The following is a 57,671-nucleotide window of genomic DNA, read 5'->3' as shown; positions in this document are numbered from 1 at the left end:
TTTTGGCATTGTCATTTTGTTCTTTAGTTTCATCAGCCTACGCACAATATCCTGTCATCCCAAAACCGGTTCAGGAAAAAGCCGATGCCCTTTTAGCCGATGAAGAAAAAAGGCTTCATGAAATATGGGTCAGCAATGCGGCTATTATTCAGGAAGAAGCCAAACAAGGAAAACCATATTTACCTTGGGCTTCCTACCCTAAAGATTTTGTACAGGCAGCTATTCCCGCATTTCCGGGAGCAGAAGGCGGAGGAGCATTTACGCAGGGTGGCCGCGGAGGAAAGATTTTTGTAGTCACCAGTTTAGAAGACAGCGGAAAAGGAACCTTCAGGGAAGCCTGTGAAGCAGTGGGGTCAAGAACAATTGTGTTTAATGTTTCCGGAATTATCAGATTGCAGAAAAGAATCAGCATGCGTGCGCCTTACGTAACCATTGCAGGTCAGACTGCTCCGGGTGACGGAATTTGCATTGCAGGTGAAACATTGGAAATAGACACGCACGACGTAATCATCAGACACATGCGTTTCAGACGCGGTGCAACCGAAGTCACCCGAAGAGATGATGCGCTTGGCGGGAATCCGATTGGGAATATTATTGTCGATCATTGTTCTGTTAGCTGGGGATTAGACGAAAATATTTCCCTTTACAGACATCAGTTTCAGGCCAACGAAAAATCTAAATTAGAAAAATTACCGGCTTGCAATATTACCATCCAGAATACTATTTCATCAGAAGGCTTAGATACTTACAATCACGCTTTTGGAAGCACGATTGGTGGATTAAACAGTACCTTTATGAGGAATTTATGGGCCGATAATATTTCAAGAAACGCTTCTATCGGAATGTATGGTGATTTTAATTTTGTGAATAATGTGATTTTCAATTGGTGGAATCGTACTTTAGACGGTGGCGATTATCGTTCGATGCTGAACATCATCAACAATTATTTCAAACCCGGGCCTATTACGCCAACAGATCAGCCTATTGCGCACAGAATCGTAAAACCGGAATCAGGTTATATCGAACCGAAACAATACGGAAGGGCTTATGTAGCGGGCAATTATATGGCTGGTTCACCTGAAGTTACAGCGGATAACTGGAATGGAGGAGTGCAATTGGAAGATCTTTCTGCAGAACAGACTAAATCTTTTTTAGAAAGCATCCGACAGCCGAAACCATTTTCAATGCCGCACATTACGATCATGAAAGCAGAAGAAGCGTATGAATTTGTCCTGAATAATGTTGGGGCGACTTTACCAAAAAGAGATGCTGTAGACGAAAGAATAATTAAACAGGTGAGAACCGGAAAAATAGAATCGAAAGATGGCTTGGAGAATGCTATTGGAAAGGAATTCATTAAAAGAAGACTTCCTGCGGATTCTTATAAAAAAGGAATAATCACCAGTATCGAACAAGTAGGAGGTTATCCCGAGTACAAAGGAAAAGCCTATAAAGATTCTGATAATGACGGAATTCCCGACAACTGGGAGAAAAAATACGGACTGAATCCAAACGATGCCTCTGATGCAAACAAGGATTCAAACGGTGACGGATATACCAATATCGAGAAATATTTTAACGGAATTGATCCAAAAGAAAAAATCGACTGGACAAAAACTGAAAATAATACCGATACATTATCTAAATTGTCAAAAGGATTATTACAGTAAAGAAGTGAGTCGCGGTTTTCAGTCACAGTTTTAACCTGAAACTTGAAACTTGAAACCTGAAACTTGAAACCTGAAACAAAAAACACAGTTTTCATTCTAAAATTATAATAAAGTGAATTTTATCCAGCTAAAAAATATCATTTTTCTTCCAAAAGATAAAATCGGTTTGTTCCTTTTTGTATTGCTTTTTAGCAGTGCGATGGCTGGACAAAACACTTTTCCGGATATTGTCAAAACCAAAGAAGGGAAACTTTCTTTTACGGCAGATCAGTTAGGAAACCGGATTCCTGATTTTTCTTTTGCCGGATACCGTTCATCAGAAAAAGCAATTCCGAATCCTGAGAATAAAATTTTTGTCCCAAAACAAGAAGAAGATGCTACCCAAAAAATACAAACTGCGATCGATTATGTCAGTACTCTAAAGCCGGACCAAGCCGGTTTTCGCGGTGCGGTTCTTTTAGATAAAGGCACATTCAAAATCAAAGGAACCTTATACATCAGAAAATCCGGAGTAGTACTTCGTGGAAGCGGGAACACCGAAGAAGGAACGATTCTTTTAGGAACAGGCTTAGAAAGAGAAGCCTTAATCAGAATTCTGGGAACAGATGATCGAAAATACAAGGAGACTTTCGAATTGGCAAATGGCTTCTTTCCTTTAGGAACACAAAAAATTCAGCTTAAAAATGCGTCAAAATTAAAAGTTTCAGATGAAATTATCGTCAGTAATCCATTAACTGATAACTGGATCAGGGAACTAAAAATGCAGGATTTTGGCGGAGAAACTTCCTGGATCGGATGGAAAAAAGGAGATTGGGATATGAACTGGAACAGGGTTATCACCAATATCAAAGGGAATGAAATTACGCTTGATGCCCCGTTAACGATGGCTTTAAACGAATTATATGCTACGGCAAAAGTAATTTCCTATTCCTGGCCGGGAAGAACAGAGCAAAACGGAATCGAAAATATTTTAATAAAATCGACTTTTAATGCGTCAAACCCAAAAGACGAAGAGCACAGATGGCAGGCCATTAGTATTGAAAATGCCAGAAATGCCTGGGTAAGACAAGTTAATTTTAAGCATTTTGCAGGAGGAGCCGTTACCCTTTTAAAAACAACACAGCAAATCACAGTGGAGGATTGTATAGCAACAGAACCGGTTTCTGAAATTGCTTCTTTCAGGCGTTATACTTTTTACACAGAAGGGCAGCAGACCTTATTTCAACGCTGTTATTCCGAATACGGATATCATGATTTTGCAGTTGGAGGTTTTGGTACGGCAGGCCCGAATGTATTTGTACAATGTGAATCGCATTTGCCTTATGAAAATAGTGGCGCAATCGGAAGCTGGGCAACCGGAGTTTTATTCGATATCGTAAACATTGACGGAAAAGCATTAAGTTACAACAACAGGGAACAAGGCGGAAGAGGCGCAGGATGGACAGCGGCCAATTCTGTAATCTGGGAATCATCAGCGTCGAAAATAGAATGTTACAGTCCGCCGACAGCGCTTAACTGGGCATTTGGAGTCTGGGGACAATTTGCAGGAAACGGAATCTGGAAAGATGTAAACGGACATATTAGTCCAAGAAGTTTATTCTATACCAAATTAGAAAGCCGTCTCGGTACACTTCCCGTAAAACCTTTCATTTACGATCTGGGCTCAGAACCTTCATCAAGTCCAACGGTTGAGGTTGCCAAAGAATTGACTCAAAATTCAGTAAAAACAGCAATGAGTTTACCGGAATGGATTGCAGAAGCGTCGAAGTCAAATCCGATAAATACCGTCAATTCAAAACTTAAAAATGCAGATGATTTAAAAATTGCAGCAGCGAATAAAACAACAGATTCAGCTTCAAAAATAAAATCCGAAAACGGCCTGCTTACTTTTGAAGGAAAACTTATCGCCGGAAAACAAATGAATACGGCCTGGTGGAGAGGAAGTCTTTTAGATAATGATGTAACCAAATCACTGCCACACGTGACACGTTTTGTGCCGGGAAGAACCGGAACCGGACTTACAGACCAAATAGAGGAAGTAGTGGATTATCTGAAAACGAATCATACGATCGCGCTGGAACACAATTACGGCCTATGGTACGACAGAAGAATGGATGATCACGAACGTGTTCGCCGTATCGATGCCGATGCATGGCCTCCGTATTATGAGCAGCCCTTTGCCAGAAGCGGACAGGATTTAGCATGGGATCACCTGAGTAAATATGACCTGACCAAATTCAACGATTGGTACTGGAACCGTCTGGCGTCTTTCGCGAATCTCGCAGAAACAAACGGGCAGCTGCTAATCAACCAGCAATATTTTCAGCATAATATTTTAGAAGCCGGAGCCCATTGGGCAAGTTCACCCTGGCGTTCGGCAAACAATATCAACAGCACCGGTTTTCCGGAACCGCCGCCCTATGCAGGAGACAAAAGGATCTTTATGGCAGAGCAGTTTTATGATATTAATAATCCACAGCGAAGAAAATTACATCAGGGATTTATTCGTAAATCATTAGAGAATTTTCAGGATAACAGTAATGTCATTCAGTTGACAAGTGCCGAATATACGGGGCCGTTAGAATTTATGCAATTCTGGCTGGATCAAGTTCAGAAATGGAAAGATGAAACCGGTAAAAAAGGACTTATTGGTTTAAGTGCCACTAAAGACGTACAGGATGCTGTTTTAAAAGATGCCAAAAGAGTAAAAACAGTTGACGTAATCGATATCAGATATTGGTATTACAAAGAAGACGGCACAGCATATGCCCCGGAAGGCGGGGTGAATTTAGCACCCCGTCAGCATGCAAGAAAACTGAAAACAGGAAAAGAAACCGAAAATCAGGTGTATCGTGCCATTCGGGAATACCGTGATCCCTATCCTGAAAAAGTGATTTTGTATTCGACCGATGCATCTTCAAGATTTGGATGGGCTGTTTTAATGGCAGGAGCTTCATTGCCCAACATTCCAACAATTGAATTGCAGCAGTTTTATGCAGCACTTTCCGAAATGAAACCCGTGGAAGGAAATACTTTTTCAGATGCAGTTTGGACATTGGAAAACAAAGGGAAAAGTTATCTTTTTTATCTGAAAAACGATCAGGATGTGTCAGTTGACTTAGCAGGTTACAAAGGCACCTTTGAAGTATATGCCATTAACGCTTCGACAGGAGCTTTAACGAAAAAAGCAAACATCAGCGGAGGTAAAAAAATCGTAATTCCGAAAATTGAAATTAAAGAAAAAGTACTATTCATACTAAAAAGAAATTAGCCACAGATCGCACAGGCGAAACGGATTTAAGCTAACACCATTAAAACTAAAGCGTAAAAATTAAAACTAAATCTGCGAGAAATAAAAAAACAGCGAAAACCCGTGCAATCCGTTAAACCCGCGATCCACCATAAAACATAATTCAAAACAGCATAAAATGATCCATAAGCCAAAATATCACAGCGTATTTATTATAAGCCTCTTACTGATAGTAGCCTGTAACGGATATGCTCAGTCTGCCCGGAAATTACCAAAAATTAAAGTATCAGAAAATCATCATTATTTTGTCACCGAAGATCAAAAACCATTTTTCTGGCTTGGCGATACCGGTTGGCTGACTTTCGGGAAATTGGACAGGGAAGGCGTAACGAAATATTTTCAGGATCGAAAAGAAAAAGGGTTCAATGTGGTTCAGGTTATGGTTTTGCATTCGCTGAATGTAACAAACATTTATGGAGATAAAGCTTTGGTAAATGAAGATGTTTCGAAACCATTGACGACAGCAGGGAATAATTTTAGTAATCCACAGGAATATGATTATTGGGATCACGTAGATTATACGCTGGACGTTGCTCAGAAAAACGGAATTTATGTGGCTATGGTCCCGGTTTGGGGAACCAATGTTTCAAAAGGAAATAAAGTCAGCAAAGAACAGGCACAACAATATGCCCAATTTTTAGCAGACCGCTACAAAAACAGAACCAACATTATCTGGTTAAATGGCGGAGACACACACGGAAACGAATTCACAGACATCTGGAATACAATTGGAAGTACCCTGAAAACCAGTAATCCGGATCAGTTGGTGACGTTTCATCCTTTCGGCCGAACCGATTCTTCTGAAAACTATCACAACGAGAAATGGCTGGATTTTAATATGTTCCAGTCCGGTCACCGCAGGTACGATCAGGATACACTGGCAGGATCTTTTAAAGAAGACAACTATAAATTCGTTCAAAGAGACTACGAATTAAAACCAGCCAAACCCACACTGGACGGAGAACCCTCTTACGAAGGAATTCCGCATGGTCTGCACGATACCTTACAGCCAAAGTGGACCGCCAATGATGTAAGACGTTACGGCTATTGGTCCGTTTTTGCAGGAGCAGCAGGCTATACGTACGGGCATAATGCCGTCATGCAAATGTTCCGAAAAGGTGATAAACCTGCTTACGGAAACAAGGAAATATGGACATACGCGATCAACGCACCCGGAGCCGGACAAATGGTATTTCTTAAAAAACTAATGCTGGATTTTCCGTATTTAGAAAGAGTTCCGGACCAGACATTGATTGCAAACCAGGGCGAGAAATACGATTACCTGATTGCAACACGAGGAGAAAAATACGCCTTAATTTATACCTACAACGGTAGAAAAATTCTACTCAATATGGGGAAAATTGCCGGCAATAAAGTAACCGCAAGCTGGTACAATCCCAGAAACGGAAAAGAAACAAAAATCGGATCTGTTGAAAATAAAGGAGCAAAGGAGTTTCAGCCATCCGGAAATAAAGCAGATGGAAACGACTGGGTCTTGATTTTGAAGTCAAATAAGTAACGATTAACCCGATAGGTTTTTAAAACCTGTCGGGTTTAAACAGGATAGCAAAAAAATAAAAAATCCGCGCAATCTGCTCCATCTGCGTGAAACCAAAAAGCATAAAACCATGAAAAATATACTAATCATTCTTTGTTTTATAACTTTCAACGCAGCCTTTGCAAATGATGGCTGGCTGAATATCCTAAACGAAGGCGGCAACAACAAAGGAATAATTTGTACAGACGCCATTCAGAAAGCCATTGAAAAAGCTTCTCAAAAGGGAGGTGGAACCATTTTCTTTCCGGCAGGGGAATATTTAACAGGTGCTTTAAAATTAAAAAGCAACATCACCATTTATCTGGATTCGGGTGCGCTTTTGAAATTTTCCGATAATTTTGATGATTACCTGCCTTTTGTAGAAATGCGTTATGAAGGAATTGTGATGCAGAGTTTTTCGCCCTTATTTTATGCAAAAGATGCCGAAAATATTACCATAAAAGGAAGAGGGGTAATCGACGGACAGGGAAAAGCATGGTGGAATGAAGTCTATCGCATTGAAACCGCCAAAGAGCCTTTACCACTGACCAAATACCAAAAAATGTGGGAGGAACAAAATAAAGGATTATTTACAGAACCGTATTACAAAAGAACCATCGATAAAAAGTTTTTCAGGCCTTCTTTTTTCCAGACCTACAATTGTAAAAATATATTGGTAGAAGGTGTAACCTTTCAAAATTCACCTTTCTGGACGATAAACCCGGAGTTTTGCGATAATGTCACGATAACGGGAGTAACGATTTTCAATCCGCATTCGCCTAACACAGACGGAATCAATCCATCCTCGTGTAAAAATGTTCATATTTCAAATTGCCACATCAGCGTTGGAGATGACTGCATCACGATAAAATCAGGAAGAGACAGAGACGGCCGTAAATATGCAAGAGCTACAGAAAATGTGACCATCACCAACTGCACCATGTTAAGTGGTCACGGAGGTGTTGTGATTGGAAGCGAAATGTCCGGCGGAATTAAAAAAGTGACGATTTCTAATTGTGTTTTTGACGGGACAGACAGAGGAATCCGTATCAAATCGGCTCGGGGAAGAGGCGGGGTTGTTGAAGATATTCGAGTGGATAATATTGTCATGAAAAACATTAAGGAAGAAGCCATTGTACTGAGCCTTTTTTATGACAAAGACACCAAAGAAGAACCGGTAACCGAGAAAACGCCCATTTTCAGAAATATTCACATGAGTAATATCACAGGATCGAATGTAAACAAAGCAGCTTCTATTTTAGGAATCAAGGAAATGCCCATTCAAAACATTACATTTTCGAATATAAACATGGATGCCAAAGAAGGTTTTACGGTGAATACGGCAACAGAGGTAGAATTTCATGATGTAAAAATCAATGCTTCAGTGGGTTCTTCCTTCAAAATATCAGATTCAAAAAATCTCATTTTAGACAACACAGGTTCCTCAACACCGATAAAAGGAGTTCCGGTGATTAAACTGGATAATGTTTCCAATATGATGATCAATAACAATTTTCCTTTTACTGCAACAGATATTTTTATGGAAGCCGACGGAAAAGAAACAAAAGGAATTTACCTGAAAAACAATGTATTCAATAATGTAAATACCATTGTAAAAAAAGGCGCAGCCTTAGATAAAAAAGCAATTTCAGAACAGCCATGAAAAAAATAGTAACCCTGATATGCCTTGCCCTTATTGCCGTAAGCTATGCTCAGAAAAAGAAAGAAATATATCTTTTTACTTCTTTTAGGGAACCTGCTACAGAAGGATTGTACCTGGCCTACAGTGAAGACGGTTATACCTGGAAAGGACTGGAAGGATCCTTTCTGAAACCGGAAATCGGAGCCAGTAAAATCATGCGGGATCCGTCCATCGTAAAAGGTGCCGATAATACGTATCATTTAGTCTGGACCACAGACTGGAAAGGCGGAAATGGTTTCGGATATGCGAGTTCTAAAGATTTAATGCACTGGTCTCCACAAGAATATATTCCGGTAATGAAAAACGAACCGGAAGTGGTAAACGTCTGGGCACCGGAAATTTTTTACGATGACGTCAAAAAAGAATACATAATTATCTGGGCATCAACGATTCCGTTTCGATTTGAAAAAGGACAGGAAGAAGAGAAAAATAATCACCGGATGTATTATGTAACCACCAAAGATTTTAAAACGTTCTCCCCTGCCAAACTATATTACGAACCCGGCTTTAGTGTCATTGATTGTGTCATTGTCAAGAAAGGCAAAAAAGAGTATGTTTTGGTGCTGAAAGACAACACCAGACCCATGCGAAACATAAAAGTAGCGTTCGGAAAATCGGCTTTAGGACCATTCGGAAAAAGTTCTGAACCTTTTAGCGCTCATTTATCAGAAGGGCCGACGGTTGTAAAAGTGGATAACAAATGGCTGATCTATTACGACAATTACGGCGAGAAAAATTATAAAGCCTCAGCGACTTCAGATTTTGTTCATTTTGAAGATGTTTCTTCAAAAATAAGTCTTCCGGAAGGTCACAAACACGGAACAATAACCACAATTTCAGAAGACGTTTTAAAAGGTTTAATGGAGAGAAAATAGAAGTTTCAACGCAAACCTGACAGGTTTTTAAAACCTGTCAGGTTTAAAGAAAATATCAAAATGATTGCTTTCCAAAAAATAAAAACCAATCATTCGTGCCATAGGTTTCACAGATCAAATAAATAAAAAAAAATCTGCCAAATCTGCCAAATCAGCGGGAGAAAAAATTAGCTCGCAGATTGAGCAGATCATGCAGATAGGATGAAGATTTTATTCGTTAGAATTTTCAAAAAAAAGTAAAAAAGAATGATTGCTTTACAAAAAATAAAAATCGTTTCCTCACTAACTGTGCTGTTGACTTTCGGGTTAGTAAATTCTGCTATGGCCCAAAACGACACCGTGCGGTATGTTGGTAAAACACTTTCGAATATAGATTACCATCACGGGCAGTTAAGTCCGGCAGTTGGGGTTCACGCCACGCAGATTATGCGTGCCAGCCGTGAACATCCCGAAAAAGCAGATGGTTTTGGCTGGACCTATAATCACCAGCCCATGATGGCGTATTGGAACAACACCTTCTACCTGCATTATTTAAGCGATCCGACCGGAGAACATATTCCGCCAAGCCAGACCTTACTAATGACTTCGAAAGACGGTATAAGCTGGACAAAACCTCAGGTTATTTTCCCGATTTACCATATTCCTGACGGATGGAAAAAGGAAGGTGTTGAAGGCATTTCCAAAAACCTTGATGCCATTATGCACCAAAGAATGGGATTTTATACCTCAAAAGACAAACGCCTTTTTGCCTTAGCATATTACGGAATTGCAATGGATAAAAAAGACGATCCGAATGACGGAAAAGGGATTGGACGCGTGATTCGTGAAATTAAAAAAGACGGTAGTTTCGGAGAAATCTATTTCATCAGATACAATAAAAGCTGGGATAAATCAAAATCAGCCTTTCCGTTTTATACCAAAGCAAAAGACAAAGGATTCCTAAAAGCCTGCGAAGAAATTCTTTCGGAACCTTTGGTTTTACAGCAATGGGTAGAAGAAGCCGATCGTGACGATGAATTGATTCCGTTGCAAAAGCCATACAAAGCCTTTAGTTATTATCATTTGCCTAACGGAAATGTCGTGGGTTTATGGAAACACGCCCTGACCTCCATTAGTAAAAATGGTGGAAAAACCTGGGACTATATGCCTTTGCGTGCGCCTGGTTTTGTCAACAGCAATGCTAAAATCTGGGGACAAAAAACATCGGATAATAAATACGCAACAGTTTACAATCCATCCGAATACCGTTGGCCGCTTGCGATTTCTACCAGTGATGACGGCCTGAATTATAAGGATTTATTATTGGTTCACGGAGAGATCAGTCCGATGCGATATGGCGGAAACTATAAATCTGCCGGCCCGCAATATGTTCGTGGTATAACCGAAAAAGACGGTACACCACCCGACGGAAAAATTTGGGTAGGGTACAGCATGAATAAAGAAGACATCTGGGTGGCCTCGATTCCGGTTCCCGTAATTTCGACAGTGACCGAAAATGCAAATGACGTTTTTAATACTCTTCCCGACGGAGAAGAATTAAAAGTATGGAATACGTACGACCTTTCGTGGGCTTCCGCCAAAATCGAAAAGAAAACAGACGGAAAAAAATGGTTAACTTTAAGGGATCAGGATGCTTTTGATTATTCGCGTGCAGAACGTGTAATTCCGTTTGCAGAAAAAATGGAAGCCGTTTTTACCGTAATGCCGGAACAAAACAATCACGGTTTGCTGCAGGTTGAATTTCAAAATAAGCAGGGACTTCCGGCTATTCGATTGGTATTCGATTCCGATGGAGAACTGAAAGCGAAAAATGGTGCCCGTTTAGGTGGAATTACAAAATATGAAGCAGGAAAAGAATATACTATAACAGTTAAATTAGACGTCACTTCCCGTTCGTATACTGTAAAAGTAAATGACGGTAAAGAAAGTGCTAAAATATTCTATGCTCCGGTTGACGGCATTTCACGCATTATGTTCCGCACGGGCGAGCAGCGGTACACACCCAATGCTGATACTGAACCTGACACACCGGATTTTACCGATTTACCGGATACGGGTAAACTAATTCCGGAAGCAGTATTTAATATTAAATCATTGGTGACGAAAAAGTTAAACTAGATACGCAATCAAACCCGACAGGTTTTTAAAACTTTTTGGGTTTCTACGAACTAAAAATTATAACGTGAAGTTTTTTAAAAACATACTGGTAACAATCACCCTTTTAGTCACCCTCATTTCGAAGGGGCAAACTGCTGTTGTGCATTTAACCTGCGAAAAGGCTGAAAATCCATTGGCTGTAGTGCAGAACCAGCCACGATTAAGCTGGCAGTTAACTTCTGAAAAACGGAATGTCTCCCAAAATGCCTATCAGATTTTAGTAGCTTCCTCAGCGGAAAAACTTCAAAAAAATGAAGCTGATAGCTGGGACAGCGGTAAAGTGATTTCAAACAAAAATCTTCAAATTTCGTATAACGGACATCCATTAAAAACAGAAAATAAATATTTCTGGAAAGTCAGAATCTGGGATCAGGAGAACAAAGTTTCCAAATGGAGCAGAACAGCTTCGTTTAGAATAGCACCTTCCGCATCAGATCTAAATCCAATCTGGATTGGTGCCATTACAAAAGCCGACAGTCATTTGCCGGAAGGCAGAAATTACCATACGGCAACTTTCAAAAAAGAGCGAAAAGAAGCCATCATTAATGCTTCAGATTCTTTGTCGCGCAGAAGTATTATCCTTCGCAAACCTTTCGAACTAAAAAAAGAAATTAAAGAAGCCTTCGTTTATATTTCAGGTTTAGGACATTATGAACTAACCATTAACGGAAAAAAAATCAGTAACAGCGAATTCGCACCACTGTGGACAGATTACGATAAAACAGTCAATTACAATACGTATGAGTTGTCTGCCAATGAATTGCAAAACGGAGAGAATGTGATTGGCGTTCTGTTAGGAAACGGAATGTACAATATGGTTGCCGAAAGATACGCGAAGTTTTTTGTGAGTTTTGGGCCGCCGACTTTGTTTTTTAAGATGAAAGTGGTGTACAAAGACGGCTCGGAACAAATCATTAAATCAGACGAAAGCTGGAAATACAGCAAAAGCCCGATTACGTTCAACAGCATTTTCGGAGGCGAAGATTACAATGCCAATTTAGAGCAGGAAGGCTGGAACAAAAAAGGATTTAAAGACGCCCACTGGAAAAAAGTAGTCCTTCAGGAAGCACCAAAAGGAAATCTGAAAGCGCAGACTGCTCCGCCGGTTACGATTCAGAAAAAGTTTGATGTAAAAGAATTCAAACAGCCGAAAACAGATACTTATGTTTTTAACATGGGACAAAATCTTTCCGGTTTTCCAACCATTAAAGTCAAAGGAAAAAAAGGACAAACCGTTCGGATCTGGGTAGGGGAAGGATTAAATGATGAGGGAACTGTAGGTCAGGGCAGATCCGGGAAACCTTACTACTACGACTATACTTTAAAGGGGCAAGGTGTTGAAGAATGGCAGCCAAAATTCAGTTATTACGGATTTCAGTACATTCAGATAGAAAACATTAATTACAAGGAAACGAAAAACGAAAACTTCCCGACGGTTGTCTATTTAGAATCAAATTTCATTTATAATTCGGCTGGCGAAGCAGGAACTTTTGAGTCTTCCAATGAGATTTTCAACAAGACACACGAGCTCATCAATAATTCAATAAAAAGCAATTTTCAAAGTGTTTTCACCGATTGCCCGCAGCGTGAAAAATTAGGCTGGCTGGAAGAAGTTCACTTGAATGGCCCGGGATTAATGTTCAATTATAATCTGGAAAGTTATATTCCTGCAATCATGCAGAACATTTCAGACTCACAGCGCGAAAACGGCCTGATTCCGACTATTGTTCCCGAGTATGTAATCTTTGGCGGTGATTTTACCGATTCTCCGGAATGGGGTGTAACAGGAGTTATTTTACCTTGGATGTATTATGAATATTATGGGGATTCTTCCTTAATCGAAAAATATTACCCAGTTATGAAAAGCTATGTGGATTACCTGACCACGACTTCGAAAAATCATATCGTTTCGCACGGATTGGGTGACTGGTACGATTACGGAACGCATGCGGCAGGATATTCGAAAAACAGTCCGATTGCACTTTCGGCAACTTCTCATTATTTTTATGGAGCAAGTCTGGTGGCAAAGGCCGCAAAATTGCTCAACAAAATCGACGATATAGAGAAGTACGAAAAATTAACTTCTGATATTAAAAAAGCATTCAACGATGCGTTTTTCAACGAAGCAACCAAACAATACGGAACCAGCAGTCAGTTTAGTAATGCCGTTCCCGTTTTTATGGATATTGTAGCACCGCAATACAAAGCAGCAGTACTGCAGAATTTAGTGGCAGATATAAAAGCCAAAGGAGACAGACTGACTACAGGCGATGTTGGAAATCGCTATTTATTTCAGGCGTTGGCCCGAAACGGAGAAAACGAAACAATGTATAAAATGAACAATCATTACGATGCACCGGGTTATGGTTTCCAGATCAAATTTGGATTGACAACCTTAACGGAACAATGGGATCCTCGCAAAGGAAATTCATGGAATCATTTTATGATGGGACAGATTGAAGAATGGTTTTACCGGAGTTTGGCAGGAATTGTGCCAGACGATGCAAACCCCGGATTTAAACATTTCTTTATTCAGCCGGAAATGGTAGGAGATATGACTTTTGTAAAAGCAACATATCAATCCATCTATGGAAAAATTGCTTCGGCCTGGGAGAAAAAGGATGGAAAATTAATTTTGAAAGTGGAGATCCCGGCCAATACCTCAGCAACAATAAAATTGCCGACCGATAAAAATCCGGAAGTAAAAGTAAACGGAAAATCAACAGAGAATTTAAAATTAGGATCAGGAAAATATACAATCGAATGCAAAATATAAAATAATACACGGATTTGGCTGAGAATACTGGTTATCACAGATTTTTTTATTCGGTTAGTTATAAAAATTGAATAGCCTCCAGTTTTAACTGGAGGTCGAAAATCGACAAGTCACAAGGCTTTAGCAAAATTAATAGATTAGGCTAAAGCCGGTTTAAAAATTATATTATTTTCCTCTAAAGCAGGAGGCAATTCAAAAAATAGGATAAAATTATAATGCAAAATGATACACGGATCACACGAATAAAAACGGATTTTTTTCGCTATCAAATATAAAAATCCGCGTAAATCGGTGCTTTCGCTTTAGCGAATCGGCGTTATCCGCGTACCAATCTCAACAATACGAAATGAAAAATTTAAAAAATATTAAATACGCTATCGTAACGGCAATTTTTGCCTTGACATTTTCAAATGCGCAAAGCACTTCCGATACTAATTTCAGAAAACCGGTTTCGGAAACACTAAACAAAATTGAAACTGTTTTTAAGGTCAAGATCAATGACGACAGAGGTTTACTAAAAGGGAAAGAATTAGACTATGCCGATTGGCGAATCGAACCGGGAAATCTGGCTGTTTCCTTAACGAATATCCTGGCTCCGTTTGAGCTGATGTATTTCAAACAACCCGACGGAACCTACATCATAAGAAAATATGAAAACCATAAAGTATCTGTAGACAAAGGAAAAGAACGACTGTCTTATTTGACCAATTTGTACACCAATCTGGACGATTGGGAAAAACGCAAAAAAGAGTTAAAAGCTTGTATGATCACTTCATTTGGTTTAGACAAGGCTCCCCCAATGCCAAAGTCTAAACCACTTTTAACTCCAAAAAGAATTTATAAAGATTATAGTATTGAAAATATCGGATTGGAAATTCTGCCGGGAGTTTATGTAACAGGTTCCATTTACAAACCCTATCCTTTAAACAAAAAAGCAGCAATTATCCTAACGCCTGACGGTCATTTCGGAGATGGGAGATATAGAAAAGACGAACAGTTACGTTGTGCAGTTTTAGCCAAAATGGGGGCAATTGTAGTCAGTTACGATTTATTTGCCTGGGGAGAATCGTTACTTCAGTTTCCGGAAGAAACACACAGAAACAGCATTGCATCGACCGTTCAGGTTTTAAGCGGGATACGATTATTAGATTATCTGGCAACCGTAAAAAATGCAGATATGTCACGTGTTGGCGTGACCGGTGGTTCAGGCGGCGGTTCGCACACGATGTTTTTGGCTGCTTTGGATGACAGGATTACCGTTTCAGCTCCGGTTGTCATGGTTTCTTCTCATTTTTCAGGTGGCTGTCCCTGCGAAAGCGGACGCGGGATTCACTTGTGCGGAAACGGAACCAACAATGCTGAAATTTCTGCAATGATGGCCCCCAAACCACAGCTGATTGTTTCCGATGGAAAAGACTGGACACTTGCCGTTCCGGAACTTGAATTTCCTTTTATTCAGAGAACTTACGGCTTATACGGTAAAAAAGATTTGGTCGAAAATGCTCATTTTGCAAACGAAGGACATGATTTTGGAGTTTCAAAGCGTATGGCTTTATATCCGTTCATGGCCAAATATTTAAGTTTGGATTTGAAAAAAGTGCAAAATCAAAAAGGCGAAATCGACGAATCAACTGTGGTGATAGAACCGAAAGAAAAAATGTTTGTTTTTGGAGATAAAGGCGAAAAATTACCGGCGAATGCTTTAAAAGATATCAACAAATTATATGAAATGTTTGGCGAGAAGAACAATAAAATTTACGAGGTTAAGAAATAAGAAACAAGAAGCAAGAAAGGGTTGCTACGAATTACACTAATTTACACGAATTAAATTTTTGCCATAGATTAAAAGATTAGAAGGATTTTTTAATCTCCATAATCTGCGAGAGTAATTTTTTTACACGCAGATTTAGCAGATTTTAATGATTAGCAAAATAAATTGGTGAAATTGAAATAAAAATTAAAAGAGAAATTAGTGCCAATTCGTGTAATTCGTGGCAAAAAAATATATACTATGAAGTTAAGAAATAAAATAACTGCGATTTGTTTTGGAATTGTTTCGTTTGCTGCAACGGCACAAAGTAACAGCGACCTGAAATTATGGTACGATAAACCGGCAGCCATCTGGAACGAAGCTTTGCCTTTAGGTAACGGTCGTCTGGGCGCAATGGTTTTTGGTGATCCTGCTGTGGAAAGACTTCAATTGAATGAAGAAACCATCTGGGCGGGTTCTCCGAATAGCAATGCACATTCCAAATCAATTAAAGCTTTGCCAATCGTTCGTCAATTGATTTTTGATGGAAAATTTGATGAAGCCCAGGATTTGGCGACGCAGGATATCATGTCACAGACCAATGACGGCATGCCGTATCAGACTTTTGGAAGCGTTTATATTTCATTTCCGGGACATCAAAAATATACCGATTATTACAGGGATTTAAATATTGGCGATGCCACGGCAAAAGTAAAATACAAAGTAAATGGCATAGAATTTACAAGAGAAATCATTACGGCCTTTTCAGATCAGGTGATTGCGGTGAAGCTTACGGCCAGCCAGCCGGGACAAATTACCTGTAACATCTTTATGAACAGTCCGATCGATAAAACGGTAGCATCAACAGAAGGAAATCAAATTATACTTTCGGGATTAGGGACGAATTTTGAAAATGTAAAAGGAAAAGTAAAATTTCAGGGAAGACTTACTGCTCAAAACAAAGGCGGTGAAATAAACGCCAGTAACGGAATTTTAAGCATTGAAAAAGCAGATGAAGTGACATTGTATATTTCGATAGCCACCAATTTCAAAAACTATCAGGATGTTACGGGTGATGAAATTGCCAAAAGCAAATCGTATTTAGAACAGGCTTTACCGAAAAGTTTTGACGAAATTAAAAAAGCACATGTGGCGTTTTACCAAAAATTCTTCGACAGGGTTTCATTAGACTTAGGGAAAAATGAAGCAATAAAGAAACCAACAAACGAAAGAATCAGGGACTTTCCGAAACAATTTGATCCGCAACTGGCAGCATTGTATTTTCAGTTCGGACGCTATCTTTTAATTTCAAGCTCACAACCGGGTGGACAGCCCGCGAATTTGCAGGGGATTTGGAACGATATGGTGACACCGCCCTGGGACAGTAAATACACCACAAATATCAATGCCGAAATGAATTACTGGCCTGCCGAAGTCACTAATCTTTCGGAAATGCACGAACCTTTTATTCAGATGGCAAAAGAGCTAAGCGTAACAGGTCATGAAACCGCAAAAATTATGTATAACGCCAGCGGATGGGTTTTGCATCACAACACCGATATCTGGCGCGTTACCGCTCCGGTAGACTCGGCGGCTTCCGGAATGTGGCCCACGGGTGGTGCCTGGGTGTCGCAGGATTTATGGGAAAGATATTTGTATACAGGCGATAAAAAATATTTAGAAGAAATTTATCCGGTGATGAAAGGTGCGGCCAGTTTCTTTTTAGACTATATGATGATAGATCCTAATACCGGATATCTGGTGGTAGTCCCGTCAAGCTCGCCGGAAAATACACATGCAGGAGGAACCGGAAAAGCAACAATTGCCTCCGGAACGACTATGGACAACCAATTGGTTTTTGATTTGTTTACACATGTAATCGAAGCTTCGAATCTGGTCGCACCGGATGCTGATTTTACCAAAAGAATAAAAGAGGCCCTGGCTAAAATGGCTCCGATGAAAGTGGGGAAATACAGTCAGTTGCAGGAATGGCAGGAAGACTGGGACAATCCGGAAGACAAACACAGGCACATTTCACATTTGTACGGACTGTTTCCGAGCAATCAGATTTCACCAACCAAAACACCGGAATTATTTGAAGCTGCCAAAAATTCACTAAACTACAGAGGCGACGAATCTACAGGCTGGTCCATGGGCTGGAAAGTATGCTGGTGGGCGCGATTATTAGACGGAAATCACGCCTATAAATTATTGCAGGATCAAATGCATCTGGTAACGGCAGACCAAAGAAAAGGCGGCGGAACCTATCCCAATATGCTGGATGCGCACCAGCCTTTCCAAATTGATGGTAACTTTGGATGTACGGCCGGAATTGCCGAAATGCTGATGCAGAGCCAGGAAGATGCGATTCAGTTATTGCCTGCCTTACCAGGTGTTTGGAAAGACGGAAGTATTAAAGGTTTAGTTGCCAGAGGCGGATTTGTAATCGATATGACGTGGAAAAACAATAAAGTTTCGGAGTTGAAAATTTATTCTAAAATAGGAGGAAACTGTAGATTAAAAGTAGAGAATACTTTAAAAGGATCGTCGCTTAAAAAAGCAAAAGGGAAAAATACAAATCCGTTGTTTTATGATGTTGAAGTGAAGAAACCTATTATTTCGGATCAGGCGAAATTGGAGAAACTACAATTACCAGCTTATACTATTTATGATGTGAATATGAAAGTAGGGCAGACGTTTACTTTTACGGGTAATTAATATTGACATGGTTAGTTAGACCTAACAGGTTTTAAAAACCTGTTAGGTCTGCTTACGTTTCCTGCAAGGTTTTCAAAACCTTGTAGGTATTTATAGTTTACATTTAGTTTGTCATTTCGACCGCAGGGAGAAACACGTGCGAAACTCGACAAAGAAAAGCCAATCTTTGTAGCCAATCTAGTGCGATTTCTCTCCCGAAGCCTAGGGGTCGAAATGACTAGATTGTTTAAAAAAAAATACACCTACAAGGTTTTAAAAACCTTGCAGGAGTGGGAAACTGTAAAGTTCTCTCGCGTGAGTGATGGAAGTGGAGCTCTTTTTTTGTGGGGTTTTTTTCAGCCTCACAAAAAAAAGCGGGAACGTACAGCACGACCCGGAGGGGCACGCCCAAAGAATTTTAAAAATAATAATTTGAATATGTTACATCATTTTAAATACAAAATAGTCGTTTTCATCATTTTGATTGCAACTTTAAACAGCTGTAAATCGGGCGCGGACTATTCTCAAAAAGGAAAATCGGTAATTTTAAAAGAAAAAAACTTCAAACATTATGTTGATTATTTCAACACGATGGAAGACGAAAATTTAAAATTTGCAATTCCAAATGATGCTGCGTGGACGTGGATGGAACAAAATATTCCGTTGTTTGAATGTCCGCAGCAAAACTTTGAGGAAATTTATTACTTCCGTTGGTGGAGTGCTCGCAAGCACATTAAGAAAACGCCACAAGGATATGCCATTACCGAGTTTTTGGTAGATCGCTCTTATGCCGATAAATACAATATGATTAGCTGTGCCTTGGGGCATCATATCAATGAGTTCAGATGGCTGCATAATCCGGAATATCTGGAACAGGATGTACATTTATGGTTCAGGGGGAATGACGGCAAGCCCATGAAAAAACTTCGAACATTCAGCAGCTGGACGGCCGATGCGTTGTACAATCGTTATTTAGTCAATAAAGACGATACGTTTTTGCTGGATATGTTTCCGGATCTGGTTAACGAATATGCCGCCTGGGAAGGAGACCGAAAACGCAAAGACGGATTGTTCTGGCAGTTTGATGTCAAAGACGGAATGGAAGAATCCTTAAGCGGTGCCAGAAAGTTCAGAAATGCACGCCCGACGATTAACAGTTATATGTATGGAAACGCAGTGGCTTTGTCCAAAATGGCAAAATTACAAGGCGATACCAAGCAGGAAAATTATTTCGCCGCGAAAGCAGATACGCTTCAGAAATTGGTAGAAAGCAAATTGTGGAATTCCAAAGATGAATTCTTTGAGACTTTCACGGAAAAAGACACCTTGGCGCAGGTAAGGGAAGCTATCGGTTTTATTCCCTGGTATTTCAATCTGCCACAAAAAGATAAAGGTTTCGAAAAAGCGTGGGAACAGGTGAAAGACGAAAAAGGATTTGCAGCTCCGTTTGGGTTAACAACCGCAGAGCGCAGAAGCCCGCGTTTCAGAACGCACGGAACCGGAACCTGCGAATGGGATGGTGCCATATGGCCCTTTGCCAGCTCGCAGACGCTAACGGCCATGGCGAATGTTCTGAACAATTACGATCAGAAAAGTGTGGCCAAAACTGATTATTTCAAACAATTGGATTTGTATGTGCAGTCCCAATATTACAGAGGAAAACCTTATCTTGGAGAGTATCTCGACGAAACGACAGGCTATTGGTTAATGGGCGATCGGGAAAGAAGCCGCTATTACAATCATTCGACTTTTAATGATTTAATCATCACAGGATTGGTCGGTTTACGCCCGAGAGGGGATGAAAAGATAGAAGTAAATCCGTTGATCCCACAGGAAAAATGGGATTGGTTTTGCCTGGATAATGTGTTGTATCATGGCAATATTATTACGATTTTGTGGGATAAAACAGGAGCGAAATACCATAAAGGAAAAGGATTTAGGATTTTTAAAAACGGTAAGGAAATTGCGGTTTCTGAGAGATTAGAGAAATTAGTTTCGGAATAATCTGTTTTTTCTCTCGCTGATTTAACAGATTTAGCAGGTTTTTTGTTCTCATTTTTGCCATTTCGACGAAGGAGAAATCGTCGTAAGTAACGCTGCAATCAAAAGGCTCAATCTTTGTCGATCTTTCAATGGAGATTTACTTCGTCTGTTTGCTATCGCTCGAGTTTCCTGCGTCGAAATCACGAACGAGAGAAAAATCAAAATAAATCTGCTCAATCTGCGTGAAAAAAATAGCAAAGCATCTTAAAATAAAATCATGAAAAAGTTTTTACAAATAACATTCATCCTCATAACATTGATTTCCTTTCCGGCGAAAGCCCAGAATAAAATCGATGTTATCAATCTGCTATGCGAAATGCTCGACAATCCGGAAGGAATTGATGTATTGCAGCCCCGATTAAGCTGGCAGATAGCAGCCGGAGTTAACGATGTGCAGCAAACCGCCTATCAGATTATTGCGGCGTCAACTTTAGAAAACTTAAATTCCGGCAAAGCAGATTTGTGGGATAGCGGAAAGGTTGAAAGTGATGAGTCACTCAATATTATGTATAACGGAAAAAAACTTAACGACCGCGCGAATGTATTTTGGAAGGTCATCGTCTGGACCAATAAAGGCGAAATTCAATCGAAAGATATTGCGCATTTTAGTATTGGAATTTTAAATTATGCCGACTGGAAATCAACGCGATGGATTGGCTATGAAAAAGCTTCTCCGGGAGACAGCATTTTGCAGTATTCCCGATTATCTGCCCGCTATCTCAGAAAAGAAATCAACCTGAAAAAACAAATTAAAAGCGCGAAAGTATATTTAATGGGTCTGGGAATGTACGAATTATATATTAATGGCGCTAAAATAGGAAATCAGGTTTTAGCACCGGTGCCTACAGATTATACAAAAAATATAAAATACAATGTTTTTGATGTGACTTCAGAATTGAAAGAAGGAAAAAATATGCTGGGAACCATTTTAGGAAACGGACGTTTTTTTACAATGCGCCAGGATTACAAACCCTATAAGATCAAAACTTTCGGCTACCCTAAAATGGCGCTGCAATTATTTGTTGAATATACAGACGGAAGCAGGGATATTATCCGAACAGACGATTCCTGGAAAATAACGACCAACGGGCCTATCGTATCAAATAACGAATATGACGGCGAAGAGTATGATGCACGCAGGGAATTAAAAGGCTGGAATACCATTGATTATAACGATAAAAACTGGTTAACTGCTGAATACGTTCAGGAGCCCGGAGGATTTTACGAAGCACAAATGACGCCCAATATGAAAATTATGGGTGAAGTAAAACCCGTTTCCATCAAACAAACTCCAAAAGGAACCTATATTTTAGACATGGGCCAGAATATGGTCGGCTGGCTGCAGCTGAAAGTAAAAGGAAAAAGCGGCGATACAATTACAATGAAATTTGCAGAGTCCTTGCAGGCAGACGGATCGTTGTATATTGAAAATTTGCGTGATGCCAGAACAACCGATCATTATATCTTAAAAGGAGAAGGCGAAGAAACCTGGGAACCCACTTTTGTTTTCCACGGATTTAGATTTGTTGAGGTTTCAGGATTTCCGACAAAACCAACGGTCGATAATTTTGTGGGGAAAGTAGTGTACGATGACATTAAAACAACGGGGACATTTGAATCTTCCAATGCAACAATGAATCAGATTTTTAAAAATGCCTACTGGGGAATCAGAGGGAATTATAAAGGAATGCCCATTGATTGTCCGCAGCGAAACGAACGTCAGCCCTGGTTGGGAGACAGAACGACCGGAGCGTATGGCGAAAGTTTCGTATTCGATAATCAGACTTTATATGCCAAATGGCTGGACGATATTAAAAATGCACAAACTGCCGATGGCGGAATTCCCGATGTGGCACCCGCCTTCTGGCGTTATTACGGAGATAATGTGACCTGGCCGGGCACTTATATTACGGTCGCAGATATGTTGTACCAACAATTCGCCGATAAAAAAGTAATCGAAAAACACTATCCGTACATGAAAAAATGGGTGGTGTATATGGAGCAGAATTATCTGGTGAAAGATTTAATGACCAAAGACAAATACGGCGACTGGTGTGTTCCGCCGGAGTCCTTGGAATTAATTCATGCTAAAGATTCTGCACGAACAACAAACGGCGAACTTATTTCGAGCGCCTTCTATTATCACCTGTTGCAAAAAATGAAAAAGTTTGCAGCAATAAATGGTTCAGGAAATGAAGACATTGCCTATTATGAAGCACTCTCGCAACGAATAAAATCGGCATTCAACGCTAAATTCTTCAATTCAAAAACCAATACATATGCCAATAATACGGTAACGGCAAACCTGCTTCCGCTAGCATTCGGGATGGTTCCTGAAAACCTTCAATCAAAAGTATTTGAAAATATTGTACAGGAAGTGGAGGTAACCTATAAAGGACATATCAGCACAGGAGTCATCGGAACCCAGTTTTTAATGCGGACTTTGTCGCAATTCGGCAGACCGGATTTGTCGTATAAGCTGGCGTCAAATAATACCTATCCGAGCTGGGGCTATATGGCCAAAAACGGTGCGACAACAATTTGGGAACTATGGAACGGAAATACCGCCGATCCCAAAATGAATTCACAAAACCACGTCATGTTGTTAGGGGATTTATTGATCTGGTATTACGAAAACATTGCCGGAATCAGAAGCAATACTGAAACTCCCGGTTTCAAACAGCTTATCATGAAACCGGATTTCAATTGCGGCCTTACCTATGTAAATGCTTCCTGTGAATCTGTTCACGGCCTTATAAAAAGCAACTGGAAGAAAAATAAAAATACGTTGCAATGGAGTATTACGATTCCGGCCAATACCACCGCAGTTGTTTACCTGCCACCGGCTGCCGTGTCTGCTGTAACCGTAAACAATCAAAAGTTAGACAAATCCGGCGTTGCTTATAAGACAGAAAAAAACAATATGGTGCTGACACTGCCATCGGGTTTTTATACTTTAAATGTTAAATAACCGGCATTTTAAACAATTCGGGACAGTACAGGACACATCATTAAAAAATTAGTGTCATTTTTACATTTAATAAATAATTTTACCTAAAAAATTATTGGATATACAGTAAAGATCAAAAATTGTAATTCAAATTAAAGCTAAGAATGAAAATTATAAAAATAACTTTGATAGTATCCTGTCTGTTTCTTTTAGGAAGCTGCAAATCTGCTTTGGAAAAGAAAACCTGGAAAGAAGGGATTTTAACAGATGAATTTATATACGACAAAGCCCCTTATCCGTCTTGTCACGCGGTAACCATTGTCGAAGCAACAAACGGGGATTTAGTAGCATCATGGTTTGGAGGAACGCACGAAAGACATCCTGACGTTTGCATTTACGTAAGCATAAAACCAAAAGGCAGCGATAAATGGGGAGTAGGTGTTCAGGTAGCAGACGGCGTAATGAAAGAAGGCCCGAGGTTGCCAACATGGAATCCTGTTTTATACCAAATTCCTGGCGGAGATTTAATGCTCTTCTACAAAATTGGCCCAAAACCTTCGGAATGGTGGGGTGTAATCCGAACTTCATCAGATAACGGAAAAACCTGGTCGGAGGCGAAAAAAATGCCTGACGGATTTTTAGGCCCTATCAAAAACAAACCGGTTTTATTAAGCAACGGAACACTTCTTTGTCCGTCAAGTATTGAAGGCGACGGCTGGAGACTTCGTATGGAATCTACACCTGATTTCGGAAAAACCTGGATCATGGGCGATACTTTACCAAGAGGAAAACAAAAGATAAATGCCATTCAGCCCAGTATTTTGTTTCATAAAGACGGAAGTATTCAGGCCATCGGAAGAACCAGAAACAGAGCTGTTTTCAGTACATTTTCTAAAGATAACGGAAAAACATGGTCTGATGTGACACTAATTGGTCTTCCCAATAACAATTCAGGAACCGATGCCGTAACCCTTAAAAACGGTAAACATTTATTAGTCTACAATCACGTGCTGCCTCCGGGAAAAGAAGCAAAAGGACCAAGAACACCTTTAAACGTTTCCATTTCCGATGACGGAATTCACTGGAAGGCCGCTTTGGTATTGGAAGATTCAAAAATCAGCCAGTATTCGTATCCGTCTATAATTCAGAGTTCTGATGGAATGGTGCATATTGTGTACACCTGGAGAAGGGAAAAATTGAAATACGTAAAAATCGATCCGGCTAAATTAAAAGCAATTCCAATTAAAAACGGAATCTGGCCCGGAGAGGAAAATAAAGTCGTATCCGCTGTAAAAGCGGAGGAAGAATAAAATTAAAGTTTGCCACGGATTAAATGATAAGAATGATTTTTAGTGCTAATTGAAAATCTCCACAATCTGCTAAATCTGCGAGAGTTAATTTTTTCACGCAGATTTAGCAGATTTAGCAGATTTTTTTTAATCCTGACGCGGAGAGGAAAATAAAGTCCTAAACGTTGTAAAAGCGGAGGAAGAATAAAATTAAAGGTTGGCACAGATTAAATGATAAGAATGATTTTTAGTGCTAATTGAAAATCTCCACAATCTGCTAAATCTGCGAGAGTTAATTTTTTCACGCAGATTTAGCAGATTCAGCAGATTTTTTTTAATCCTGGCGCGTAGAGGAAATAAAGTCGTAAACGCTGTAAAAGCGGAGGAAGAATAAAATTAAAGTTTGCCACAGATTAGAATGATTGGAATGATTTTTAGTGCTAATTGAAAATCTCCACAATCTGCTAAATCTGCGAGAGTTAATTTTTTCACGCAGATTTAGCAGATTCAGCAGATTTTTTTTAATGCTGGCGCGGAGAGGAAAATAAAGTCGTAACTGCTGTAAAAGCGGAAGAAGAATAAATTAGAAGTTTGCCACAGATTAGAATGATTGGAATGATTTTTTGCCGCTAATCAAAATCTCCACAATCTGCTAAATCTGCGAGAGTTAATTTTTTCACGCAGATTTAGCAGATTTAGCAGATTTTTTTTAATGCTGGCGCGGAGAGGAAAATAAAGTCGTAATCGCTGTAAAAGCTGAAGAAGAATAAAATTAAAGGGGTGCCACGAATTCCACGAATTTTCACGAATGTTCTGTCCGTAATTTAATATGTGGTTAATTAGAGAAATTGAAATAAAAAATCAAAAGAAATTAGTGCAATTCGTGTAATTCGTGGCTAAAAAAAACATAACAATGAGCAATAAGAGTTTTATAAAAATAACGGCACTATTTTTTATAGTTGTTTTTGTGGGAGCCTTCACTAGCTGCGCAACGGCTCAATCATCAAAAAACAAACAACAATACAAAGTAGCAGTTTGCGACTGGATGATTTTAAAAAGACAAAAACTCGGTGCTTTTGGTCTGGCCGCTGAAATAAAAGCGGACGGAATCGAGCTCGATATGGGCGGTCTCGGAAACAGACCCACTTTTGACAGCAAGTTAGGCGACCCCGTAGAAAGACAAAAGTTCCTGGATAAATCGAAAGAATCAGGAGTAGCAATAAGTTCTATTGCCATGTCCGGATTTTATGCGCAGTCTTTTGCGAAACGCGAAACCATCGTCCCAATGATCGAAGATTGTGTCAAAGCAATGAAAAACATGAAGGTGAAAGTCGCGTATCTTCCGTTGGGTACAGAAAGTAATCTGGTTAAAAATCCGGAATTGCGTCCTGTGATTATAGAACGATTAAAATGGGCGGGAAAACAAGTAGGCAAAATAGGAGGAGTGATCGCTATCGAAACTTCATTGGATGCTTCCGCAGAGAAAAAATTGCTGGAAGAAATAGATTCTAAATATATCAAAAGTTCTTTCAATTTCGCTAATGCGGTAGATAACGGAAGAGATATTGTAACCGAATTAAAAATTTTAGGGAAAAAACACCTTGCTCAGATTCATGCTTCCAATACCGATAAGGTCTGGTTAGAAAATGATAAGGCGATCGATATGCCGAAAATTAAACAGGCACTTGACGAAATGAAATGGAGCGGCTGGCTGATTGTAGAACGCTCCCGTGATGTTACGCAGGTTCATAACGTAAAAGCCAATTACGGTGCAAATGTGGCTTACTTAAAAAAGATTTTTCAGAATTAAGACTTCACGCTGTGAGACCTGACAGGTTTTTAAAACCTGTCAGGTCTCAATCGGAAAAGAATAAAAATTACAATAAAATGAAATACCTTACTTTACTTTTTTTAACCATTTACACGACTTTCGCGACAGCGCAAAACGTTATTGTTGTGAGCGATCGGAAATCGCCAAGAGCGCAGTTTGGAGCTGAAAAATTATCTGAAACGTTAGCTGCAAAAGGCTTCAAAGTAATTTCATCTGATAAAGCAGCTAAAAATTCAAAAGATAAAGTTATTGTTATTGGAGAAAAAGGAACCGATTTCTGGAAGCAAAATACCAAAAATGCCAAAATAGATGACAGCAAACTAACCCAAAAAGAAGGCTTTCAGATTTGTACGCAAAAAAATACAATTTACATCGAAGGAACAGACGCTAGTGGTGCTTTGTACGGTGCGATGGAACTCGCAGATCGTATTAAAAACGCTGGTGAAATTCCCTCAGCAATAAATATCGAAGACAGCCCGGAAATGGTATTGAGAGGGGCTTGCATCGGACTCCAAAAAACAACCTATCTTCCGGGCAGGGATGTTTATGAATATCCCTATACGCCCGAAACTTTTCCCTGGTTTTATGATAAAAAACTATGGACGAAGTATCTGGACATGATGGTCGACAACAGAATGAACTCCTTATATTTATGGAACGGACATCCGTTTGCTTCTTTGGTAAAACTGAAAGAGTATCCGTTTGCACTTGAAGTAAGCGAGGAAGATTTCAAAAAGAACGAAGAAATCTATAAATTCCTGACCGAAGAAGCCAATAAAAGAGGAATATGGGTCATTCAGATGTTTTATAATATTATTGTTTCCAAACCTTTTGCCGAGCATTACAAAATCAAAACACAGGATCGTTCAAGACCAATTACGCCTTTACTTTCAGATTATACCCGAAAATCAATTGCCGCATTTATCGAAAAATATCCAAATGTGGGGCTGATGGTTTGTCTTGGAGAAGCTATAAACACAGTTGATGATGACGTAGAATGGTTTACCAAAACGATTATTCCGGGCGTTCAGGATGGCTTAAAAGCACTGGGAAGAACAGACGAGCCGCCTATTATTTTGCGTTCCCATGATACAGACGGACCTTTGGTAATGGGAAAAGCGCTTCCGTTGTATAAAAACCTGTACACAGAAAGCAAATACACCGGAGAATCCCTGACGACTTACACCCCCGGAGGCCCTTGGGGAGAGACGCACAGGCAGTTAAGTGCTTTAAAATCGATTCATATTGAAAACGTTCATATTCTGGCCAATCTGGAACCTTTCCGCTACGGTTCGCCGGACTTCATTCAGAAAACCGTAAAAGCCATGCACACTGCACACGGAGCCAATGCAATCCATCTGTATCCGCAGGCTTCGTATTGGGACTGGCCGTATACCGCTGACAAAACCAATAAACGATTATTAGAAATGGATCGTGACTGGATCTGGTACAAAGCCTGGTCAAGATATGCCTGGGACAGTAAAAGGGACAGAAACGAAGAGATTAAGTTCTGGGACAAAGATCTGGCAGCTAAATACGGCACAGATACAGAAGCCGCAAACAATATCTTAAAAGCATACGAGGAAGCGGGAGAAATTGCGCCAAAAACCTTAAGACGTTTCGGAATTACCGAGGGAAATCGCCAGACGTTATTACTGGGAATGTTCGAAAGCCAATTGGTCAACCCGGCAAAATGGCGTGTGTATCCGGGATTTCATGAATCTTGCGGCCCAGTCGGCGAATTGCTTTTAGAATATGCCAAAAAAGAATGGAATCACGAACCGCATGTTGGTGAAACGCCTCCGCAGATTATTGCAGAAATTACACAGCACGGAAAATTGGCTGCCGAAGCCATTGACAAAGCCGAGGCCAGCGTAACCAAAGATAAAGAAGAGTTTTTACGCCTTAAAAATGATATGCATTGCTACAAAGCCTTTGCCGATTTCTTTTCAGAGAAAGTAAAAGCAGCAATGTTGGTTTTGCGTTACAGCTATTCCAATGATATTTCAGATCTGGATAAAGCATTGCCTCATCTTGAAGAAAGCATCAGACAGTATGAAGTATTGGTCAGTCTAACAAAAGATACTTATTTATATGCCAACAGTATGCAGACCGCACAACGCCGTATTCCAATTGGTGGCGACGACGGAAACAATAAAACATGGGAAGAACTATTGCCGCATTACGAGCGTGAAATGGTTAATTTTAAAAGAAACCTGGAGCTGCTAAAAGCATCTAAAGATGGTAAGATTGTAACTAAGGAAGGAAAGCCCTGGCAGACCGCTGAGGTCATATTAGTGGGAGAAAACAAAAACACTTATCCGGTTAAAAACGGAACAAAAGTGTATGGAACCCCGATTTCCGAGATTATCAAAACAGCGCCTGAATTGCAAAATTTAAACGGAATTGTATTTGATGAAACGTCACAAAATGAAAAGGGGACACACCTGAAATTCAAAAATACAAAAGCCGTGAAATTGGTGGTTGGTTATTTTAATTCCGATCAGAAGCGATTTTTATTTCCCCCAAGTTTAGAAACAGATGCCGCCGGAAATGCAAACGGTCAGGCCGAAGTAATTTTGGCAAGCGCCATGAACCTAAAGGAATTGCCACGGGTAAATATTCATACCTACACATTTCAGCCTGGTGAAAATAAACTGGATTTGGGTAAAGGACGCGTATTGATTTTAGGATTTATAGCGGCAGAACAAATCATAACACCGCGGGATGTAGGGTATATCGATGCCGGAGAAAAAGCAGCAATCGACTGGTTGTTTTATTAAAACTAACTAGAAAAGAATAAAACTTAAATGGCCTTATATCACATATAGGGTTTAAAAATATGAAGAGAGTAGTAATTTTTATTTTTTTGTTTTTCTCAGGAAGCAGCTTTGTTTGGAGTCAAAGCAATGACGCAAAATTTCGTAAAGAAGTTTCGCTGAATGCCTCCTGGGAGACCGTAATCCTGGATCATCTTCCCACTCAGGAAGATGTGTTTGTAGACAATCCAAAAACTGATTCCAAATGGCAGCGGGTCAACGTACCGCACAATTGGGATCAGTATTATGGTTACAGAAGAACAAAACACGGCAATTTACACGGAACCGCCTGGTACAAAAAAACGCTGAAACTCGACAAATCCACAATCGGGAAAAGGCTTTTCCTTTTTTTTGAAGGCGTCAGTTCTTATGCGGATGTCTGGGTAAACGGAAAAAAAGTCGGAGAACATAGAGGGGGAAGAACCACCTTCACACTCGATATTACCAAAGAAGTATTTACGGATAAGGAAAATTTAATTGTAGTTAAGGCTTCCCATCCTTCCTTCATTGCCGATTTGCCCTGGGTTTGCGGAGGCTGTTCGGGAGAATGGGGATTTTCGGAAGGCTCACAGCCCATGGGGATTTTCAGGCCGGTTTCTTTAGTCATTACCAATGAGGTTCGTATTGAACCTTTCGGTGTTCATATCTGGAACGATCCATCGGTTTCGAAAGAAAAAGCAATTTTGCTTACCACAACTGAAATCAAAAATTACGGAACTTCAGTCCGAAACCTGACAATAGAAAATACACTTTTTGATGCAACCGGAAAAAAAGTCAGTACCGTAAAAACGGAAACCCAAAGTGCTTCGGGAGAACGTAAGGAAATTGCGGTAACACTTCCTGAAATTGCAAAACCTAATTTATGGTCGCCGGGAAATCCGTACTTGTACCAATTGGTCACTACAATTACTGAAAACGGAAAAATCATGGACCAGCTCACCACCCCTTACGGAATTCGCTGGGTAAGCTGGCCGGTAAACAGAACCGGAAAAGACAATCGTTTTTATATCAATGATGAACCTTTATTTGTTAACGGAACCTGTGAATACGAGCATCTGATCGGAAACAGTCATTCCTTTTCAAAAGAACAGATCCATTCCCGAATCGAACAAATTAAAGCCGCAGGATTTAATGCTTTCCGGGAAGCGCATCAGCCTCATAATTTAGAATACCAAAAAGAATTAGACGAAAACGGAATTTTATTCTGGAGTCAGTTTTCGGCTCATATCTGGTACGATACCCCTGAATTCAAAGAGAATTTCAAAACATTGTTAAGAGAATGGATTAAGGAACGCAGAAACAGTCCTTCCGTGGTCATGTGGGGATTGCAGAACGAAAGCACAATTCCCGCAGCATTTGCCGAGGAATGTACAAAAATCATACGCGAAATGGATCCGCTTTCTGCTTCTCAGCGTATCGTTACCACCTGTAACGGCGGAGAAGGTACCGACTGGAATGTCGTACAAAACTGGTCTGGAACCTATGGCGGTGATCCTTTAAAATACCACCTCGAAATGAGCACGCAATTACTGAACGGGGAATATGGTGCGTGGCGAACCGCAGATTTACACACAGAAGGAGCATTTGACCAACAGGGCATTCACAGTGAAAACCGTTTTTCGCAATTAATGGAAATCAAAGTCCGCGAAGCCGAATCGGTAAAAGATAAAATTGCAGGACAGTTCAACTGGCTTTTTGCTTCCCATGAAAACCCGGGACGTGTTCAGAACGGTGAAGGATTCAGGGATATGGATAAAGTAGGGCCGGTCAATTACAAAGGCCTTTTTACCATTTGGGGAGAACCCCTGGATGCCTATTATATGTATCGGGCCAATTATGTTTCGAATAAGACCAATCCAATGGTGTATGTCGTTTCACATACCTGGCCAGGCCGCTGGGAAACGACCGGAATCAAAAACAGAATTGATGTTTATTCGAATTGTGATGAGGTAGAATTATTCAATGACGTTAATAAAGTGTCGTTGGGTAAATTGAAAAATCCGGGTTTGGGACAGCATTTTCAATGGAATAATGTCAACATTCAATACAATGTTTTATATGCAGTGGGTTATGTAAACGGTAAAGCTGTTGCCAAAGATTATGTGGTTTTGAATACGCTGCCCAAAGCTCCAAATTTAAATGCTTTAACTTCTGATAAAGCAGATATTACAAAGGGAAAAAAAGGGTACAATTATATTTATAGAGTCAATTGCGGTGGTTCTGAAATGAAAGACAGCTCCGGAAATACCTGGTTTACCGATACACATAAAAGTGATGTGGATACCTGGGGTTCTTTATCGTGGACAGATAATTTTGAAAAACTGCCTGATTTCTTCGCCAGTCAAAGAACGACTTTCGATCCAATAAACGGCACAAAAGACCCGGAATTATTTCAGAGTTTTAGATATGGAGTTGATAAATTGCGCTATGAATTTCCCGTAGGGGAGGGAGAATATTTAGTAGAATTATATTTTACAGAACCCTGGTACGGAACCGGAGGCGGAATGGATTGCAAAGGCTGGCGTTTGTTTGATGTCGCCATTAATGAGAATGTCGTTCTTAAGGATTTAGACATTTGGGCTGAAGCCGGACATGATAAAGCCCTGAAAAAAACGTTTGTCGTAAAAAGCAAAAACGGAAAAATTATCATTTCGTTTCCAAATGTTAAAGCAGGACAGGCGATTATTTCGGCAATTGCAATCGGAACAAAAAACAGATTTGAGAAACCTGCAGCTCAATCCCCAAAAAACATTCAGAACCTGGTTTTAGATTCTTATGATAAAACGAACAGAATAGCTTCGTGGCTGGATATTAATTCAAAACAATTTTCAGATTCTGATGTTGTTTTTACCCAATTGCCTGCTGAACTATTTGGTGCAGATTATTTACAGTTTTCAGCAAATTCTAACAATAAGGGTTCGTTTACAGCTAAAGAAGAATCTGTTGTTTTTATTTTGGTTGACAGTAAAATCAAAGAATCAGCTTCGTTATCAGATTATAAAAAGACAGAAGAAAAAGCTGAAAATAGTAATCGAACTGAATTTTTAGTTTTCACTAAAAAAATAAAAAAAGGCGAAAAAGTTCTTTTTGATAACTCCCAATCCATAAGTTCAATAGCGGTTGTGCCCACTTATGATATGGGCGAAAAAGACGATTCCAGACCGATTGTAATTACTGAAGCTGAAAATGCCAAAAGCAGCGGAACCGGAATCGAAAAAGGAAATTTCAAAAAAGCGGATTATATTGAGTTCACGAAAAAGACACCCAACAGCATTCAGTTTGAAGTAAAACCGGGCGTGGCGGGAATTTATTTAATGCGGTTCCGTTTTATGAACAGAAACGAAACCTCCTTAAAAGTAAAATTCAGGATGGAAGATGCCTATGGTATTTTAATGCGAAATGATACGATAGAATTTTTTCCTTCCCCGGAGAAATGGAAAGTTTTAAATACGACTTCCGGTGGCTATATTAATGCCGGAACGTATAAGATTACTTTGGAAGGAGAAGATTTGAAAGGGTTGTTATTGGATAATTTTGAGTTTCAGTAAATAAAGGTTCAAAGGGACAAAGAGGCAAAGGTTCAGAGGTTTAAAAAATGGAACCATATAAGTGATGTAAGTTCATTTTAGGTTTGTTCATTGGTTTGTTATTGGTTTGTGATCGCTTTGTCCGGCTGAGCGAAGTCGAAGCCTGCGCAACGTGAGCAGCCAACGAAGACTTCGAATTCGCTCAGTCTGACAATACTGAAAATCATTCGATTAAGAAAAAAACATATTTATGATTCAACATCAAAACATTTTACAGAAAATAATAATTGCAGTGGCAGTATTGATCTCAACAATTGGTTTTGCTCAGGGAAAGCAAGGGAGAATCATTGAAGATTTTAATAAAAACTGGTACTTCAGATTAGGCGATTATCCCGGGGCAATTCAGGCTGATTTTGACACGAAGGGTTGGCGAACGCTTCAATTGCCGCACGACTGGAGTATTGAAGGAACTTTCAATAAAGACAATCCAACAAAACAGGCACAAGCGTTTTTGCCTGCCGGAAAGGGCTGGTATCGCAAAACTTTTACAGTTCCGGCCAATTGGAAGAATAAAACGGTTTCAGTTGAATTTGACGGTGTTTTTAAAAACAGCGAAGTCTGGATCAACGGACATTCGCTGGGAATGCGTCCAAACGGCTATATTTCATTTGCTTACGATTTATCGAAATACCTGAATTTTGGAAAAGAAAATACAATTGCGGTAAAAGTCGACAATGATGCACAGCCCAATTCAAGATGGTATACCGGTTCCGGAATTTACAGGAATGTAAAACTAACGGCGAGCGGGAAATTGCACATCGGACTTTGGGGAACTTTCGTAACCACACCGGAAATCACCAAAGAAAAAGCTTCCGTTCAGATAGAAATTGAGGTAAAAAATGATTTTGAAACCGGAAAAGAATTCAGGGTAGTAACTTCAATTGTGGATCAGAAACATAGGGAAGTGGCCAAAATCGAAACCAGGGAAAAAGCCGGCGGCAATGCTATCTTCAAAAAAGCGCAGCATCTTTCCGTACCGAATCCAACACTTTGGAGTATCGAAAATCCGTATTTGTATAAGGTCGTAACCAAAATCTTTGACGGAAAAACGCTCACGGATCAATACGAGACACCACTGGGAATTCGTTATTTTAATTTCGATGCCGAAAAAGGGTTTTCCCTAAACGGTATTCCAACCAAAATTTTAGGTGTTTGCCTGCATCATGATAACGGTGCTTTGGGCGCAGTAGAAAATATTCATGCCGTCAGAAGAAAACTGACTTTACTAAAAGACATGGGTGCCAACGCCATCCGAATGTCTCATAATGCACCTTCATTGGAAATGCTGCAATTGTGTGACGAAATGGGATTCATCGTCCAGGATGAAGCTTTCGATGTCTGGAAAAAGAAAAAAGTGACCAACGATTACCATAAAGACTGGGACAAATGGCACAAACAGGATCTGGAAGATTTGATCAAAAGAGACCGTAATCATCCGTCGGTAATGATGTGGAGTATTGGCAATGAAATCAGGGAGCAGTTCGACAGCACCGGAATTGCCATTACACGGGAATTGGCCCAAATCGTAAAATCATTAGACAAAACACGTCCCGTAACCAGCGCACTGACTGAAAATATTCCGGAGAAAAACTTTATTTACCAATCCGGGGCTTTGGATCTTTTGGGCTTTAATTACAAACACGAAGATTACAAAGACTTTTCGAATCGTTTTAAAGGGCAAAAAATAATTGCTTCCGAGAGTGTGTCGGCTTTAGAAACACGCGGGCATTACGATCAGCCTTCGGATATCATTAAAGTCTGGCCTCCAAAACACAATGCTCCTTTTGACGGGAATAAGGATTTTACCGTTTCGGCTTACGATCAGGTCAAATCGTATTGGGGCTCGACGCATGAAGAAACCTGGAAAACCATCAAAAAACTCGATTATATGGCCGGACTTTTTGTCTGGACAGGTTTTGATTATTTGGGAGAACCGGATCCATATCCGTACCCTGCCAGAAGTTCTTATTTCGGAATTATCGATCTGGCCGGACTTCCGAAAGATGTGTATTATATGTACCAAAGCGAATGGACGACTCAACCCGTACTGCATATTTTTCCAAACTGGAACTGGGCAAAAGATCAGGAAGTAGATGTTTGGGCGTATTACAATAATGCCGATGAAGTCGAATTGTTCCTGAACGGAAAATCACTAGGCAAAAAGTCGAAACAAAATGATGAACTGCATATTTCATGGCGCGTTACATTTGAACCGGGAACGTTGAAAGCCATTTCAAAAAAAGAAGGAAAAGTGGTGTTGGAAAAAGAAATTCATACCGCCGGAACTGCTGCTAAAATTGATTTAAAGACCGACAAACCAATCATCAGAAAAGACGGCTACGATTTGGTTTATGTAACCGTTTCTGTTGTAGATGCTGTCGGAAATCTGGTTCCTGATGCAAATGATTTAATTGATTTTGAAGTTACGGGCGGCGGAAAAATAGTGGGCACAGACAATGGCTATCAGGCCGGACTGGAATCGCTGAAAGCCACTTCCTGCAAAGCTTTTAACGGTAAATGTATAGTAATCATTCAATCGAATACGAAAGCGGAAAACATCAGATTGACCGCTTCCGCTTCAAACGGAATTCAGCGTGCTTCGATTGCTGTCAAAGTGGAATAACATAAGATAAGATTAGAAAATATAAAAAAACTCCACTTTCAAAAGTGGAGTTTTCTGATGCCTATTTCGCTAATCTTCTTTTCTCTTCTTCATTTCCAAAATCTCTTTGTTTCACGTTGATTTTCGTATTTCCAAAATTGTAAATCAGCGATATTTTGAAGAAACGACTGCTTTCATTTTGGCTGTAAACCTGTTTGATGCCGTTCACCACAGAAACAAAATCTTTCAGGTAAGCTGTATTAAAAATATCATTGGCCAGAAATGCAATCTGCATATTTTTCTTAAAGAGGTTTTGTTTTAGCGCGATAGTCAAACCTGACATATAACCCACAGTGTACAATCCGCTTTTTACAGGAGAACTATACGTGTAATCCAGCTGTAGTTTTGTCGCTTTGCCTATTGAAAAAGTATTGCTCGTAGAAAAATCCAACTGCAGACCGTTGGTCGGACTAGCATTGATTCCTGAGGTAAATGTCGTTTTCGAGCCCAGCACATACAAAGTATTTTCTGTTGACCACCAGTCGGTAAGATCTGCCGTATAACTTTCTCCAATACCATAATTAATTCCCTTATAATAATTTTCCCTTGTGACCACCTGCGTGTTAGTTGCCGGATCTGAGGTGAAAATTACACCATACCCATCGGTAATGCTATTGACGAAAATACTGGTGCGCAAAATTTCCTTATACGAATGGGACAATTCAAAATTATTGCTGAAAGAGGGTTTTAGAAACGGATTCCCTTCAGAATAACTGTTGCTGTTGATGTACGTTCGAAACGGATTTAATAAATCATAACGCGGTCTGTTGATTCTTTTTCCGTAATTGAAATTAAAACTGTTATTCCCGTTCGCTTTATAAGTCAGGTAAAGGGTTGGAAATAATTTGAAATAGTTGTTTTTGATCTCCTGATTTAAATTCGCCGAAAAACCATCCGTTTGTGTATTTTCAGCTCTTAGTCCCAATTGAATCGTAAACTGCTCATTGATTTTTTTATTGCCACTCATGTAAACGGCCTGATTGTTCTCTTCGTATTCAAATTCATTAGACTGATTCAGGTCGATTATCGGAGTTCCGCTCATGTTATCATACGAAAGTAAACTGCTTTTGCTTTTGGTAAAACTGACTTTGGCACCATACGACAAATTCACAAATTCAAGCGGATGTTCCATATCGGCCTTGATACTCCTGTTGTCAATATTCTGGTTCGAAATATTTCTTCCGTATTGGTCTAAACTGATAAAAGCCATGTCCGGTGAATACTTTTTTGTGGTGAAATCACGATCAAATTTGGAATCGTAATTGAAATAATCAAAATCTACGGAAAGTTTCCTGTTCAGTGTGTCAAGTTTTGTCAGTAAGTGGGCGTTATAGGTCTGATTGCCTGAATTTCGGTTATTGAAGCCATCATTCAGTACTATGCTGTTGAGTTTGTCGTCCGGATCATAATTTTTGATGATAATATCGGATTTGAAATTCGGGTTGCTGCGATCGTTCAGATACTGAAAACCAATTGTCGTACGTTCGGAGAGGTCATAATCCAAAGCCAGTTTTGCAGAAAGATTTTCTTCATTGATTTTAGATTGTGCGTTCATATGCTGCAATCCGTCAGGAAAATAAAGATGTAAATTTTCATCAGAATTTCGATAGCCTGATTTTGCATTGGCACTTACGCTGAATCGAAATTTGTTTTTGTTGTAAAAGAAATTATTTCGCAGCGTATAAATTCCATATTTATTTTGATCGTAAGAAAGTGTGGAAGTGTTTTTCCAGGAATCCCGTGTTCCTTTTTTCAGGTTGATATTGATCAGTCCGCCCGTACCGTTTGCATCGTATTTTGCCGGCGGATTGGTAATGATTTCAATGTTTTTGATGTCATTTGCCGAAATAGATTTCAGGAAAGCATTCAGTTCTTCGCCCGATAGTTCCAGCATACGGCCATCAATCATAACGCGGGAAGAACCCTTGCCCAATATATTGATGGCATTGTTTTGTACCACCACTCCTGGCGCTGTATTGATCGCGTTCAGGGCATCTCCTCCGGTTGTGGAAGCTTTATTTTCAATAGTATAAACCAGACGGTCAATTTTTTGCTCGATTGTTCTTTTGTGGGCTGTAACCACCACCTCGTCCAGATTATTTGTTTTTTTGGTCAGAAGAATCAAACCGAGGTCAGTATCTTTTTCAATAACAATATCCTTTTCCCAGTTTATTAAACCTTGCGGGTTGATCTTTATTTTATAAAATCCTTTACTGAGACTGATTTCAAAAGTGCCATCTTCTTTACTGGTTGTTCCGTCAATGATTTTTCCTTCAGGAGTAGAAATTACAATATTTTCCCAGGGCAATGAAGCGGTTTCATCGGATATTTCCCCCTTTAATTTAAAGGTCGATTGCGCCAGACAAAATAAAGGGAACAGTAAAAAAATAAAAAGGTTTGCTTTTTTCATGATTTCTAATTTTAAGCTTGTGATTAATTTGAGACAAAGTTGCTTTAGAAATCTTCGACAGGCGACCGATAAAAAAAAGTCGAACCAATTTCATGTTTAGAAATTGGTTCGACTTTATAAGGATGAAGTACGACTTTTTACAAACGGCTTATAATGAGCTGTTTCTGTAGGCCGTCGGAGTGAGTTCCGTATATTTTTTGAAGGAAGTATTAAAAGATGATTTTGAATTAAAACCCACTTCATACAAGATTTCCAAAATCGTAAGATCTTTTTTAGCCTGGTTTTTTAAAATCCCCATGGCTTTCTGAATGCGGTATTCATTCACAAAATCAAAAAAATGCTGATTCATATGATGGTTGATCAAAACAGACAAATCCCGTACCGGAATATTAATCTGATTCGAAAGCTGCTGAATGGTAAGCGACGGATCAAGATAAGGTTCGTGAACGGTCATGTAATTTTTTAAGTTTTCGATTTGGGAAGTGATAATCGGATCCGGACTATTTCCAGATTTGGATGAAATCTTTTCAGACTCCGGAATAAGATCTTTGGCCAGTGCTAATTTGGAATCGATACCCCTGAAAAGCTCAGGATAATTCAGCGCTTTTAGAACAAACCAGCAGGTAATGCATAAAGCAAACAGTCCGACTAAAATATTTGCCCAAAGAAATACATCTTTGTAGACGGTATATTTCAGTAAATTTTTGATCGCCACAACGCTATGCGCCGCAAAAAAGACAATCGTCATCTGCATCAGCCATTTATAAGTCGAAGTGCCGGCACTGGCATAATTTTCAAGATAGATTTCCCTGTATTTTTTCAGAATCAGAAAGACACTGATGATGTAGAACAGGTACTGAATTTCAACAATAAGCTGAAAAGAATACATTTCCGGCATGGTATTGCCAATCTCAAAAATGCGTTTTTTTTCGATTCCCTCGCCCAGATAGAATCGGGGAGTCAGGATTAAATTAACCAGTACAAACGGGAACGCATGCAGTAAATGTTTGGGTTTTAGCTTAAAATCCGTATAACAAACCGATAAAACGTAGAGATAAAACAACGGCATGCCCAATAGGGAAGTGGTCCACCTGAAAATCTCCAGATTTAAGTGGCTGCTGATGAAATCGAAAATGAAAAAACCGCTGAGATCAATAGCTGATAAAATAAGAAAAGCGGCAAATAAACGGTTAGCTTGTTTATTGCTGGTTTTTACGGTCAGTAAGAAAAAAGCAAGAAGCAGCGAAACAGAAATACCAATTGCGGCTACAATACTTAAAAATATCATTTTATTCATTGCTGTTTTTTCACCAAAAATAAGGTTTAATTGATGAAAAACCAGAGCAGGAGTAAATTTGTTGCTGCTGAAAAAGAAGTCAGGAAGGGCTTTTTTAATAAGGAAGGTTTACTACATCCCCGGCCAGTACAAAACATTAAACTTATGCCCGTCCGGATCCGCAAAGCAGAAGGTATAGCCCTGTTCGTAGTTTTGAGGTTCAGAGAAAACGCTTCCGCCGGCTTCAAGAACTTTTTCGCGCCAGCTGTCTACTTCTTCCCGGGTGGTGGCAGAAAGGGAAAATATAACTTCACTTTGTGTTTTCCATTTTCCGATTGCGCCGTTGATATCTGTTTCTAATTTGGATCTTTTAAAGAAATTGATAATGAATTTGTCTTTGCCAAAGTTGAAACTGGCATTCTCATCCGAACTGTATTTGTTGTTCGATTCAAATCCCAGTTTGGTATAGAATTCATAAGTAGCTCTTAGATTGTCTGAGGCTAAATTTGCCCATATCATTTTAGGTTCCATGTTTCGAAATTTTGAATTAATAGAAAGTAAAAGTATGATTTTTAATGGTTTGTGCTGTTATATTTAATTTATGGAATGTTCCGTTTTTATCAGGTTAAAAGTCCTCTCCTTATTTCTTAATTATTTTTTGTAAACGTCAGGATTGAAAAGCTCCATATAAATTTCCGGTTTTGGTAATTTCGTAAAACCATATTTTTCATACAACCAGTCCGCGGTTGAAGTCAGTAAAATCCAGCGCCTTAACCCTTGCAGGCTGGGATGCGTCATAACACTTTCCATTAGTTTTTTCGAAAGGCCCTGTCCGCGATAGTCGTCCAGAACATAAATATCTCCAAGGTAGGCAATCGTAGAAAAGTCAGATATAACCCTGGCAAAACCTATTTGTTTGCTGTTGTGGAAAAGCCCAAAATTCAGGGAATTATCGATAGACGTTTTTACTTTTTCGAATGGAATATTATCGCTCCAGCCCGAATCTTTCGACAGAAAATCGTGAATGGCTACAAGATCCAGTTTTGTTTTGTCTGTTGTAATAAGGAACTCTCCAAAGATTTGTTCAGTGTTTTCCATTTTATAAATTTAAAAGATAGTTTAAAACAGATCTGATTTATAACTGCTGATTTTCATTTTCAGCCGTCTTTTTCTCTATATAAAAAAACATTGCCAGAAACTGAATAATCAAAAATATGCCAAAGTAATTTTTATTTAACTCCTGATATACTTCTGAAAGTATAAAAAAAAGAAGGAGATTAAAGAGTGAAATTCTAAACAGCAGAATAGCAGCCAATCTGTTCGAATATTGCCAGTTCAATAGGTTTTTCATTGATTTTCGACTTCGGTAGCCATAAAAATTATTTATTTTTTTGGGCTGGAAGTAATAATAAAGTACTGAAATCAAAAGCAGGAGCAGGGAGACTAGTAATTCTGAACGCATAAGTAACGGTATTAACTTTTTCTTACTTTACTTGCAATGTCAGCCATTTCGTGATTTCCTGTAGCGCAACAGGTGAGATGGTTTGTTCGATTTTTCCATATTCTGTTGGAAGTCCGGTTGTGCTTTCCTGGAATAAGTGATTCAGATGAGGAAGTTCCTTAATCGTAACTTTTTTATTCCCTCCTTTGGCTAACGATTTTTTAATCGCCTCCAAATTTTCTTTGGGCGCTACCTGCAAATCTTTTTCGCCATTAAGTGCCAGAACGGGGCATTTTACTTTTTCCAGCACAGGTCCGGGGTTATAGCGTAAAAAGCTAACCATCCAGGGACTTGAAACTTTAGATACCTGCGCATTCACATAATCCTGAAGAGAAACATTTTCAGGTTTGTCAGGATCATTTTTTGATGTTTCGGTGATATAGGCGGTCAATTGGGTTTTTAATGCCTCAGGATTAGTATATTTTTTTACAATCTCAAAAGCTTTTTCATTGAGGATTCTGTTTTTTTGGATTTCAGCATCGCTTTTTCCGTCGGCTCTGGCAATTAGTTCCTGTTGAGTCAAAAGTACCTGGTCACCCTGTAAGCCTGGTCCTGCCAGTAAAACAATAAAAGAAACGCCTTTTGTTTCGGTCGCTACCAGAGGTGCAATTAGTCCGCCTTCGCTGTGACCAATCAATCCGATCTTAGCTTTGTTTATTTCTTTTCTAGTTTTTAGGTATTCAACTGCCGAGGCTGCATCAACAGCAAAATCAGCAGAGGTTGCTGTTTTAAAGATACCGCCGGATTTGCCAACGCCCCGGTCATCGTAACGCAATACGCCTATCCCGTTTTTAACGAGATCGTCCGAAAGTACAAGGAAGGGTTTGTGCCCTAACATTTCTTCATCCCTGTTTTGAGGGCCGCTGCCGCTGATCAAGACCACAACCGGAAAAACACCTTCTTTCTTAGGGAGTGACAGCGTTCCGGATAAATTAATATCTTCTTTTATGTTTTTAAAGGTAACTTCCTCGGTATAATAGGGATAAGGTGTGGAAGGTTCCTGAGGTCTTTTAATTTTTTCCTGAACCGTATCTTCACTGCGCGATAAATCAACATTAAATTTCTGGCCACCCTGCTGAAATGTACCTGTAATAAGGTCTCCTTTTAATTCCCCGATATAGCTTATGCCAAGGTTGGCAGCCTCTATTAATACGGTCGGTTCAGTAAATGTCACTTTGCTGGCAGGTAATCCAAAAGCGCCCTGATCCGGACTGTCCAATGTGGCGGTATAACCACTCTCCGTTTTATGGATATGAAAAATTAGTTTTAATTGAGCAGACTGAACTTTAAGCGTTCCCGTCCAGTGGCCGGCAATATTCTGTGCGATGCCGGAAAAAGTAATACAGCTAAGCAATACAAGTATTATATTTTTTCTCATTATACTTTTTTGTAAATGTTTGAAGATCGATTCCAATAAAAATTGAAAACCAAATATAGTATTTTTCTTAATTGTGGATAGTAAAATATTCCTGCAATTTACTGGAGTGTTACCGCCCCTGCCGGACTTGTAAAATCAGATGCTTCTGATATGATTGCATTCTTAAAAGTAGTTACGATGCAGTCCTGAAATAATGGCGAACCGTAGTTTAAGTAACGCGATCAGAGTGGGAATTCATAAATTGCAGTAAAAATAATTCTTATATTCGCTTCAGCAAAGCGCCTGTTAGGTGCAATACTTTTCATTTTGGGGAAGGAAGAATCACATGTAGCATTCCGTAGAGCAATTCGCCAGACAAACCATAAGAAATGATTTGATACTCATTAAACATAAAAAATATGGAAAATAAAAAAACATTCTCATTTACGCTTTCGATTGTAGCAATCATTTTGGGCGTTACCTTGTTTAAGCAATTCGACTTTAAAACGCTAAGATTTGAGCAGCCCGCACTGGCTGTTATTTATATCATTGTCTTCGTAGCTTCCGTTTATTTTCTGGTACGGAAACCAAAAAATCAATCTGAAAAGTAGAAAACAGTTACTGTCACTTTTTTAACCAAGTGTCACCCTGAGCGAAGTCGAAGGCTGTTCAACGAAACAGGTCTTCGACTTTACTGTAATTTGTCGCTTTCCTGAAAACTTCAGGAAGTTTTATAAATAAATTATTCCTCCGTTATTTTTTTTCGGTGCGCTATTCCCCAATCGGTCAGATTGTTGATTATCGTTTGCAGGGTTTTCCCATGGTCGGTAAGGGCATATTCGATGCTTACCGGCTGGGTATCTAAAACGGTTCTTTTAATTAACTTGTTGATTTCTAATTCTTTCAATTCCTTACTCAGCATTTTGTTCGAAATGCCAACGACATCGTTCAGGATGTCAGAAAACCTTCTTTTGTTATAATAACAAATCGAGGAAATAATCGCTATTTTCCATTTTCCACTCAGCACGTCCATGGAATCCTGGACGGCCATCATCTCTTTTTTGTGCTTTTCTTTTTCGCGGTAGTTACAATCCATTAGGTTACTTTGTTACTTCAAGGTTACTGTTACTTTTAGTTACAAAGTTACTAAAAGAAATTAATCTGTTCTACCTTTGCATCCGCAATACTATAAAAAAACATAAAAATGAACAGATTAAATAACAAAGTAGCGATAGTTACAGGGGCTTCAAAAGGAATTGGAGCTGCCATAGCAAAATATTTTGCAGCAGAAGGAGCAAAAGTGGTGGTAAACTACGCATCCAGTAAAGAAGATGCCGAGAAAGTAGTAAAAGGGATAACGTATAACGGCGGAATTGCAATTGCAGTACAGGCCGATGTGTCCGTAGCAGCAGACGTGGCAAAATTGTTTGAAGCAACAAAAAGTGCTTTCGGAACATTGGATATTCTGGTAAACAACGCCGGAATCTATCAATATGCCCCGATCGAAGAGGCTTTGGAGGAATCTTTCCACAGACAATTTAATACCAATGTTTTGGGGTCTTTGTTTGCTATTCAGGAGGCTTTGAAATTGTTTGGTGAAAAAGGCGGAAACATTATCAATATCAGTTCAGGTGCCAGTAACACACCGCTGCCAACAGGTGCTGTATATTCTGCCACCAAAGCAGCTTTAGATGCCATTACGATTTCGTTGTCGAAAGAATTTAGCGGCAGAAACATCCGTATCAATTCTATTTTGCCGGGTGTGGTGGAAACAGAAGGGTCGCATAGTGCCGGCTTTATCGGCAGTGATTTCGAAGCAAAACTCGTAGCGACTACACCATTGGGCCGAACAGGTCAGCCGGATGATATCGCAAAAGTAGCCGTATTTCTGGCCTCTGATGAAGCAGCCTGGATCACGGGAGAAAAAATTTCGGTTTCGGGAGGGATTTACGGGATCTAAACTTCAGTAGTAAAAATTAAAACAAAGCAAAATGAGTAAACTAAAAAATAAAGTAACAGTAGTTACAGGCGGTAATAGTGGTATCGGATTCGGTATTGCGGAAGCCTTCAGAAACGAAGGAGCCGTTGGGACCATTACAGGTAGAAATGAGAAAACATTAAACAGTGCGGTAGAAATCCTGGGGACAGATTTTATCAGCATTCCCGGTGATGTCACGAATATGGAAGATCTTGAAAACACCTTCAAAAAGACCTTCGACAGATTTGGAAAAATCGATGTCCTGGTCGTAAATGCAGGAGGTGTTGTCGACGGTCAGCAATTGGGTACCATCGATCAGGTCACAGAAGAAAATTATGATGGTTATATGAACCTTAATTTGAAAAGTGCCTATTTCACCGTACAGAAAGCACTTCCGTATTTAAATGACGGTGCATCGATCATACTAATCGGATCAAGCGCTGCGCATCGTGCGGCACCCGGTATGGCTATTTATGCCGCAGCAAAAGCCGCAATCATAGCATTCGCCAAAGGGTTATCACTCGATTTATTACCACGAAAAATAAGGGTGAATGCGCTTTCGCCGGGTTCTATTGATACGCCTGTTTTCGGAAAACTTGTACCGGAGGAACATTTAGATGAGGTAAAACAAATGTGGATCGACATTACACCTGTAGGCCGACAAGGACTTCCGTCTGACATTGGACATGCCGCCGTATTTTTAGCCTCAGATGAGTCGTCTTTTATAGTAGGTACCGAAATTCTTTCTGATGGTGGTCTTACCAATATCAGCTTAATGAAATAATTTATGCATCTTGTGTTTTTGCAGTCTGTGTATTGAAAAACGGAAGCACTGGAAAACTCCTTAAGAAATTAGGGAGTTTTTTGTTTTTAAGAAAACGTATTGCTATGCGAAGTCTCCCGACTTCACACCGCAAAGTTTATATTTTTTTATAATATTTAATAGAACTGAACATTACAGTTTTTTGCTTATCAAAATATTTTTTAATTAAAAAACTATATTAATTTTCTTATATATTTTTTTGAAATATTTTTGTCTTATGTTTGTTTTCATATCCATCAGATAGAAAAAACTTTAATTTATTAAACACCCCTGCCATCATACAATTTCATCGAAATACGAACCAGAAAACAAACATAACATGTCCGTAGCTATCCAAATTTCAAAAATCACTGCCCTTATTTCCTTTTTATTCGTTCCGGGTCTTCATGAGAATGGGGTTCCAAATGTCGCTTTATTGGGTATTTATTTTTTTCAGTTTTTTAATGATATAATTGGTACATCAGAAGAAATATTTTGGGAAGGATTTTTGGCACTGCCTGTTTTTACTTTTCTTATAATTTTTAAAATAAACTGATGTCTGTAATCTACACTTTGAATGTCAACTTCGACTGTTAACTATTTAAATTTCAGTCTCATTTTACAACAAAAATGTTGTACTTATTTTGTTGTAGTTTTTATTTCAACAAAGGTTTTTCCAACAGAAAAGTTGTGCGTTTAATTTTAGTTTTTCAATAATATTTGCGACTTCACAAAGCAATTGTTCACTAAACCATCTTATTACGCGAGGCAATTTAGAAACAAAACACGACTTTTCTTATGAAATTTACAAACTGAAAACTGCAACTGCAAACTGTGACTTCTGGAATGGGTGTAAAGTTATGGACGAAGTACTTTTATATAAGCGTTGTAAACATCGTCCTTAATAGAGGTTCGCAGGTAAACTTCGTTTTCGTCTTTTGTTTTATATTCAAACTGAATTAAAGCAGCGTCAGAATAATAAAACAAAGAATCATCATCCGGAAATTCAAGATTTGAAATAGGGTTGGTGGTTAATTTTGCTTCGAATGCTGTTTCACCATTATCAATGTCCAATTGAAAAAGTTTTCCCTTGCGGGTATATCCCCAAAGATTATCGTCTTTCTCGGTAATGTATTGAACATTGTCGTTTTTAAAATCAGTTTTCCAAAGCTGTGTTCCGGTTTTTGAATCAACAGCATATAGAGAAGAAACGGTTTCGCCCTGTGCTGCAAAATATACTTTTTTATTTTTGCTAAATATGCGGTCCTTGATGTTATGTTGGTTTTCCTCTATTTTAAATTGCCATAAAACATCGAGTTTGTCAGGACTTAAAGCATAGACTACATCCTTTTCATTGGCTATAAATATATTTTCATCATCTGTAACAGGTTTTCCGGAGATAGCTTCCTCAAAAGTTTTCTGGTTGAGCAGTTTTCCCGTACCGGCGTCAAAACTGTAGAGATTAGAACCGCTTTGGGTAAAAACCTTGTTGTTAAAAAAGAGTACTGAAACAGCATTAGACGCGTCGTCTAACTTGTGGCTCCATGCTAAACTGCCGTCTTTTATGTTAAGTGCATAAATTGTACTGTTTTGACCTTGGGAAGTGATGTATAGTTTTCCATTATTGATAACAGGTGTCTGGTCTTTCAGCACAATCTGATCGGTAGTATTTCCTAACCTTGATTTCCAGAAAACATCTCCGGTCATATTATCAATCGCGAAAATTTCACCATTAATAAACGGCACATATACCACTCCATCCTGTAACGTTAACTGATTGGCGCACATTTCGGTGTGGGCATCGGTTGCTTTTACGGTCCAGCCAATTTGTTCGGACTCTAAATCAAATGAAAAAAGCGAACCATCGTAATCATAAATTAAAATTGATGCCTCGTCTAATGGAACTTTTGCCACGGGATGAACAACCTTATTAGAGAACAGGCTGCCAGTATTTGCTGTGGCTGGCACTTGCCCAAACGTATTGATAACCGTAAATGCAAATAAAAGGAGTATTAGCTTTTTTTTCATTTTTATAATTTTGATTGGAGCATTTGATTTCTTTTTAGTACGATGAAATTAAGCCTATTGAATTCGATAAGCAACCCAATGTCTGTGCCAAATATAGTAAATTATTACAGAGTTTTAGAAGTTATGCGTGCTTGCGTTCACGGAAAACTTTGTGGAATGCAGTGCGGAGGTTTGTGACTTCAGTGCAGATCTTTTTAACCGCAAGGTTCGCAAAGTTAGAAGCGCGAAGTCCGCAAGGCTTAATTTTAAGCGTTGCGGACTTTGCGGTTGTCATGGATTAGAATCGAACATTTGATCCCTTTGATTTTTATTCAGTCTTATTGGTATCAATAAGTTTTACCATATTAGAATTGAACGAGGAAAGATTTTCGTCTAAGGAAGAAAAGAAATCAAGGTCAGCATTTTCAATCTCAATGATTGCTTTTTGCAAAACGGCTTCTCCGGTATCTGTTAGCCGAATGGTCTTTGCCCTTGTGTCCGTTTCATGTTCCTGTCGTGTTACGAAACCTTTTTCTTCCAGTGTTCGCAATACTTTTGAGACCATCATTCTGTCGGAATTACTTTGGTTGGCAATGTCAATTTGCGTTACGGCATTGCTGTTTTTGGAAAGCCAGCCTAAAGCGGCTAATAATACAAATTGCGTCTGTGTCAGATCTAACGGATCTAAAACTTTCTTTTGTTTACGCTGCCAAAGCATGGTGAGCTGTCCCAGCAAATAACCCGGACTATCTTTTGGACTTTTAAAATGAAAATTAATTTCTTTAGGCATAATGATGTTGAAAAATTTGTGTCAGTATTAAATCAAAATCGTGTTTATGAATGTCAAAGATAGCCATCAGAACCTTTAGTTGCTTCGATAATGAAATTGTTTCTTCGGGAATCTGTTTCTAAAATTAATAAACAATTTACTTTTATTTGGCCTCCAGAAAAGTAAGTTTATAGCCGTCCAGATCTTTCACGTGGAATGCTCTTCCGAAAGGTGTTTCTATAATTGGCCCGGTGGTGGTTACTCCGTTTACAGTGAATTTCTCTTTCAGTTCGTCTACGTTTTCGTCAACGGCAAACCAAATTGCCACGCCAATGCCCAGTTCTTTTCCTTCAATGGGTTCCAAAGGTGTACGAATAGCAAAACTTGCCTGTCCCTGATTGTACTTGAAAATACAAGCCTGCGGATTGGTGTCGCCAATCTCAAATCCTAATTTTTTTTCATAGAAGTCTTTTGATGCTTCCAGATTTTTCACTTGTAGTGATGCAAAAGTTAATGCTCTCATTTATAATATATTTAAATTGTTGTCGCAAATATAGTATATGCGACAACAATATGCAAGTCATTTTGCTTTTTTTATTTTTTTGGTTATTTTTTAGCTTGCTGTATGTTATTAACCGCAATGTTCGCTAAGCAAAAAAGCGCGAAGTACGCAAGGCTTAGTTTTAAACTTAGCGAACTTAGCGTATTAATCTTAGCGATCCTTGCGGTTAGTCTATCATCCTAAAAATGGCAATAAATGATGTAAAATATTTCTTATATTAGCTTTAGGGAAGTCAACTGGTTGTTTACGAGATAACTAAAAAAAGATAAAACCGAAATAAAGACTTGAAAAATTAATTTAAAAATATTTAATAGTATGAAAAAGTTACAATTCAAAATAAGCATTAATGCTCCTGTGACCACGGTATATGATCGTATGCTGGGCATTACCAATAAATCAACTTATGAGCAATGGACCGCTTTGTTCAACCCGACTTCGACCTACGAAGGAAGTTGGGACAAGGGAAGTAAAATTCTGTTTATTGGAGTAGATGAGAAAGGAGAAAAAGGAGGTATGGTTTCTAAAATTGTTGAAAACATTCCGAACCGATTTGTTTCGATTCAGCATTATGGCCTTTTAAAAGCAGACAACGAAATTACAGAAGGACCGGACGTGGAAAAATGGGCAAACGGATTTGAAAATTATACGTTTGAAGAAAACAACGAAAGTACTGAGGTTACCGTTGACCTGGATACTACAGAAGATTTTGTAGATTATATGAACCATACGTACCCAAATGCACTGGATAAGCTGAAAGAAATTTGTGAAAAATAACACTTTCAGGAAGATCTTAAAAAAGGCTCTATGAAATGTTGTGATGAAAATGTTGAGGAAAAGCATATATAAATAAACACACCACTTATTTTTTACCGCAAAGTGCGCAAAGATTTTTATCGAAGATGCGGTTATAACGCAAAGTTCGCAAAGCTAATTCAATAGAACGCTTTGCGAACTTTGTATTTTATAAAAGCGCGAGTAAAAAAAACTTAGCGTTCTCTGCGGTAATTTTTTTACTCTCCAGAGGGTTTAGGGGTGATCCCTCATGATCCCTGAACTTCCAATTTGTACGGATTTGAAAAAAAAATAAAGCAAAAAAAACTCCTTAATTTCTTAAATCAGGGGTATATGCCTCAGTTTTTAATGTATGAGGGTTTATCGAACACAAATTGTTTAGCTATGTTTGAATTTGCAGTTTTGCAGAAATTTCAGAGGTATTTATTAAACTACCTCTAATTTGTTTCTGTTTAAGTAGGACAACTAAATTCCTTTAGTTAAATGTAGCAACTCCGGTTCCGGTATGCGTCAGCTAATAGGTGCTGAACTCTTAAGAAAAGAGGTTAAAAATATATTTTGACGGACTGAATAATAGTTCTACTGCAAAAATAAAAAACAGCAATGTAGGTAGTGGATCCAGAGGATTAATAATCACATGGCTTTAAAAATTTCTTTTTAAAATTTCGAAAAATGCCAAATATGTAGACCAGATTTAATGACGTAAAAATGTATCTTTATTCCGGTATTCCGTATAAGTTTAAGAGCTGGCTTAGTGCTTATTTTTGTCTCATTAAAAAATAAAGTAATGGCAAAAATAATTTTTATTACGGGTGCGTCCCGTGGGTTAGGAAAAATATGGGCGGAAGCTTTTTTAGATCGGGGCGATAAAGTGGTTGCCACTTCAAGGAATGCTGGCGGATTACAAGAGTTGGTTGATAAATACGGAAGCTCGGTGCTGGCATTGGAATTGCAGATTACTGACAGAGCAGCCTGTTTTGAGGCTATAGCGAAAGCAAATGCTTATTTTGGCCGTATTGATGTGGTGATTAATAATGCAGGTACCGGTGTGTTTGGCACCGTCGAAGAATTGGGCGAACAGGATGCCAGAGATATTATAGATGCGAATTTGTTCGGCACTTTATGGATTACCCAAGCAGCATTGCCTGTAATGAGGGCACAGGGAAGTGGACATATCCTACAGTTATCAAGTGCTATGGGTATTTATACATTCCCGACTGTTGGTATTTATAGTGCCAGTAAATTTGCAGTAGAAGGATTTAGCGAAGCGCTCTCCCTGGAAGTAAAAGGAATGGGTATAAATGTTACCCTTGTAGAACCAAATGGATTTGCGACTGATTTTAATGCGTCTTCGATACAGAGCAAACCTATTTCAGCTTATGATACGATGAAAGCTGAATTATATGCTGACCCGAATTTAACAGCAGATGATGCTTATGGAGATCCTAACGCTACTACTGATGCTATATTAAAATTGGTAGATAGTTCAAACCCACCATTGCGATTGTTTCTTGGAAGAAAGGCACTCCCCTTAGCTAAAGCTGCGTATGCTGAGAGGCTGGCAAGTTGGGAAGAGTGGAATGATGTTTCTAATAAGGCACATGGCATTTAATTATCAGATCCATTTATGTTTTTGTTTGATAATCAGCCCTATGTGTTTCTTAGGGCTGATTTTATTTTTTTAGTTTATAAAATATACAAAAGCAAAAAGAACCTAATTCTGTCTAAAAAAATGTACTTTTATTATTATTAATCCCGTACCGTTATTTTTAGTACTAGACATAATGCATTTTAAGAGCCTTAGCGATGTTCATCGCTGCAATAATTATCCAGAACCAGAGCATCCTTTACTCACACTTTTTACGTGCAATCCACTAAGAAGCGTGACTAGCTATGAAGTAACCACAGATTTTTATATCATAGCTTTTAAAAAACTATGTTCTGGAGAGATCAGGTATGGTAAGACCAGATACGATCATCAGAGCGGGTCGATGTATTTCTTAAAACCGCAGCAGGTCATCCAAATGAAGGATATTACCCTTGATGGTGATGGATTCGAAATCTGGTTTCATGAAGATTATCTAAGTGGTTACCCTCTCCATAAAGAAATAAAGAAGTATAGCTATTTCAATTATGAGCTTAATGAAGCCTTGCATATTTCGCCAAAGGAGCAACAAATTATTTGGGAGCTATATGAAAAAATAGCAAATGAATACCATAACAACCAAGATGAATTTTCCAGGGATATCATACTTGGACATATTGAATCCATTCTTAAATATTCTCTTCGTTTTTACAAGCGACAGTTCATGAATCGTTTTTTACTTTCAGGAACTACTGTCACAAAATTTAACAAAGCATTGAATAACTATTTAGAACAGGGGCTGCTTCAGAAAAAAGGTTTGCCTACAGTAGCAATGTTTGCGGAAGAACTGAATTTATCTGCGCGCTATTTAAGTGATTTGCTGAAACAAGAAACGGGAAAGACTGCAATGGACTTAATACAAATCTTCCTGATTTCCGAGGCTAAGAATTTACTTAACCAGGGTGATTTTACAATTAATGAAATCGCTTACTTATTAGGTTTTGAGAATCCGCCCTATTTCTCCCGATTATTCAAAAAAGAAGTAGGCATGAGTCCTAACCAGTTCAAAAAGCAACATTTAAATTAATCTGCTTGGTTGTGGAAAAATGATTTATTTGACACCTCTTCGTCAATCAATTTAATTAATGAGGGGTATGTCGAACACCCAAAAAGCATTAAAATAAATGCCATGAGTTTAGAAAATAAAAAAAACTCCAAAATCAAATGACTTTGGAGTTTTTAGAAATTTGTGGGCGATGATAGCCTGTTCCGATTTTTCATCGGAAGGTTCGAACCCCCGACCACTTCCGATGAAAAATCGGAATGCTCTGAACCAGCTGAGCTAATTTTAGAAATGAGTTCTTTGATTTTAGTTCTGCTTTTCCATGATTTAATCTGTAATTCTCTTCTGTGTGCAAGTTCTTTGGTTTCATAGTTTTCAGTATAAACAACTTTCCAGTCATTTACATTTCCAGTAAAACCTTTGCTTTTTTGATTATGCCGAATAATTCTTTCTTCCAGATTAGAAGTAAATCCGATATAATATTTATTCTTGCTTTCGCTAAATAAAATATAAACAATAAATGCCATGAGTTTAGAAAATAAAAAAACTCCAAAATCAAATGACTTTGGAGTCTTTGGAAATTTGTGGGCGATGATAGCCTGTTCCGATTTTTCATCGGAAGGTTCGAACCCCCGACCACTTCCGATGAAAAATCGGAATGCTCTGAACCAGCTGAGTTAATTTTTAGAAATGAGTTCTTTGATTTTAGTTCTGCTTTTCCATGATTTAATCTGTAATTCTCTTTTGTGTGCAAGTTCTTTGGTTTCGTAGTTTTCAGTGTAAACCACTTTCCAGTCATTTACATTTCCAGTAAAACCTTTGCTTTTTTGATTATGCCGAATAATTCTTTCTTCCAGATTAGAAGTAAATCCGATATAATATTTATTCTTGCTTTCACTAAATAAAATATAAACAATAAATGCCATGAGTTTAGAAAATAAAAAAACTCCAAAATCAAATGACTTTGGAGTTTTTGGAAATTTGTGGGCGATGAGGGGTTCGAACCCCCGACCCCCTCGGTGTAAACGAGGTGCTCTGAACCAGCTGAGCTAATCGCCCTATTTTACTAGGTTGCTATCGTTTGTGATTGCGAGTGCAAATATACGCTAGTTTTTGAGTTCTGCAAAGAAAACGCCGTAAAAATTTAAACTTTTTTCAGGAATGTTTCTATCTCGCTGGTGTTGAATTTATTATAAAGCATAAAATTTTCAACTTTTTGCAGGTATTTGGCCTTCGTTTAATTCAAAGGCAATTCGGCTACAACAAAAGTGCTTCCGCCCACATAAATAAAATCATTTGGGCTCGCATTTTTCTTTGCTTCGAGAAATGCAGCGGTAACAGAATCGTATTGTTCTCCTTGTAAATTGTATTTTTTGGCCGCATTTTGCAAAATTTCGGTACTCAGACCTCTCGAAGAATCCGGTCGGCAAAAATAGTACGTTGCCTTTTTCGGAAAAAGGGGCAAAATAGCATCCAGGTCTTTGTCGTTGACAACACCCAAAACAATATGCAGGTTGTCGAAAGTTTCTTTCTTAATCTGATTCATCACAACGGTAAGTCCGTGTTGGTTGTGCGCCGTATCGCAAATTATTTTCGGATTTTGACCCAACTGCTGCCATCTTCCCTGTAAACCGGTATTTTTTACGGTATGGAGTAAACCACTTTTTAAATGTTCAATCGAAACTTTAAAATCAGTTTGTGAGTTTAACACCACAACAACCTGCTGAACGGTTTTTTTATTTTGAAACTGATAATCGCCAAGCAAATCAGACGGAAAAACGCCTGAGATTAAATCGGCAGCAAAATAAATAGGGGCATTGTTTTCTTTGGCTTTCGCTAAAAATACCGCTTCTGTTTCTTCCGTATATTCTCCAATGACAACGGGAACATTCGGTTTGATAATTCCGGCTTTTTCCCCTGCAATTGCCGTAGTGGTGTTTCCTAAAAATTGGGTGTGATCGAGATCGATATTCGTAATAACAGAAACTAAAGGCGTGATAATGTTGGTAGCGTCCAGACGTCCGCCCAGACCAACTTCTATAATGGCGATATCTGTTTTTTCGGAAGCAAAATAATCGAAAGCCAGACCAACTGACATTTCGAAAAAACTCATGTCATTCGACTCGAAAAAAGCTTTGTGCCTGGCTATAAATTCACAGACAAAATCTTCTGAGATTTCAATACCGTTTATTTTAATTCGTTCCCTGAAATCTTTGAGATGCGGCGACGTGTACAATCCGACTTTGTATCCCGATTCCTGCAGAACCGAAGCCAGCATATGCGAGGTGGAACCTTTTCCGTTAGTTCCGGCCACATGAATGCATTTTAGCTGCTGCTCCGGATGGCCGAGATGCTCCGCCAAAAGCCTGATGTTGGTTAAGTCTTCTTTGTACGCCGAAGCACCCTGAAGCTGATACATGGGCAATTGGTTAAACATCCAATCTGTGGTCTCTTGATAGTTCATTTTATTTGATAAAGTAGTGTTGAATTGAAATAATTTCCCTTTTTTTTAGTTTAATACTACAATGAAAATTATCTTTAGTGCAAAATTGAAATATTTTTTAGAATTAATTATTAAAAACACGAATTAAAATATGTTTACCTTCCTTCAATTACAAGCAGATACTCTCGCAAACGCCGCATCTAACGTAGTAGTCGAAAAAATTGCTCCCAATACCGAAATCTCTGTTTTAGGATTTATCTTAAAAGGAGGTTTTTTTCTGATCCCGATTGCCCTTTTATTATTTTATACTTTTTATGTCATCATAGAACGTTATTTATACATCAGCAAAGCGTCTAAAATCGACGGCAGACTGATGCAGGACGTTGGCGATAAGTTGAATTCGGGAAATATTGAACTGGCCAGAACCATTGTGGAAAGAAGCAATACCGCTGCCGGAAATATACTCAAAGAAGGTGTTTTGGTCATAGGAAGGCCAATTGCTGAAATCGAATCCAACATGGACCGTGCTGCTGATATTGAAATTGGTGAAATGGAAAGACGTCTGGGACACCTTGGTCTTATTGCCGGTATCGCACCAACGTTAGGATTTATCGGAACTATTTCGGGGGTTATTAAGATTTTCTACAGCATTTCGGTTACGGAGAATATCAGTATTGGTAATATCTCAGGAGGTTTGTACGAAAAAATGATCAGTTCAGGATCCGGATTAATTGTGGGTATTATCGCGTATAGTGCCTATCACTTACTGAACGGAAAAATTGATGATTTTGCCTTAAAGATTCAAAAGCAAATATTAGAATTTGTCAATATAATTCAAAGAGCATAAGGTATGTCTATTAAAAGAAAAAGAAGATTTCATGCCGAGGTAGCCACTTCGTCGTTAAGTGATATTATGTTTTTCCTGCTGTTGTTTTTCTTAATTATCTCAACGCTGGCAAATCCTAATGTGATCAAGATGACCTTGCCGAAAGCCAAAGCCAATGAAAAAACGAATAAACAGCTGATCAGCCTTTCTGTTACGGAAGATAAAAAGTTTTACATCGACAAGGAACCGGTAGATTTTGAAAACCTGGAGACTTCCTTAATGTCAAAAATCGGTGACAACAAAGAGCAAACGGTTGTAGTCAGAATTCCGTTTAATTTGCAGGTTCAGGATTTAGTAGATGTGCTGCAGATAGGAGTGAAGAACAATCTGAAATTTGTGATTGCTACAAGTCCGAAGTAAGATTGATCAGTAGGGCGTGACCGCAATAAAAAAATGGGCGAATCAGCATGATGTTGATTCGCCCATTTTTTTATTGCGGTCGGGCTATCCGCGCTACTTCGGTAGCCAGCTCCTATCCCTCACGCAAAAATCAAAAACACAATCTGTCGTCGGAGGAACGAAGCAGTCTTAATTATAAAATTGTAGCACAATTTTGTCATTTCGAAGGAAGGGAGAAATCACACTAGTAACTCCGTAAAGAAAATCCAATCTTTGTCGAGCTTCTTGCAAAGATTTACGTCGTCTGTTGAGTCTCCTTGTGTCCAGATGACAGGCCAAAATAGAAAAGGCTTTCTGAGATATCAGAAAGCCTTTTCTATTTATATTCTAACTATTCGTGTAAATTCGTGAAATCCGTGTTTTCTAATCCAGACTAAAATTATAAATAATCTTGCCAACCTGTTTGGCAGTTCCATTATCGTCAGGAGACCATTTGGTATTCAGGGCAGCAATTTTAGCCTGATCTAACAAGCATCTTGCTGTATTGGTTGTTCCTTTTATTCCCGGAGTTGCGCTAATCGTTTTTCCGGTTTGATCTACTGTAACTTCAACCACAACTTTTCCTTCTTCGTTACACGTATATTTTGGTGCTGGTTTAGACAATGCTTTTCGGTTTCCGAGGGAATAACCTGATCCGCCACCGGAACCTCCGCCGCTTCCGGCTCCGTAACCGCTTCCGGTACCAACGCCATTTCCGGTTCCGTTACCGCCGCCTGTTCCTCCTCCGGATCCGCCACTTCCGTAGTAGCCGTTAGAGCCTAAGCTTCCGTTTGCTTTTCCTTTATTTCCGGCCGCTTTATCATCACCGTCCCCTCCTTTGTTGGATCCTTTTAAAATGCTTGATAAGGCATCATTGGTAGAGTTGGAAACTTTTGGTTTCTCCGGTACAGGTTTGGTTACGGGTTTTTCAACCGGGGTATTTTTTTTTGGTTTTTCTTTTACTGGAATAACGACACTTTCTTCTGTTGTCGTATTTTCCTGAGTGATAATGGCTTCCTCAGGTGTTGCTTTTGCCGGTGTTTGCTTCGCTTCGTTTTTTACGTTCAATACTTCGCTTTTGTAATTGGCTCCTGATCCGACATCACTGTCTCCGAAATTTATGGTCACACCACCGCCGCCGCCACCTGCCGCAAGTGCTGCATTGTTTTCCGGATTGTAAGGAGGCCAGAAACGAATAAAAAACAACAATAGTAAAATTACTGCGTAAATGACAGTCGAGATTAATAATGATTTCTTTTTATCGGAAGAACTGTCTGAGCTCATTGTGATTCTGAATTTTGGAATTGTATTAATAAAAACGTTTAAAAGTAGTAAAAATTGTTTAGAATCAAATTGGTGTGGGGAATTTAACCGCAAAGGGCGCTAGGTTTTTTTCATCTTGTGAATATTTTTTGTCTCGCAGATTTTGCAGATTAAGCGGATCTATTCTAAAATTATTTAGAAAAAAAGAAAATCTGCTCAATCTGCCCAATCTGCGGGAAAACTTAACTGTAAAGTTTGCTAAGCTTTTATATTTAATCACGCAAAGTCGCAGAGTCGCAAAGTTTTTTCTTTTTAGTTTTTGACTTGGCGTCTTAGCGCCTTTGTGAGAAATATTCAATCGCTTTCATCGTGTGATTTTTTTTTGTCTCGCGGATTAAGCAGATTAAGCAGATCTGTTTAAAAAATATTAAAAAAAATCTGCTTAATCTGCTTAATCTGCGGGAAAACTTAACTGTAAAGTTTGCTAAACTTTTATATTTAATCACGCAAAGTCGCAGAGTCGCAAAGTTTTTTCTTTTAGGTTTTCAAACTTGGCGTCTTTGCGCCTTTGCGAGAAATATCCAATCACTTTCATTTGGTGATTTTTTTGTGTCTCGCAGATTTTGCAGATTAAGCAGATCTATTTTTAAAAAGATTGAAAAAAAAGAAAATCTGCTTGATCTGCCCATCTGCGGGAAAACTTATTCGTAAAGTTCGCTAAGCTTTTATAGTAATCACGCAAAGTCGCAGAGTCGCAAAGTTTTTTCTTTTTAGTTTTTGACTTGGCGTCTTAGCGCCTTTGTGAGAAATATTCAATCGCTTTCATCTTGTGATTTTTTTTTGTCTCGCTGATTTTGCAGATTAAGCGGATCTGTTTAAAAAATATTAAAAAAAAATCTGTTTGATCTGCCCAGTCTGCGGGAAAACTTATTCGTAAAGTTGCT

At 38.9% G+C, this 57,671-nt stretch carries 37 protein-coding genes, 2 tRNA genes and 1 pseudogene (1 of these 40 running past the window's edge); 24 read left to right on the top strand and 16 right to left on the bottom strand.

Features of this window, described 5'->3' with window-relative positions:
• The 16 genes from LPB89_RS16145 to LPB89_RS16070 form a co-directional block, all read left to right on the top strand.
• A protein-coding gene (locus LPB89_RS16145) for a polysaccharide lyase (RefSeq protein WP_230702716.1) crosses the window boundary here: on the top strand, window positions 1-1,670 show its 3' portion. The gene continues 40 nt to the left of window position 1, outside the view; 1,670 of the gene's 1,710 nt are visible here — the last part of the coding sequence; the start codon falls outside the window, past its left edge; it ends in the stop codon at window positions 1,668-1,670.
• 112 nt (window positions 1,671-1,782) lie between these two features.
• Window positions 1,783-4,941, top strand: a complete 3,159-nt coding sequence (locus LPB89_RS16140; protein ID WP_230702715.1) for a DUF6298 domain-containing protein — start codon at window positions 1,783-1,785, stop codon at window positions 4,939-4,941.
• 157 nt (window positions 4,942-5,098) lie between these two features.
• The gene (locus LPB89_RS16135) at window positions 5,099-6,499 is read left to right on the top strand and encodes a glycoside hydrolase family 140 protein (protein WP_230702714.1); all 1,401 of its coding nucleotides are present in this window, start codon (window positions 5,099-5,101) and stop codon (window positions 6,497-6,499) included.
• 109 nt (window positions 6,500-6,608) lie between these two features.
• On the top strand, window positions 6,609-8,180 hold the full coding sequence (locus LPB89_RS16130; protein WP_230702713.1) for a glycoside hydrolase family 28 protein: 1,572 nt from the start codon (window positions 6,609-6,611) through the stop codon (window positions 8,178-8,180).
• On the top strand, window positions 8,177-9,094 hold the full coding sequence (locus LPB89_RS16125) for a glycoside hydrolase family 43 protein (protein ID WP_230702712.1): 918 nt from the start codon (window positions 8,177-8,179) through the stop codon (window positions 9,092-9,094). Before LPB89_RS16130 ends, LPB89_RS16125 begins: the two co-directional genes overlap by 4 nt.
• Window positions 9,095-9,340: 246 nt before the next feature.
• Window positions 9,341-11,212, top strand: a complete 1,872-nt coding sequence (locus LPB89_RS16120) for a six-hairpin glycosidase (protein ID WP_230702711.1) — start codon at window positions 9,341-9,343, stop codon at window positions 11,210-11,212.
• A 64-nt stretch (window positions 11,213-11,276) separates the two neighbouring features.
• A complete protein-coding gene (locus LPB89_RS16115; RefSeq protein WP_230702710.1) occupies window positions 11,277-14,027 on the top strand; it encodes a glycoside hydrolase family 78 protein in 2,751 nt (916 codons plus the stop codon).
• Between the two features lie 346 nt (window positions 14,028-14,373).
• Window positions 14,374-15,801: an acetylxylan esterase gene (locus LPB89_RS16110; RefSeq protein WP_230702709.1), complete on the top strand. Its 1,428-nt coding sequence runs from the start codon at window positions 14,374-14,376 to the stop codon at window positions 15,799-15,801.
• A gap of 237 nt (window positions 15,802-16,038) precedes the next feature.
• Window positions 16,039-18,495: a glycoside hydrolase N-terminal domain-containing protein gene (locus LPB89_RS16105; RefSeq protein ID WP_230702708.1), complete on the top strand. Its 2,457-nt coding sequence runs from the start codon at window positions 16,039-16,041 to the stop codon at window positions 18,493-18,495.
• Window positions 18,496-18,912: 417 nt separating this feature from the next.
• Window positions 18,913-20,478: a glycosyl hydrolase family 65 protein gene (locus tag LPB89_RS16100; RefSeq protein WP_230702707.1), complete on the top strand. Its 1,566-nt coding sequence runs from the start codon at window positions 18,913-18,915 to the stop codon at window positions 20,476-20,478.
• A gap of 256 nt (window positions 20,479-20,734) precedes the next feature.
• Window positions 20,735-23,488: an alpha-L-rhamnosidase gene (locus LPB89_RS16095; protein ID WP_230702706.1), complete on the top strand. Its 2,754-nt coding sequence runs from the start codon at window positions 20,735-20,737 to the stop codon at window positions 23,486-23,488.
• 143 nt (window positions 23,489-23,631) lie between these two features.
• A complete protein-coding gene (locus LPB89_RS16090) occupies window positions 23,632-24,777 on the top strand; it encodes an exo-alpha-sialidase (RefSeq protein ID WP_230702705.1) in 1,146 nt (381 codons plus the stop codon).
• A gap of 892 nt (window positions 24,778-25,669) precedes the next feature.
• Window positions 25,670-26,566 carry a sugar phosphate isomerase/epimerase gene (locus LPB89_RS16085; RefSeq protein WP_230702704.1) on the top strand — a complete coding sequence of 299 codons (897 nt, stop codon included), beginning with the start codon at window positions 25,670-25,672 and terminating at the stop codon, window positions 26,564-26,566.
• Between the two features lie 77 nt (window positions 26,567-26,643).
• Window positions 26,644-29,370: a glycoside hydrolase family 20 zincin-like fold domain-containing protein gene (locus LPB89_RS16080; protein WP_230702703.1), complete on the top strand. Its 2,727-nt coding sequence runs from the start codon at window positions 26,644-26,646 to the stop codon at window positions 29,368-29,370.
• Between the two features lie 59 nt (window positions 29,371-29,429).
• On the top strand, window positions 29,430-32,954 hold the full coding sequence (locus LPB89_RS16075) for a malectin domain-containing carbohydrate-binding protein (protein WP_230702702.1): 3,525 nt from the start codon (window positions 29,430-29,432) through the stop codon (window positions 32,952-32,954).
• A 229-nt stretch (window positions 32,955-33,183) separates the two neighbouring features.
• Entirely contained in the window at window positions 33,184-35,616 is a 2,433-nt protein-coding gene (locus LPB89_RS16070; RefSeq protein ID WP_230702701.1) for a sugar-binding domain-containing protein, read from the top strand.
• A gap of 61 nt (window positions 35,617-35,677) precedes the next feature.
• On the opposite strand, the gene LPB89_RS16065 is transcribed toward LPB89_RS16070, so the two are convergent.
• From LPB89_RS16065 to LPB89_RS16045, 6 genes are all read right to left on the bottom strand, one after another.
• Window positions 35,678-38,065: a TonB-dependent receptor domain-containing protein gene (locus tag LPB89_RS16065; protein ID WP_230702700.1), complete on the bottom strand. Its 2,388-nt coding sequence runs from the start codon at window positions 38,063-38,065 to the stop codon at window positions 35,678-35,680.
• A 148-nt stretch (window positions 38,066-38,213) separates the two neighbouring features.
• Window positions 38,214-39,362 (bottom strand): AraC family transcriptional regulator, encoded by a 1,149-nt coding sequence (locus LPB89_RS16060; RefSeq protein ID WP_230702699.1) that lies wholly within the window; start codon window positions 39,360-39,362, stop codon window positions 38,214-38,216.
• Between the two features lie 111 nt (window positions 39,363-39,473).
• Complete coding sequence (locus LPB89_RS16055; protein ID WP_230702698.1) at window positions 39,474-39,872, bottom strand: VOC family protein; 399 nt, start codon at window positions 39,870-39,872, stop codon at window positions 39,474-39,476.
• A 120-nt stretch (window positions 39,873-39,992) separates the two neighbouring features.
• On the bottom strand, window positions 39,993-40,439 hold the full coding sequence (locus LPB89_RS16050) for a GNAT family N-acetyltransferase (RefSeq protein ID WP_230702697.1): 447 nt from the start codon (window positions 40,437-40,439) through the stop codon (window positions 39,993-39,995).
• Between the two features lie 37 nt (window positions 40,440-40,476).
• The gene (locus tag LPB89_RS22035) at window positions 40,477-40,803 is read right to left on the bottom strand and encodes an SdpI family protein (protein WP_370635539.1); all 327 of its coding nucleotides are present in this window, start codon (window positions 40,801-40,803) and stop codon (window positions 40,477-40,479) included.
• Between the two features lie 22 nt (window positions 40,804-40,825).
• Window positions 40,826-42,220, bottom strand: a complete 1,395-nt coding sequence (locus LPB89_RS16045; RefSeq protein WP_230702696.1) for a S9 family peptidase — start codon at window positions 42,218-42,220, stop codon at window positions 40,826-40,828.
• A 398-nt stretch (window positions 42,221-42,618) separates the two neighbouring features.
• Here LPB89_RS16045 and LPB89_RS16040 point away from each other — a divergent pair, with 398 nt between their 5' ends.
• Window positions 42,619-42,810, top strand: a complete 192-nt coding sequence (locus LPB89_RS16040; RefSeq protein WP_127340393.1) for a hypothetical protein — start codon at window positions 42,619-42,621, stop codon at window positions 42,808-42,810.
• A gap of 131 nt (window positions 42,811-42,941) precedes the next feature.
• Here the strand turns inward: LPB89_RS16040 and LPB89_RS16035 are convergent, their stop codons facing one another.
• Entirely contained in the window at window positions 42,942-43,295 is a 354-nt protein-coding gene (locus LPB89_RS16035) for a helix-turn-helix domain-containing protein (RefSeq protein ID WP_167470963.1), read from the bottom strand.
• Between the two features lie 108 nt (window positions 43,296-43,403).
• Between LPB89_RS16035 and LPB89_RS16030 the strand changes: the two genes are divergently transcribed.
• Window positions 43,404-44,159, top strand: coding sequence for an SDR family NAD(P)-dependent oxidoreductase (locus LPB89_RS16030; protein ID WP_230702695.1), 756 nt, complete (start codon window positions 43,404-43,406; stop codon window positions 44,157-44,159).
• Window positions 44,160-44,190: 31 nt separating this feature from the next.
• The gene (locus tag LPB89_RS16025; protein ID WP_230702694.1) at window positions 44,191-44,961 is read left to right on the top strand and encodes an SDR family oxidoreductase; all 771 of its coding nucleotides are present in this window, start codon (window positions 44,191-44,193) and stop codon (window positions 44,959-44,961) included.
• 876 nt (window positions 44,962-45,837) lie between these two features.
• Here LPB89_RS16025 and LPB89_RS16020 read toward each other — a convergent pair.
• The 3 genes from LPB89_RS16020 to LPB89_RS16010 form a co-directional block, all read right to left on the bottom strand.
• On the bottom strand, window positions 45,838-47,007 hold the full coding sequence (locus LPB89_RS16020; RefSeq protein ID WP_230702693.1) for a PQQ-binding-like beta-propeller repeat protein: 1,170 nt from the start codon (window positions 47,005-47,007) through the stop codon (window positions 45,838-45,840).
• Between the two features lie 307 nt (window positions 47,008-47,314).
• Window positions 47,315-47,776: a MarR family winged helix-turn-helix transcriptional regulator gene (locus LPB89_RS16015; RefSeq protein WP_230702692.1), complete on the bottom strand. Its 462-nt coding sequence runs from the start codon at window positions 47,774-47,776 to the stop codon at window positions 47,315-47,317.
• Window positions 47,777-47,918: 142 nt separating this feature from the next.
• Window positions 47,919-48,278, bottom strand: a complete 360-nt coding sequence (locus LPB89_RS16010; protein ID WP_230702691.1) for a VOC family protein — start codon at window positions 48,276-48,278, stop codon at window positions 47,919-47,921.
• 354 nt (window positions 48,279-48,632) lie between these two features.
• Between LPB89_RS16010 and LPB89_RS16005 the strand changes: the two genes are divergently transcribed.
• From LPB89_RS16005 to LPB89_RS15995, 3 genes are all read left to right on the top strand, one after another.
• A complete protein-coding gene (locus tag LPB89_RS16005) occupies window positions 48,633-49,091 on the top strand; it encodes an SRPBCC domain-containing protein (RefSeq protein ID WP_230702690.1) in 459 nt (152 codons plus the stop codon).
• Window positions 49,092-49,896: 805 nt separating this feature from the next.
• Window positions 49,897-50,721: an SDR family NAD(P)-dependent oxidoreductase gene (locus LPB89_RS16000; protein ID WP_230702689.1), complete on the top strand. Its 825-nt coding sequence runs from the start codon at window positions 49,897-49,899 to the stop codon at window positions 50,719-50,721.
• A 172-nt stretch (window positions 50,722-50,893) separates the two neighbouring features.
• Complete coding sequence (locus LPB89_RS15995; protein ID WP_230702688.1) at window positions 50,894-51,781, top strand: AraC family transcriptional regulator; 888 nt, start codon at window positions 50,894-50,896, stop codon at window positions 51,779-51,781.
• Window positions 51,782-51,976: 195 nt separating this feature from the next.
• Here the strand turns inward: LPB89_RS15995 and LPB89_RS15990 are convergent.
• From LPB89_RS15990 to LPB89_RS15970, 5 genes and pseudogenes are all read right to left on the bottom strand, one after another.
• Window positions 51,977-52,038 (bottom strand) — tRNA-Lys (locus tag LPB89_RS15990).
• A 36-nt stretch (window positions 52,039-52,074) separates the two neighbouring features.
• Window positions 52,075-52,284, bottom strand: a pseudogene (locus LPB89_RS15985) (GIY-YIG nuclease family protein); the annotation flags it as partial.
• Window positions 52,285-52,434: 150 nt separating this feature from the next.
• Window positions 52,435-52,683 (bottom strand): GIY-YIG nuclease family protein, encoded by a 249-nt coding sequence (locus LPB89_RS15980; RefSeq protein ID WP_230702687.1) that lies wholly within the window; start codon window positions 52,681-52,683, stop codon window positions 52,435-52,437.
• Between the two features lie 58 nt (window positions 52,684-52,741).
• Window positions 52,742-52,816: transfer RNA gene (locus tag LPB89_RS15975), tRNA-Val, on the bottom strand.
• Window positions 52,817-52,994: 178 nt separating this feature from the next.
• Complete coding sequence (locus LPB89_RS15970) at window positions 52,995-54,221, bottom strand: folylpolyglutamate synthase/dihydrofolate synthase family protein (protein ID WP_230702686.1); 1,227 nt, start codon at window positions 54,219-54,221, stop codon at window positions 52,995-52,997.
• Between the two features lie 130 nt (window positions 54,222-54,351).
• Here LPB89_RS15970 and LPB89_RS15965 point away from each other — a divergent pair, with 130 nt between their 5' ends.
• Window positions 54,352-55,047 carry a MotA/TolQ/ExbB proton channel family protein gene (locus LPB89_RS15965; RefSeq protein WP_127338580.1) on the top strand — a complete coding sequence of 232 codons (696 nt, stop codon included), beginning with the start codon at window positions 54,352-54,354 and terminating at the stop codon, window positions 55,045-55,047.
• 3 nt (window positions 55,048-55,050) lie between these two features.
• Entirely contained in the window at window positions 55,051-55,446 is a 396-nt protein-coding gene (locus LPB89_RS15960; RefSeq protein WP_127338579.1) for a biopolymer transporter ExbD, read from the top strand.
• Between the two features lie 402 nt (window positions 55,447-55,848).
• On the opposite strand, the gene LPB89_RS15955 is transcribed toward LPB89_RS15960, so the two are convergent.
• Complete coding sequence (locus tag LPB89_RS15955; protein ID WP_230702685.1) at window positions 55,849-56,748, bottom strand: energy transducer TonB; 900 nt, start codon at window positions 56,746-56,748, stop codon at window positions 55,849-55,851.
• Window positions 56,749-57,671 lie beyond the last annotated feature (923 nt).

It is taken from the genome of Flavobacterium sp. ENC (assembly GCF_020991415.1).
GTDB lineage: Bacteria > Bacteroidota > Bacteroidia > Flavobacteriales > Flavobacteriaceae > Flavobacterium.
Note: the sequence above shows the minus strand (reverse complement) of the source record. Positions and strands in the feature narration are given on the sequence as shown.

Excerpts from the sequence above, each read along its gene's own strand:
- LPB89_RS16030 (WP_230702695.1), top strand. The coding sequence starts at position 43,404 with ATGAACAGATTAAATAACAAAGTAGCGATAGTTACAGGGGCTTCAAAA.
- LPB89_RS16105 (WP_230702708.1), top strand. The coding sequence starts at position 16,039 with ATGAAGTTAAGAAATAAAATAACTGCGATTTGTTTTGGAATTGTTTCG.
- LPB89_RS16130 (WP_230702713.1), top strand. The coding sequence starts at position 6,609 with ATGAAAAATATACTAATCATTCTTTGTTTTATAACTTTCAACGCAGCC.
- LPB89_RS15970 (WP_230702686.1), bottom strand. The coding sequence starts at position 54,221 with ATGAACTATCAAGAGACCACAGATTGGATGTTTAACCAATTGCCCATG.
- LPB89_RS16055 (WP_230702698.1), bottom strand. The coding sequence starts at position 39,872 with ATGGAACCTAAAATGATATGGGCAAATTTAGCCTCAGACAATCTAAGA.
- LPB89_RS16035 (WP_167470963.1), bottom strand. The coding sequence starts at position 43,295 with ATGGATTGTAACTACCGCGAAAAAGAAAAGCACAAAAAAGAGATGATG.
- LPB89_RS16090 (WP_230702705.1), top strand. The coding sequence starts at position 23,632 with ATGAAAATTATAAAAATAACTTTGATAGTATCCTGTCTGTTTCTTTTA.
- LPB89_RS16010 (WP_230702691.1), bottom strand. The coding sequence starts at position 48,278 with ATGAGAGCATTAACTTTTGCATCACTACAAGTGAAAAATCTGGAAGCA.
- LPB89_RS16005 (WP_230702690.1), top strand. The coding sequence starts at position 48,633 with ATGAAAAAGTTACAATTCAAAATAAGCATTAATGCTCCTGTGACCACG.
- LPB89_RS16075 (WP_230702702.1), top strand. The coding sequence starts at position 29,430 with ATGAAGAGAGTAGTAATTTTTATTTTTTTGTTTTTCTCAGGAAGCAGC.
- LPB89_RS15955 (WP_230702685.1), bottom strand. The coding sequence starts at position 56,748 with ATGAGCTCAGACAGTTCTTCCGATAAAAAGAAATCATTATTAATCTCG.
- LPB89_RS16135 (WP_230702714.1), top strand. The coding sequence starts at position 5,099 with ATGATCCATAAGCCAAAATATCACAGCGTATTTATTATAAGCCTCTTA.
- LPB89_RS16100 (WP_230702707.1), top strand. The coding sequence starts at position 18,913 with ATGTTACATCATTTTAAATACAAAATAGTCGTTTTCATCATTTTGATT.
- LPB89_RS16025 (WP_230702694.1), top strand. The coding sequence starts at position 44,191 with ATGAGTAAACTAAAAAATAAAGTAACAGTAGTTACAGGCGGTAATAGT.
- LPB89_RS16080 (WP_230702703.1), top strand. The coding sequence starts at position 26,644 with ATGAAATACCTTACTTTACTTTTTTTAACCATTTACACGACTTTCGCG.
- LPB89_RS15995 (WP_230702688.1), top strand. The coding sequence starts at position 50,894 with ATGCATTTTAAGAGCCTTAGCGATGTTCATCGCTGCAATAATTATCCA.
- LPB89_RS15965 (WP_127338580.1), top strand. The coding sequence starts at position 54,352 with ATGTTTACCTTCCTTCAATTACAAGCAGATACTCTCGCAAACGCCGCA.
- LPB89_RS16085 (WP_230702704.1), top strand. The coding sequence starts at position 25,670 with ATGAGCAATAAGAGTTTTATAAAAATAACGGCACTATTTTTTATAGTT.
- LPB89_RS16015 (WP_230702692.1), bottom strand. The coding sequence starts at position 47,776 with ATGCCTAAAGAAATTAATTTTCATTTTAAAAGTCCAAAAGATAGTCCG.
- LPB89_RS15980 (WP_230702687.1), bottom strand. The coding sequence starts at position 52,683 with ATGGCATTTATTGTTTATATTTTATTTAGTGAAAGCAAGAATAAATAT.
- LPB89_RS16125 (WP_230702712.1), top strand. The coding sequence starts at position 8,177 with ATGAAAAAAATAGTAACCCTGATATGCCTTGCCCTTATTGCCGTAAGC.
- LPB89_RS16020 (WP_230702693.1), bottom strand. The coding sequence starts at position 47,007 with ATGAAAAAAAAGCTAATACTCCTTTTATTTGCATTTACGGTTATCAAT.
- LPB89_RS16095 (WP_230702706.1), top strand. The coding sequence starts at position 20,735 with ATGAAAAAGTTTTTACAAATAACATTCATCCTCATAACATTGATTTCC.
- LPB89_RS16040 (WP_127340393.1), top strand. The coding sequence starts at position 42,619 with ATGGAAAATAAAAAAACATTCTCATTTACGCTTTCGATTGTAGCAATC.
- LPB89_RS16110 (WP_230702709.1), top strand. The coding sequence starts at position 14,374 with ATGAAAAATTTAAAAAATATTAAATACGCTATCGTAACGGCAATTTTT.
- LPB89_RS16070 (WP_230702701.1), top strand. The coding sequence starts at position 33,184 with ATGATTCAACATCAAAACATTTTACAGAAAATAATAATTGCAGTGGCA.
- LPB89_RS16050 (WP_230702697.1), bottom strand. The coding sequence starts at position 40,439 with ATGGAAAACACTGAACAAATCTTTGGAGAGTTCCTTATTACAACAGAC.
- LPB89_RS16060 (WP_230702699.1), bottom strand. The coding sequence starts at position 39,362 with ATGAATAAAATGATATTTTTAAGTATTGTAGCCGCAATTGGTATTTCT.
- LPB89_RS16045 (WP_230702696.1), bottom strand. The coding sequence starts at position 42,220 with ATGAGAAAAAATATAATACTTGTATTGCTTAGCTGTATTACTTTTTCC.
- LPB89_RS22035 (WP_370635539.1), bottom strand. The coding sequence starts at position 40,803 with ATGCGTTCAGAATTACTAGTCTCCCTGCTCCTGCTTTTGATTTCAGTA.
- LPB89_RS16000 (WP_230702689.1), top strand. The coding sequence starts at position 49,897 with ATGGCAAAAATAATTTTTATTACGGGTGCGTCCCGTGGGTTAGGAAAA.
- LPB89_RS16065 (WP_230702700.1), bottom strand. The coding sequence starts at position 38,065 with ATGAAAAAAGCAAACCTTTTTATTTTTTTACTGTTCCCTTTATTTTGT.
- LPB89_RS16120 (WP_230702711.1), top strand. The coding sequence starts at position 9,341 with ATGATTGCTTTACAAAAAATAAAAATCGTTTCCTCACTAACTGTGCTG.
- LPB89_RS15960 (WP_127338579.1), top strand. The coding sequence starts at position 55,051 with ATGTCTATTAAAAGAAAAAGAAGATTTCATGCCGAGGTAGCCACTTCG.